The sequence below is a fragment of the Streptomyces sp. NPDC001604 genome (assembly GCF_042893475.1).
In the GTDB taxonomy this organism is placed as follows: Bacteria; Actinomycetota; Actinomycetes; order Streptomycetales; family Streptomycetaceae; genus Streptomyces.
Window position 1 is genome coordinate 1 of sequence record NZ_JBIAUY010000015.1, and the last position, 57,671, is coordinate 57,671.

The 57,671-nt window shown below is 69.3% G+C and carries 59 protein-coding genes and 2 pseudogenes (1 of these 61 running past the window's edge); 55 read left to right on the forward strand and 6 right to left on the reverse strand.

From position 1 onward, the window contains the following. Positions 1-87: 87 nt before the first annotated feature. The 8 genes from ACFY1E_RS32635 (at position 88) to ACFY1E_RS32670 (ending at position 8,245) form a co-directional block, all read left to right on the forward strand. On the forward strand, positions 88-774 hold the full coding sequence (locus ACFY1E_RS32635) for a hypothetical protein (RefSeq protein WP_389082268.1): 687 nt from the start codon (positions 88-90) through the stop codon (positions 772-774). A 36-nt stretch (positions 775-810) separates the two neighbouring features. Next, positions 811-2,142 (forward strand): ATP-binding protein, encoded by a 1,332-nt coding sequence (locus ACFY1E_RS32640; protein WP_389082271.1) that lies wholly within the window; start codon positions 811-813, stop codon positions 2,140-2,142. 89 nt (positions 2,143-2,231) lie between these two features. Next, positions 2,232-3,704: an SCO6880 family protein gene (locus ACFY1E_RS32645; protein ID WP_389082273.1), complete on the forward strand. Its 1,473-nt coding sequence runs from the start codon at positions 2,232-2,234 to the stop codon at positions 3,702-3,704. A gap of 58 nt (positions 3,705-3,762) precedes the next feature. Further along, positions 3,763-4,233 carry a DUF6238 family protein gene (locus ACFY1E_RS32650; RefSeq protein WP_389082276.1) on the forward strand — a complete coding sequence of 157 codons (471 nt, stop codon included), beginning with the start codon at positions 3,763-3,765 and terminating at the stop codon, positions 4,231-4,233. A gap of 24 nt (positions 4,234-4,257) precedes the next feature. Continuing rightward, positions 4,258-4,800: a hypothetical protein gene (locus ACFY1E_RS32655; RefSeq protein WP_389082278.1), complete on the forward strand. Its 543-nt coding sequence runs from the start codon at positions 4,258-4,260 to the stop codon at positions 4,798-4,800. Positions 4,801-4,843: 43 nt separating this feature from the next. Next, a complete protein-coding gene (locus ACFY1E_RS32660) occupies positions 4,844-6,358 on the forward strand; it encodes an ATP-binding protein (RefSeq protein ID WP_389082282.1) in 1,515 nt (504 codons plus the stop codon). 164 nt (positions 6,359-6,522) lie between these two features. After that, a complete protein-coding gene (locus tag ACFY1E_RS32665) occupies positions 6,523-6,966 on the forward strand; it encodes a hypothetical protein (RefSeq protein ID WP_389082284.1) in 444 nt (147 codons plus the stop codon). A 658-nt stretch (positions 6,967-7,624) separates the two neighbouring features. Next, complete coding sequence (locus tag ACFY1E_RS32670; RefSeq protein ID WP_389082286.1) at positions 7,625-8,245, forward strand: hypothetical protein; 621 nt, start codon at positions 7,625-7,627, stop codon at positions 8,243-8,245. Here ACFY1E_RS32670 and ACFY1E_RS32675 read toward each other — a convergent pair. Then, positions 8,230-8,355, reverse strand: coding sequence for a hypothetical protein (locus ACFY1E_RS32675; RefSeq protein ID WP_389082289.1), 126 nt, complete (start codon positions 8,353-8,355; stop codon positions 8,230-8,232). The genes ACFY1E_RS32670 and ACFY1E_RS32675 overlap by 16 nt on opposite strands. A gap of 118 nt (positions 8,356-8,473) precedes the next feature. Between ACFY1E_RS32675 and ACFY1E_RS32680 the strand changes: the two genes are divergently transcribed. The 45 genes and pseudogenes from ACFY1E_RS32680 to ACFY1E_RS32900 all read left to right on the forward strand — a co-directional run bounded on the left by ACFY1E_RS32680 (position 8,474) and on the right by ACFY1E_RS32900 (position 44,534). After that, entirely contained in the window at positions 8,474-9,430 is a 957-nt protein-coding gene (locus ACFY1E_RS32680; RefSeq protein WP_389082291.1) for a hypothetical protein, read from the forward strand. Positions 9,431-9,724: 294 nt separating this feature from the next. Continuing rightward, entirely contained in the window at positions 9,725-10,099 is a 375-nt protein-coding gene (locus ACFY1E_RS32685) for a hypothetical protein (protein ID WP_389082293.1), read from the forward strand. 144 nt (positions 10,100-10,243) lie between these two features. Then, on the forward strand, positions 10,244-10,942 hold the full coding sequence (locus tag ACFY1E_RS32690; RefSeq protein ID WP_389082297.1) for a hypothetical protein: 699 nt from the start codon (positions 10,244-10,246) through the stop codon (positions 10,940-10,942). 78 nt (positions 10,943-11,020) lie between these two features. Further along, entirely contained in the window at positions 11,021-11,542 is a 522-nt protein-coding gene (locus tag ACFY1E_RS32695) for a hypothetical protein (RefSeq protein WP_389082300.1), read from the forward strand. Positions 11,543-11,584: 42 nt separating this feature from the next. After that, complete coding sequence (locus ACFY1E_RS32700; RefSeq protein ID WP_389082303.1) at positions 11,585-12,370, forward strand: hypothetical protein; 786 nt, start codon at positions 11,585-11,587, stop codon at positions 12,368-12,370. A 50-nt stretch (positions 12,371-12,420) separates the two neighbouring features. Next, the gene (locus ACFY1E_RS32705) at positions 12,421-12,930 is read left to right on the forward strand and encodes a hypothetical protein (RefSeq protein ID WP_389082305.1); all 510 of its coding nucleotides are present in this window, start codon (positions 12,421-12,423) and stop codon (positions 12,928-12,930) included. 64 nt (positions 12,931-12,994) lie between these two features. Then, the gene (locus ACFY1E_RS32710; protein WP_389082307.1) at positions 12,995-13,690 is read left to right on the forward strand and encodes a hypothetical protein; all 696 of its coding nucleotides are present in this window, start codon (positions 12,995-12,997) and stop codon (positions 13,688-13,690) included. 278 nt (positions 13,691-13,968) lie between these two features. Continuing rightward, positions 13,969-14,400: a hypothetical protein gene (locus ACFY1E_RS32715; RefSeq protein ID WP_389082309.1), complete on the forward strand. Its 432-nt coding sequence runs from the start codon at positions 13,969-13,971 to the stop codon at positions 14,398-14,400. A gap of 75 nt (positions 14,401-14,475) precedes the next feature. Next, positions 14,476-15,219, forward strand: coding sequence for a glycosyltransferase (locus tag ACFY1E_RS32720; protein ID WP_389082311.1), 744 nt, complete (start codon positions 14,476-14,478; stop codon positions 15,217-15,219). Between the two features lie 170 nt (positions 15,220-15,389). Then, a complete protein-coding gene (locus ACFY1E_RS32725) occupies positions 15,390-15,884 on the forward strand; it encodes a hypothetical protein (RefSeq protein ID WP_389082313.1) in 495 nt (164 codons plus the stop codon). Between the two features lie 299 nt (positions 15,885-16,183). Next, a complete protein-coding gene (locus ACFY1E_RS32730) occupies positions 16,184-17,290 on the forward strand; it encodes a hypothetical protein (protein WP_389082315.1) in 1,107 nt (368 codons plus the stop codon). A 315-nt stretch (positions 17,291-17,605) separates the two neighbouring features. Then, positions 17,606-17,827 (forward strand): hypothetical protein, encoded by a 222-nt coding sequence (locus ACFY1E_RS32735; RefSeq protein ID WP_389082318.1) that lies wholly within the window; start codon positions 17,606-17,608, stop codon positions 17,825-17,827. Positions 17,828-18,029: 202 nt separating this feature from the next. Beyond that, a complete protein-coding gene (locus tag ACFY1E_RS32740; protein ID WP_389082817.1) occupies positions 18,030-19,172 on the forward strand; it encodes an AAA family ATPase in 1,143 nt (380 codons plus the stop codon). Continuing rightward, entirely contained in the window at positions 19,169-20,968 is a 1,800-nt protein-coding gene (locus ACFY1E_RS32745; RefSeq protein ID WP_389082320.1) for a hypothetical protein, read from the forward strand. The genes ACFY1E_RS32740 and ACFY1E_RS32745 overlap by 4 nt, the downstream gene beginning before the upstream one ends. Positions 20,969-21,209: 241 nt before the next feature. Further along, positions 21,210-21,659: a hypothetical protein gene (locus ACFY1E_RS32750; protein WP_389082323.1), complete on the forward strand. Its 450-nt coding sequence runs from the start codon at positions 21,210-21,212 to the stop codon at positions 21,657-21,659. Between the two features lie 107 nt (positions 21,660-21,766). Continuing rightward, on the forward strand, positions 21,767-22,183 hold the full coding sequence (locus ACFY1E_RS32755) for a hypothetical protein (protein ID WP_389082325.1): 417 nt from the start codon (positions 21,767-21,769) through the stop codon (positions 22,181-22,183). Beyond that, the gene (locus tag ACFY1E_RS32760) at positions 22,180-22,953 is read left to right on the forward strand and encodes a hypothetical protein (protein WP_389082327.1); all 774 of its coding nucleotides are present in this window, start codon (positions 22,180-22,182) and stop codon (positions 22,951-22,953) included. The genes ACFY1E_RS32755 and ACFY1E_RS32760 overlap by 4 nt, the downstream gene beginning before the upstream one ends. Then, positions 22,950-23,861 carry a hypothetical protein gene (locus ACFY1E_RS32765; RefSeq protein WP_389082330.1) on the forward strand — a complete coding sequence of 304 codons (912 nt, stop codon included), beginning with the start codon at positions 22,950-22,952 and terminating at the stop codon, positions 23,859-23,861. Before ACFY1E_RS32760 ends, ACFY1E_RS32765 begins: the two co-directional genes overlap by 4 nt. Positions 23,862-23,922: 61 nt before the next feature. Continuing rightward, complete coding sequence (locus ACFY1E_RS32770) at positions 23,923-24,594, forward strand: hypothetical protein (RefSeq protein WP_389082332.1); 672 nt, start codon at positions 23,923-23,925, stop codon at positions 24,592-24,594. Positions 24,595-24,622: 28 nt separating this feature from the next. After that, on the forward strand, positions 24,623-25,381 hold the full coding sequence (locus ACFY1E_RS32775) for a hypothetical protein (protein WP_389082334.1): 759 nt from the start codon (positions 24,623-24,625) through the stop codon (positions 25,379-25,381). Then, complete coding sequence (locus ACFY1E_RS32780; RefSeq protein WP_389082336.1) at positions 25,378-26,046, forward strand: hypothetical protein; 669 nt, start codon at positions 25,378-25,380, stop codon at positions 26,044-26,046. The genes ACFY1E_RS32775 and ACFY1E_RS32780 overlap by 4 nt, the downstream gene beginning before the upstream one ends. Before the next feature lie 26 nt (positions 26,047-26,072). Continuing rightward, positions 26,073-26,489, forward strand: coding sequence for a hypothetical protein (locus ACFY1E_RS32785; RefSeq protein ID WP_389082339.1), 417 nt, complete (start codon positions 26,073-26,075; stop codon positions 26,487-26,489). Then, on the forward strand, positions 26,486-26,848 hold the full coding sequence (locus ACFY1E_RS32790) for a hypothetical protein (protein ID WP_389082341.1): 363 nt from the start codon (positions 26,486-26,488) through the stop codon (positions 26,846-26,848). Before ACFY1E_RS32785 ends, ACFY1E_RS32790 begins: the two co-directional genes overlap by 4 nt. A 307-nt stretch (positions 26,849-27,155) precedes the next feature. After that, entirely contained in the window at positions 27,156-27,545 is a 390-nt protein-coding gene (locus tag ACFY1E_RS32795; RefSeq protein ID WP_389082344.1) for a hypothetical protein, read from the forward strand. Further along, positions 27,542-28,351 carry a DUF317 domain-containing protein gene (locus ACFY1E_RS32800; RefSeq protein ID WP_389082347.1) on the forward strand — a complete coding sequence of 270 codons (810 nt, stop codon included), beginning with the start codon at positions 27,542-27,544 and terminating at the stop codon, positions 28,349-28,351. The genes ACFY1E_RS32795 and ACFY1E_RS32800 overlap by 4 nt, the downstream gene beginning before the upstream one ends. 144 nt (positions 28,352-28,495) lie before the next feature. Next, a pseudogene (locus tag ACFY1E_RS32805) lies at positions 28,496-28,612 on the forward strand (DUF317 domain-containing protein); the annotation flags it as partial. Beyond that, positions 28,592-29,092, forward strand: coding sequence for a DUF317 domain-containing protein (locus ACFY1E_RS32810; RefSeq protein WP_389082819.1), 501 nt, complete (start codon positions 28,592-28,594; stop codon positions 29,090-29,092). The pseudogene ACFY1E_RS32805 and the gene ACFY1E_RS32810, both read left to right, overlap by 21 nt. A 56-nt stretch (positions 29,093-29,148) precedes the next feature. Next, complete coding sequence (locus ACFY1E_RS32815) at positions 29,149-29,499, forward strand: hypothetical protein (RefSeq protein WP_389082349.1); 351 nt, start codon at positions 29,149-29,151, stop codon at positions 29,497-29,499. A gap of 20 nt (positions 29,500-29,519) precedes the next feature. Beyond that, entirely contained in the window at positions 29,520-29,885 is a 366-nt protein-coding gene (locus ACFY1E_RS32820; protein ID WP_389082352.1) for a hypothetical protein, read from the forward strand. Beyond that, the gene (locus ACFY1E_RS32825; protein WP_389082355.1) at positions 29,882-30,721 is read left to right on the forward strand and encodes a DUF317 domain-containing protein; all 840 of its coding nucleotides are present in this window, start codon (positions 29,882-29,884) and stop codon (positions 30,719-30,721) included. Before ACFY1E_RS32820 ends, ACFY1E_RS32825 begins: the two co-directional genes overlap by 4 nt. 69 nt (positions 30,722-30,790) lie before the next feature. Next, complete coding sequence (locus ACFY1E_RS32830; protein WP_389082358.1) at positions 30,791-31,387, forward strand: hypothetical protein; 597 nt, start codon at positions 30,791-30,793, stop codon at positions 31,385-31,387. Then, a complete protein-coding gene (locus tag ACFY1E_RS32835) occupies positions 31,384-32,154 on the forward strand; it encodes a DUF317 domain-containing protein (RefSeq protein WP_389082360.1) in 771 nt (256 codons plus the stop codon). The genes ACFY1E_RS32830 and ACFY1E_RS32835 overlap by 4 nt, the downstream gene beginning before the upstream one ends. A 73-nt stretch (positions 32,155-32,227) precedes the next feature. Beyond that, positions 32,228-34,018 carry a type IV secretory system conjugative DNA transfer family protein gene (locus ACFY1E_RS32840; RefSeq protein WP_389082363.1) on the forward strand — a complete coding sequence of 597 codons (1,791 nt, stop codon included), beginning with the start codon at positions 32,228-32,230 and terminating at the stop codon, positions 34,016-34,018. A gap of 8 nt (positions 34,019-34,026) precedes the next feature. After that, a complete protein-coding gene (locus ACFY1E_RS32845) occupies positions 34,027-34,527 on the forward strand; it encodes a hypothetical protein (protein WP_389082365.1) in 501 nt (166 codons plus the stop codon). A gap of 165 nt (positions 34,528-34,692) precedes the next feature. After that, positions 34,693-35,295: a hypothetical protein gene (locus tag ACFY1E_RS32850; protein WP_389082367.1), complete on the forward strand. Its 603-nt coding sequence runs from the start codon at positions 34,693-34,695 to the stop codon at positions 35,293-35,295. Positions 35,296-35,356: 61 nt separating this feature from the next. Continuing rightward, positions 35,357-36,163 (forward strand): hypothetical protein, encoded by an 807-nt coding sequence (locus tag ACFY1E_RS32855; RefSeq protein ID WP_389082370.1) that lies wholly within the window; start codon positions 35,357-35,359, stop codon positions 36,161-36,163. A gap of 93 nt (positions 36,164-36,256) precedes the next feature. Beyond that, positions 36,257-36,533 (forward strand): annotated as a pseudogene (locus ACFY1E_RS32860) (hypothetical protein); the annotation flags it as partial. 97 nt (positions 36,534-36,630) lie between these two features. After that, a complete protein-coding gene (locus tag ACFY1E_RS32865; protein ID WP_389082372.1) occupies positions 36,631-37,077 on the forward strand; it encodes a hypothetical protein in 447 nt (148 codons plus the stop codon). Then, positions 37,074-37,838, forward strand: coding sequence for a hypothetical protein (locus ACFY1E_RS32870; protein WP_389082375.1), 765 nt, complete (start codon positions 37,074-37,076; stop codon positions 37,836-37,838). The genes ACFY1E_RS32865 and ACFY1E_RS32870 overlap by 4 nt, the downstream gene beginning before the upstream one ends. Positions 37,839-38,223: 385 nt before the next feature. Beyond that, positions 38,224-38,472, forward strand: a complete 249-nt coding sequence (locus ACFY1E_RS32875) for a hypothetical protein (protein ID WP_389082377.1) — start codon at positions 38,224-38,226, stop codon at positions 38,470-38,472. A gap of 97 nt (positions 38,473-38,569) precedes the next feature. After that, positions 38,570-39,442, forward strand: a complete 873-nt coding sequence (locus ACFY1E_RS32880) for a hypothetical protein (protein WP_389082380.1) — start codon at positions 38,570-38,572, stop codon at positions 39,440-39,442. 5 nt (positions 39,443-39,447) lie between these two features. Continuing rightward, positions 39,448-40,713 carry a DNA cytosine methyltransferase gene (locus ACFY1E_RS32885; protein WP_389082822.1) on the forward strand — a complete coding sequence of 422 codons (1,266 nt, stop codon included), beginning with the start codon at positions 39,448-39,450 and terminating at the stop codon, positions 40,711-40,713. Next, positions 40,713-41,840, forward strand: a complete 1,128-nt coding sequence (locus tag ACFY1E_RS32890; RefSeq protein WP_389082382.1) for a DnaB-like helicase N-terminal domain-containing protein — start codon at positions 40,713-40,715, stop codon at positions 41,838-41,840. The genes ACFY1E_RS32885 and ACFY1E_RS32890 overlap by 1 nt, the downstream gene beginning before the upstream one ends. Positions 41,841-41,929: 89 nt before the next feature. Next, on the forward strand, positions 41,930-42,139 hold the full coding sequence (locus ACFY1E_RS32895) for a hypothetical protein (protein ID WP_389082385.1): 210 nt from the start codon (positions 41,930-41,932) through the stop codon (positions 42,137-42,139). Positions 42,140-42,650: 511 nt separating this feature from the next. Beyond that, positions 42,651-44,534, forward strand: a complete 1,884-nt coding sequence (locus tag ACFY1E_RS32900; RefSeq protein WP_389082387.1) for a hypothetical protein — start codon at positions 42,651-42,653, stop codon at positions 44,532-44,534. A gap of 585 nt (positions 44,535-45,119) precedes the next feature. On the opposite strand, the gene ACFY1E_RS32905 is transcribed toward ACFY1E_RS32900, so the two are convergent. From ACFY1E_RS32905 to ACFY1E_RS32925, 5 genes are all read right to left on the reverse strand, one after another. Next, positions 45,120-47,042 carry an ATP-binding protein gene (locus ACFY1E_RS32905; RefSeq protein WP_389082390.1) on the reverse strand — a complete coding sequence of 641 codons (1,923 nt, stop codon included), beginning with the start codon at positions 47,040-47,042 and terminating at the stop codon, positions 45,120-45,122. Between the two features lie 199 nt (positions 47,043-47,241). Continuing rightward, positions 47,242-48,075, reverse strand: coding sequence for a phosphoadenosine phosphosulfate reductase family protein (locus ACFY1E_RS32910; RefSeq protein WP_389082392.1), 834 nt, complete (start codon positions 48,073-48,075; stop codon positions 47,242-47,244). Continuing rightward, entirely contained in the window at positions 48,072-51,671 is a 3,600-nt protein-coding gene (locus ACFY1E_RS32915; protein ID WP_389082393.1) for an ATP-binding protein, read from the reverse strand. The genes ACFY1E_RS32910 and ACFY1E_RS32915 overlap by 4 nt, the downstream gene beginning before the upstream one ends. Continuing rightward, complete coding sequence (locus tag ACFY1E_RS32920; protein ID WP_389082396.1) at positions 51,668-52,783, reverse strand: DUF4007 family protein; 1,116 nt, start codon at positions 52,781-52,783, stop codon at positions 51,668-51,670. The genes ACFY1E_RS32915 and ACFY1E_RS32920 overlap by 4 nt, the downstream gene beginning before the upstream one ends. 51 nt (positions 52,784-52,834) lie before the next feature. Next, on the reverse strand, positions 52,835-54,043 hold the full coding sequence (locus ACFY1E_RS32925) for a cysteine desulfurase family protein (RefSeq protein WP_389082398.1): 1,209 nt from the start codon (positions 54,041-54,043) through the stop codon (positions 52,835-52,837). A 435-nt stretch (positions 54,044-54,478) separates the two neighbouring features. Between ACFY1E_RS32925 and ACFY1E_RS32930 the strand changes: the two genes are divergently transcribed. Next, positions 54,479-56,107, forward strand: coding sequence for a DEAD/DEAH box helicase (locus ACFY1E_RS32930; protein WP_389082400.1), 1,629 nt, complete (start codon positions 54,479-54,481; stop codon positions 56,105-56,107). After that, positions 56,104-57,671 carry the 5' portion of an ATP-binding protein gene (locus ACFY1E_RS32935; protein WP_389082403.1) on the forward strand. Its footprint extends 316 nt past the window's final position, so the window shows 1,568 of its 1,884 coding nt (coding positions 1-1,568); its start codon is at positions 56,104-56,106; the stop codon falls past the right edge of the window. The genes ACFY1E_RS32930 and ACFY1E_RS32935 overlap by 4 nt, the downstream gene beginning before the upstream one ends.

Here is a 57,671-nt window from a genome sequence, read left to right on the forward strand (position 1 = left end):
GCGGCCACACCTGCGTAGCCATCAGCGGCATCCACTGATCAGCCATACCTGGTCCTCCCGGACCTCCAACATTCTGAGGGTCCACTGATGCCGAATCGACTCCCCTCCCTGTCCGGGTACGGCGTGACCTGGTCGCCCAACAAACGCGTCGCGATCGTCGCCCTAGTCCTCACCGCGCTGCTCGCCATCGCCGCGACCGCCGCCTGGTTCACCGGCCGCGCAGAGCACCACGACAACAGCAACACCGCCTCGCAGGCGAGCAGTTCCTCACCCACCGAGGCGGCGCCGAAGTCCTCGGGCGGGTCGGGGTCGGGGTCGGTGCCCAAGCCTGTCCAGATCGCCGAACCGGTCGCCTTCGCCAAGGCCGCAGCTCAGATGCTCTGGTCGTACGACACCCGCGACACCAGCCGCGACCAGCAACTCGCGGGCATGCGGGCATGGATGACCACGGAGACCAAGTACAACGACTGGGCCTCGGTGTCCGGTCAGGTCCCCGACCCGCTGCTGTGGTCGCGCATGGCCGACCAGGACCAGCACGCCACCGGCACGGCCACCGAAGGCCACTACCCCGGCGCATTCAAGCAGGCCCTCGCCGAGGACCCGTCCGCGATCACCGAGGCGTACATCTACGTCGTCACCGTCAACGGACACCAGCAGATCGAGTGGAAGAAGGGCGGCGGCGGAGCCGAGGACCGCGCCGTGACCCTCGCCGTGCAGTGCCGGCCCAACCACGACTGCACCCTCGCCGCCATCGCCCCCAGCGTCACGCAGTGACCCCACCTCACCGATAGATATGGAGGCCACCTTCCCTTGGGTTTCTGCGACATCCCCCTAGCGGACAAACTCTGCAGCGTCGGCGAGGCCGTCGACTTCGCCTCCGATCCCGGCAAGGCGATCGGCGACTGGATGGCCAAGAGCGCCGGCGAACTCGCCGCCGCCGCAGCCGACCTGGCCGCCAAGGCCGTCGACACCACCACCCGGGTCGATCTGAACGCCGGCTGGTTCCGCGACAACTACGAGATGCTGCTGCCGATCGGCTTGATCCTCCTGGTCGCGACCTTCTGCGCCCAGCTCGTACGGGCCGCGATCCGGCGTGACGGCCAGGCCCTCGCTCAGGCATTCACCGGCACCGCCTCCGGCGTGCTCTTCGCCTTCAGTGCCATCGCCCTGACCACCGTCGCCATCGAAGTGGTCGACGCCCTCTCCGACGGACTCTTGAAGGCCGCCCACCTGGACATCGCCACCGCGGTGAGGCGGATCGTCAAGGTGGGCCAGATCGCCGCCCTGAGCGATCTGGGCTGGCTGGTCACAGTCTTCGTCGGCGTCGGAGCCGCGATCGGCGCCTTCTTGTACTGGTGCGTGATGATGGTCCGCAAGGTTGGCATCCTGGTGATGGTGACCTTGGCCGTCTTCGCCGGTGCGGGCGGCGGCTGGGAGGCCGCCCGCCGGTGGCGGCGCGGCTGGATCGAAGCCACCGCCACCCTCGTGGTCTCCAAGCTGTTGATGACCATCATCTTCGTGCTCGGGATCTCCGCGATGGGCAAGACCGAGGCCAAGGACGGCGTCGCCGCGCTCGCCGACGTCATGGCTGGCATCGTGATCATGATTTTGGTGCTGCTCTGCCCGTACGCCACCTTCAAGTTCGTCCACTGGGCGGCCGAGGGCACGGACGGCGAATCGATTCACCGAGCCGGTGGTGCCGGCGCCCAGCTCGCCCGGCAGCACGCCGAGAAGGCAGGTCGCAGGGCCGCCGCCGCGGTCGCCACCGCCCAAACGGGCGGCGCGGCAGCCGCGGGCGCAGCCCAAGGGCCCGACGCTGCGGGCGGCGGATTCCCCGGCGACATCGCCGCCAACCCCACCGCGGGAGGCGGCCTGGAGGGCCAGGGTTCACCGGGTTCCGGAGGCGACGGGCCAAAGAACAGCCTAGAGAAGGCCGTCCAGCCGACACCGACCAGCCCCCGCAACGACACCAGCGGTCCGGTAGTCGGCGCTTCCGGGTCGGCGCCCAGCGGCGGCAGCGGCTTCATGTCGCAGCCCGGCGCCGGCACCTCCATGCCCCCGCCGCAGGGTGCCCCGCCGGCACCGAACTCGGCCGGCACCAGTGGGACCGGTACACCGCCACCCCCGCCCACCGGCCTGTAGCCCCTGCCCGAGTCCGCGGCGGCACGCGCTGCGCACCTCTTCGCCGCGTGCCGCCCCGGCCACCGCCCCGCGCACCCCCGGAACGGCCCTTGTCTGATCTCACCGTCACGCCACTCACCGTCAAATTCCCGCACCGGTCCAGACGCGGCATCCTCCTCGGCCTCTCACTGCCCCAACTCGTCCTCGTATCCTGCGCGTTGGCGCTCCTGCTGGCCACCCTGGTATCCACCGGACTGCTCGGTGCCCTCGCCCTGACACCGCTGTGGGCCACGGTCGCCGCCCTGGTCGCCATCCGCCGGCACGGCCGCTCACTGATCGACTGGACGCCGATCGTCCTGCGCTTCGCGCAGCGACGCCGCACCGGGCAGACCCTCTGGCTCGCCCGGCCCGTCACCCGCCCCCGCCAAGACGGCGTCCTGCACCTGCCCGGCAGTGCCGCCTCGCTGCGGGTGGTCACCCCCGGCGACTCCGCCAACGGCGCCGCCGCCCTCCACGACCCGCACCACCAGACCCTGACCGCCATCGCCCGGGTCTCCAGCCGGGCCTTCGCCCTGCTGGACCCTGCGACCCAGAACCACAACGTCGCCGGGTGGGGACGGGCCCTGGCCGGCATCGCCCGTACCGGACACGTCGCCACCGTGCAGGTCCTGGAGCGCACCGTCCCCGACAGCGGCGACACCCTCGCCCGTCACTGGAGCCAGCAGGGCCGCCCCGAGACGCCGGTCGCCGGGCAGGTCTACAGCGAACTGGTCGCCTCCGCCGGACCGGCCGCCGCCCCACACGAGGCGTATCTGGCCATCAGCCTCGACCTGAAGGCCGCCAAGCGCCTCATCAGCCAGGCGGGCGGCGGCCTTCCCGGCGCCTTCACGGTGATGGAGCAGACCACCAGCTCGATCGCGCAGGCCGCCCGTAGCGCCGGACTGATGGTGACCGGCTGGCTCTCGGCGCGCGAGATCGCGGCCGTCATCCGCACCGCCTACGACCCCAGGGCGCTGTCCGCACTGCAGCAGTGGTCGCCGTCCGGGAGGGCCGAGGCCGTCCCGGCCGCCGCCGGGCCGGTGGTCCAGGTCGAGGAGTACGACCGGCTCGCCACCGACTCCGCCCGGCACGCCACCTACTGGGTCGAGGACTGGCCGCGCACAGAAACTTCGGCAGGTTTCCTGCACGGGCTCATGTTCACCGCCGGAGTCCGCCGCACCCTGTCCCTTATCTACGTTCCCCAGGGGCTCGAGGCCGCGATGCGCGATGTGCAGCGCAAGAAGGCGGCGATCATCGCCGATGCGAACGAGAGGTCGCGGCGCGGTCAGGTCGATTCCGAAGCCGACAGTGTCGAGTACGCGGACGTCAAAACGCGCGAGCGTCAGCTGATCGCCGGGCACGCCGACGTCGCCCTGACCGGCCTGCTCACCGTGTCTGCCGAGACCGACGCGGCGCTCGACGCGGCCTGCGCGCAGATCGAGACCGCCGCCGTCACCGCCCAGGTCGACCTGCGCAGGCTCAACTTCCAGCAGCCTGACGCGTTCACGCTCGGCGCCCTCCCCCTCGCCCGCACCGCCCTGTAACCCCGCACCGGCCATCCGCCGACGTCCTGCCGCCGTGGCAGGAAGGAACCCTTCCCCATTGACCTCCGCCATCCCCGTCGGTGACGCGTACCCGTACCTGCGGGCCGCCAGCGCCGGCATCCGCCACCACTCCCGCACCCTCGCCCCACCCGCACAGCACATCGCTTCACCCGCGGACCGCAGGCACCTCGACGTACTGCACGCCCACCTGACCGCGCTGCACCAGCTGCTCGACCAGCTCGCCGAGACCACCCGGCCCCCGCATCCCGCCGCCGGCCGACAGCTCACCACCGCGCATACCCGGCTGTGGCAGGCCGCCGCTGCCGTCCACGACGCCTTCCACCTCCTGCCCGTAGCAGACGCGACCGCGGCGGGCACCGCATGCCACCCCGAGCGCCTCCCCGAGGGACCGCCCGTCCTGACCATCTGCCAGCGCCACCTCGCCGCCGGCCACGTCGTACGGCGCAAGACCACGCCGACCGACCTCAACTCCCCGGCGCCCGGCCACGCCACGACCTGCGCCCGGTAACCCCCCACCACCGAAAGGCCCTGCATGCGCAAGCTCAAGCGCTCCACCTCCACCGCCGTCATCGTCGCCACCCTCGCCTCCACCGCTGCCCTGGCCACCGCCGCACCGGCCTCCGCCGCCAGCTACCACTGCACGACCAGCACCAAGTCCATCGATGACGCCGCCTACGACGGCCCGTGGGCCGACAACTGGGACTTCACCGTCAAGCTGTGCGCCCGGCAGTCCGGCGACTACCTCTACAGCTACGCGTCCCTCTCCTGGGATGGCCCGGCATACGGCCGGGTCGACGACTCCACGATCTTCGACGGCGCGTACTTCAAGGTGCAGGCCAAAAAGTCCGTCTCGGGCACCGACCCGGTCCTCAAGCAGGCCAACTACCACGGCATCGAAGCCGCATTGGAGAACAGCGACTCCAACGCCAACTACAACAACCACTACACGACGCCGGTCATGAAAACGAAGGTCGGCGCGGCCCGTGTGCTCACCGACGGTGAGCTGTACCTCGACTGGAACAACGAAGGCAACGGCTACGGACGCCACCAGTTCACCGCCTCACCCGTCGTGTGACCCCGCGCCCCCACGACCGCCGCCCGCCGAAAGCCAACCTGTCATGAGCCACCGGCCCGCGCGCCGCGCCCGCCGAGCCAGCGCAAGCCCCCTGTTCACCCCGCACGGCACCGACCGTGCCTCCCGCAAAGCCGCCCGTCGGCAGCTCGCCGAGGCAGCTGCGAAGGCCCGCACCGAAGCAGCCGCCCACACCAGCAGCGCCGGCGCAGAAGAACACGAGATGCCGGCGTCGCTCTACCCGCCCGCAGGGCGGCCCGGCCCCGCCTCCTCACGCAACAACAAGATCAAGTTGCCCGCCCACCGCATGACCACCGCCACCGCTTCCGGGGCGTACCCGTTCCTCGCCGAGGGCGGACTGGGCGCCGACGGCATCTACATCGGCCGCGATGTACACGCCGAAGCCAGCTTCTGCTTCGACCCGTTCGCGCTGTACGGCCGCATCGAGGGCTTCACGAACCCGAACGTCCTGCTGGCCGGCGTGATCGGGCAGGGCAAGTCGGCGCTCGCCAAGAGCTTCGCGCTGCGGTCCATCGCCTTTGGCTACCGCGTGTACGTCCCGTGCGACCCCAAGGGCGAGTGGACGCCCGTGGCACAAGCGTTGGGCGGCACGACGATCGCCCTCGGACCGGGACTGCCCGGCAAGCTCAACCCGCTGGACGCAGCGCCGCGCCCCACCAGCGTCTCCGAGGCCGACTGGGCGGGCGAGATCCGAAAGCGCCGTCTGCTGCTGCTCGGTTCCTTGGCCCGCACCGTGCTCGGACGGGACCTGCTGCCGATGGAGCACACCGGCCTCGACGTCGCACTCGACGCCGTCGTCAACCGCGCCGCAGCGAACGGACGCACCCCACTGCTCGGCGACATCGCCGCCACCCTCAACAACCCCGACGAACTCGACGAGGCTGGCGGCCTCATGTCCGGCCGCCTCGGCGACGCCTCCCGCGACCTCGCCCACGCCATGCGCAGACTGGTCCACGGTGACCTGGCCGGCATGTTCGACGCCCCCAGCACCGTCGCGTTCAACCCCAACTCGCCCATGCTGACCATCGACCTGTCACGTCTGGGCGGATCCGGCGACGACACCGCCCTCGTCCTCGCCATGACCTGCGCCTCCGCATGGATGGAATCCGCGCTGTCCGACCCGGCCGGCGGCCGGAGATGGATCGTCTACGACGAGGCATGGCGCCTGATGCGCCACCCCGGCCTCCTCGCGAGGATGCAGTCCCAGTGGAAGCTGAGCCGTGGCCTGGGCATCGCCAACCTGATGGTCATCCACCGGCTGTCCGACCTGCTCACCGCCGGCAATGCCGGATCCCGCGGCCGGGCGCTCGCCGAAGGTCTGCTCGCCGACTGCTCCACCCGCATCATCTACCGCCAGGAGACCGACCAACTCCACGCTGCGGCAGCCCTGTTGGGTCTGACGTCCGTGGAAGCCGACGCGATCTCCCACCTCAACCGTGGCAGAGGGCTCTGGAAGGTCGCGGGGCGCAGCTTCATCGTGCAGCATCTCCTGCACCCCCACGAGCTGGTGCTCTTCGACACCGACGCCCGCATGCACTGAAAGGCCCGTGAGTTCACTCCCGCTGACGGATCCTCACGAATCCCGCCGTCCCGACCACCGGGGAACGCACACTCAGCGCCCTGGCGCCGTACAAGGAGACCCTCATACCGAGCCGCACTTCACGACCTGCCCCGCCCGTGCCATCTGCCATACATCGGCTGCCTTTGCCCACGAGCGCGTCGGCGGCATGGTTCCTCACCCTGGCCTACGCCTACCTGCTCGCCTTCGATCTGCTGCAGCAGTTGACCGCCACGACGCACGCTCCCGTCGCTCTGCCCTACTTGTTTCTTGGCGTCACCGACGGGTTCATCGCCTTCGCGCTCTTCAGCGCGGTACGGCTGAACCCCGACGAGAGCGGCGTGGCGGCGTACGCGTGGGCAATGGCATTCCTTGCTATCCCCGTGCGTGGCGTCACGGTCCTCGTGCTCGGCCATCTGGGAACGCGTCAGAGCCAGGGCAGGTTGTGGCAGCTCGATGACGTGGCCGTCACGTGGATGTCCGCCCTGGCGCCCTTCATCCTTTTCTTGGCCGTTCTCCTCTATGCCCTGGTCACCGAGCACCGGGCAGACCTCGACCATGAGCGGGCTCAGGGGGGTGACGCCCGATGACACCTCGGCCGCATCGGCACACCACCACGTCCCTGGCACTCACCATCGCAGCAGTCGGCAGTACCGCCTACACCGCCGACACCAGCTGGCGTTTCGCCGACCACTATCTCAGCACGACCAGCGCAGGGGAGCGAGCCCTCCTCGTCGTGGCGGGAGCCCTCGCGTTGGTGGCCAGCGTCCTGATGGCCCCACACGCACACCGGGGCAGTCAGCTACTTCCGGGACTGCCGCAGGTCGCGGTCGGGGTGAGCACAGGAGTGAACGTCTTCGCAGCGTACGCGGAGTCAGGTCTGGTGGCCGGCACCGTAAGGGCCCTCGTCGGCCCGATCTTGGCCGCCTCGATGTGGCACTTCGTCTTTCACCGCGACCCATGTCACTGCGTCTTGGGGGCAGACCGGCAACGTCGTCTCCCGCAGGGGAGCGGTCGCACATGGAAGCGTCCACGTCAGCTGCCGCATCACCGAACCTCGCGGTGACGCCCGCAGGCCCGCGGTTCGCCGCGTCCCAACGGGCAAACCACACACTCTCCCACCCTCCAGAAACCCATGCCCCCAGCCCACACTGATCTGAACGCATTCGCTACCGCTCCCGCCTCCCCCGCCGACACCCGCCGTACGTATCGCCAACACGCGGGAGTAGAGACAAACGCAAGAGGCTCATGAATCCCGATATCCAGCGCGGCCTTATACCTCGCGACGACACCGTCCGCCTCATCGGCGCGCTCGACGCTCTGAAGGCCAAACTGCTCCATGCCTTCGAACAGTTGGAGCTGCTGGACGAGACCGGCCGGGTGCCGGCCACGCCGTCCTACGCCGAGCTGCTCCGGCAGGCCGCCGACGCGCAGGCCCTCTCCCTCGACGTCGTCCGCATGACTGCCGACTTCGCCCGGACCGCCCACAGCACGAACCGGGCCGGCAGCGCCGTACTCGCACACCTCGCCACGGCGGCCACCCTGTCGAGCCACGCCGCACCGCACTTCGCCGAGACCGCGCAGACCGCCCTTTCCCTGTCCCGGCCCTCCAGCCCGACCGACCGGACGTACTCGGAAAACCGCATGTGCATCGACCACGCCACGGCGCGCGCCTATCTGCGGCGCGCCTCGGAATCGCTCCACGCAGCGGTCGAGGAGCTCCCAGGTCCACCTCGTCATCCACCGCTTCTTCCCCACGCCTTCCCGACAGCAGAGCCCGGCTCCTGCGCCGCCCCGGCCAAGCGGCGGGTGCCGCTAGTCCGTGCCGAGGCATCCGCGCCGGCATCACCCTCTCAAGGAGTCCCCTGAACCGCCCCGCCCACTTCAGCGACGCCGACTGGGCCGAGTTCCAGCAGTGCCAGGCCGAGCACGACGACCTCATAGCGCAGGTCGCCGAGCGCGAAGCCCAGATGGAACACGGCTTGATCGGCGCCTACGACGAGTACGAATTCGACTTCACCCCTCTTCCGGAGCCGAAGCCCGGTCCCACGCGCCGTAACCTGCCGCCGGGCCAGGCACCTTCGCGCGGGAGAAGCCGTGGCCGCTGAGGACGACAACACCCTGCCCGCTTCCCCTGCCGACGCCCGCCGTACCTCCGTCACCGCGTCCGGGCTCGCGCCGCTCCCCGACCACCGCAACGTGGACACCGCATGGTGGCAGGAGCTGTGGCAGCGTCACGCACACGTCACCACACCGTTGCGCCAGCGCGGCCTGGAGTGCGACGTCGAGTTCGGCCTCAGCACGTACATCGTGCGCGTCTCACTCCCCGACGACAGCTACCTGATCATCGGCCCGCCGCAGGAGCCCTCCGGCGACCGCCCGCCAGGGGACCCGCAGGGGTGGATCGTGACCCGCCAGCATCCCGACGACCAGACGCTGTTCGAAGTGATCTACGACTCGGCCCCCGCCGCCGACCCCGGTGTCCCTGAGCGGCCTGAAGCACGCCACGGCGGCAACGCCACGCCCATGATCCAGGCGATCGACCATCGCCTTACCCAGCTCGGGCTGCTGCCCCCTCCCGTCTCACCCACCGCAAACCTGCACACGCACCCGGCTCCGCCGGCGCTCGATGTATCCCGGGGCCAGGATGTCCCCGACACAGCAGACCGCGCCCCCGTCTACGTCTACGGCGAGGCGATGCTCGCTCTGACCGACCGGCTCAACGGGGCCGAGTCGCACGCGGACGCCGCTGCCCTGCTGCACCAGGTCCTGGCTCCTGTCAACGGCCTGCTCGAACGGCTCGGCGAGTTCTTCGAAGCAGCCGGGGAGAAAGCCAAGGAAGCCGAGGAGGACGACGGCCTCGACCTGTCCTACGACCTCGCCGACGCCGCCGCCGAGATCCGCAACCTCGCAGAGGTGCTACACGTGGCCGAGGACCGGATGCAGGCACTGACCCCGCTCCCGCCAGCACCGCGGCTCCCGTCCGCCTCGGCCCGTCCGCCGTCCCCTCCCTCGCGAGCCCTGCCGCCGGCACCGCCGCGGCACACGCGCTGACGCCGGATTGCTGCCTCCCTCCAGGACCATATGGCCTCACCCCGACGTGACCTGTCCTCCTTCGCCGCCGCCCTGGCCATGCCTCTGCCGGCCTACGGCTATGTGCGCCGAACCCCCTCGCCCTCGCGACCGCGTCGAACCCACCGGTCTCACACCCTCCGCGCTCGGTGCCGCCATTCACCACCTCGGCAGTCTCGCCGGCCTCGCCCACCAAGCGCCCCCGGAAGCGCAGAAGCAGCATCAGCAGCACGAAGCCTCACGCCCTCAACGACCGACGAATCGATCCAACGGCCCATGTCCTTCTCCTACGTTGAGCACCACACGCTCACCCCTGACGACCTGGCCTCCTTTGAAGCCCTGCTCGCGCACAACCAACTGCCGGACCACCCTCGTGGCGAATGCTGCCCCGGGCCCGAAGACCCCTGGTCTCTGAGCATCACCAGCACCTGCCACGACCACGAAGGCACCTGGCGGGAGACCCTCTGCGTCTTCAGGCGCACCGATCACGAGGACGACCTGCACGCGCAGTACGTCGAGATCCACTTCAGCCAGGACGGCCGCGCCCTGCCCGGTGTCGGGCTCGACGGTCTCTCCGCCGCCCCGCACGCACCCAGTCAGGTCGCCTATCCCGTCATACGCCCACTCCAGAGCCGTCCGCGCAGCCGGTGACCGGGGCCCGCGCACGACGACAACGCCCTTCTTCCCCCGAGCACCGAGCCGTCCCTTTTTCCGGCCGAACCGGTCATCCGTCTGCCGGGGAGGTGTCCGGTGCTGTATGTCGGCACTCCCTCGGGGCCTGACATACGGGCCGCGATGAGCGCCGGACGCATCGGCTGCATGACCACTCCCGCGCAAGGCAGCCGGATCCCCGACGGCGCCCTGTACGCGTGCGACAACTCCAAGTTCGGCAGCGACGGCAAGGGCCGCTACTGGCCCGGCGCCGAAGCCTGGTTCGCGTGGCTGAGCCGGACCGTCGAGCGGTATGGGCCGGATCGCTGTCTGTGGGCGCTCGCCCCGGACGAGCCGTTCAACGCCGCCGGCACCCTCGCCGAGTCCCTGCCGTGGCTCGCCCGCATCCGCGAAATGGCCATCCCGGCGGCCTACGCGGCCCAGGACGGCTGCGAAGCACCAGGGCTGCTGCCGTGGGGCAGCTTCGACGTCCTGTTCCTGGCCGGATCGACCGCGTGGAAGCTCGGCCCCATCGCCGAGCGGCTGGCCCGTGAGGCGAAGGCCCGTGGCAAAGGCGTGCACATGGGGCGCGTCAACTCCCGGATACGCCTGGGGATTGCCGAGTGGTTCGGCTGCGACAGCGCCGACGGAACCTACCTCGCGTACGGGCCCGACAAGAACCTGCCCAGGCTCCTGAGCTGGCTCGACGACCTCGACGGCAGCCCCTCCCTCCTCGGCGGCACACCCCGCCCGAGCGGGACGCCGAGACCGTCATCCCCTCCCCTGCCAGGCGGAGTTGCCCGGCCTGGTCAGCCGCCGCACCCTACCCACCGCCGGTCCTGACCTCGGCCTCGGCCCGAAGCCGTGACAGCGCCCCCATCAGATACTCCGGAGTACCTCCTGCGCCATCCCGATTTCGAGTTGTACGACAACGTCGGCCGCACCGCCGACCAGATCCACGCCTACCACACCGGGTCCGCCACGAGAGCGGACCTGCACCGATGGGCCGACCGCGATGCCGAAGCCTTCCGCACCCGGCACCCCCTGCCGCCGGAGCCCTTCCCCGCCCCGGACCTGAGCCCCTACCGCTCGGCTCTGGATGCGGCCGAGACACCGGCCGAGGTCAGCACCGTGCTCAACGCCCTGCTGGACGCCGTCGCACCGTTCCTCAACGAGGTCATCGATCACCTGGCGGCCACCGCGAAGTGGAAGGGCCAAAATCGCGGAGCCGAACCCGGATCACCGCCCTGGCTGCTACACGGTGCCGCCAGCAGCGTCGCGTCCGCGCTCGCCATGGCCAACGAAGCGGATCTCAAGATCCTCCGCGCCCACTACGACCCGCCCCCGGACCTCGCCGCCCCGCCGAAGAACACCCGCACCACACCCGGCACACCCCCAGCCCCGCCCGGCCCTCAGCCCGGGCCCGGAAAACCACGGCGCTGACCGCCCATGGACCCACCACCCGCCGCAGCACCTCAGGAACCGATGCCCGCACCCCGCCCGACCTCGTTGTCCCTCTTCGCCGCTGCCCTCGCCGAGCGTCTGCCCGGCACGTGGACGAGCGAGTATCACCGATACCGCACCTTTGAGGACCAGTTCCCCACCATCAAACGCCTCTGGGACGCCGGCCACGTCGACTACATCGTCAGCCAGTACGCCCTGGGCCATGACGCCGTCCTGACCGGCCCCGGCGACGAGCAGCTCTACGTCACCGACCGGCCCCTGTACCGCCACCAGTTCGTAGTGGCCCCGCTGGAACCCGAAGACGTCAAACCCCACCAGATCGCCCCGGTGCGCGAGCCGGACGGCATCGCCGTCCCCAACGACCCTGCCCGTGCCGCCGCCGCCATCACCCGGCGCCTGATGCCCCGCTACCGCACCGCCCTGGACGCAGTCCGCAACAACGCCCTACGCCAGCCCGAGCCACCTCACCGCCAGCCCGCGCCCGAGGTCGCGCAGACCCTCACGCTGATCTGGTACCCCGACGGCGTGGTGGGCGCACCGAATAAGACGGTGCCCAAAGAGGCCCGCGGGGTCCTGTTCGGCTGCCGCTTCCAGTACAGCCCGCACGAGGCCGCCTTCGTACTGCCGGCCTCCTACAGCGCCAAGGAACAGGCCCTGCTGGTCCAACTCGCCGCCCACCGGCTGACGGCCCAGGGCATCGGGGTCAACTTCCGCCGCGCAGCACCCCTCTCGCCACCCGCCACGACATCAGCAGCCCCGAGCACGGCGCCGGTGGCCGCTGCCCCGAAGCCCGCCGCCCGTCGTTAAGAGCCCTACCCGGTATCAAGGAGTTACCGCTGTCCGATCACGACCAGCGGATGCTGCTGCACGACATGGCCGACCGGCTCAACACCGTCTGCGACCACCTTCCGCTCCCCGACCAGATCCGACCGGATCCGGCACTGAGCGAAATCCTGGACGACGAAGTCCGCCACCTGGCCCGCCTGCTGCAATTCCTGGCCGGCGAGAGCGCCTTCCGCCACCGGGCCGCCACCCGCTCCCCGGCCCGGCCCACGGCCACGGTGCGCCGCACGACCCTTGCGCTCGCAAGCGCCGCCGCACCCACAGGGCTCGCCCTCGCCGACCTCGGTGCCGCCGTCCACCACCTCGGCCAGCTCACCGACCTCGCCCGCCAGGCCCCCGGCCCGGCCCGCGACCGGGCGATCAGCACCGAGCACCAGCGGCTCACAGACCGGCTCAGTGACAGCCGCATCCACCTCGCCCGCGCCGCGAAGCAGCTGCGCGCCAGCGCCGACAACCGCACACCCCCATCCGCGAGCAGCGTCCCCTCCCCATCGGCCACCACAGCCCCGTCCCGTTCCCGCTGACCCCCGCTTCCGGAGCACCCTCACCCCCTCCCCACCCTCGGCCCCACACATCGGGGAACCGCCCTTGCACATAACCGAGTTCAGCCACGCGCTCGCCGACCGCCTGCCTGGCTGGCAGCCCTCCGCGACCCCGGTCCCCATCGCCCAGGATCCGGCCAGCAACCGGATCTGGGACAGCGGCCCGCTGCCGTATGCCGCATTCCACACGGACGACGTCTCGCGCAGCGTGCTCACCCACCACTGGGGCCTGCAGCTGTACGTCATGCCCCGCCCCCACCGCCTGGGCCAGTACCTGGTCCTGCCGATGCTGCCCGCCAACACCAGCCACCAGCACGTGACGGGCCTTCGCGCCCCGCGCGGCATCGCCGTGCCCGCCGACCCCGTCCGGGCCGCCGCCCTGCTGCACCGCCGGCTGCTGACCGACTACCGCTTCGCCGCCCCCACCCCGATCCGGCGCAGCAGCCCGGGCCACCTCCAGGTCCACATCACCCTCGACGACCGCCGACGTCCACGGATCCGAACCGGCTACCTCGGCGTCATCAGCGACCTGCTCGCACACGGCGGCTTCCTCCTCGACCCCGCCACCGGCGAATGCCACCTCCCGGACACCCTCACCGAACAGCAGGCCAGGCGCCAGCTGACCATCAGCGTGCACCGCCTGCGGCTCCGGGGCTTCCACATCACCATCCCCTCCGGCAACGGCCCGCGCACCTACCCTCCCTTCGCCTCCGGCTCGCCGCGCCGGGGGCAGCGCCGATGACCCCGGCCAACGACGCATTCGCCCGCGCCCTGCCACCCACCTGGCAGCGCCGCAGCCGCGAGACCACCGCACCCGCTCCCAGCCTGCGCACCGATCCCGCCCTGCGCACCTGACCCCATCGCCCCCAGGAGACTGATCTGTACACCCGCGCGGTCATCGCCCGCCCCACCGCCGACGGGTATGCCGGCACGTACGTCCACTTCGACGGCTATCCCGACAGCAAACTCCCGCTGCTTCTGGCCACCTACCAGCACCGGTTCGCCCGTGGCCTGGAAGCGATGGCCCGGCACCTGATAGACGAGGTGCACCACGGCTGGGACGAACTGGGCACGGACCTCCTTGACGGCGCCCCCACGGGCCTGCGCCGCTCCCTCACCGGGGGCCACGAGTACCCCAGCCGCCAGCTCACCGGCATGTACAACACCGACGGCACCCCGACCCAGCGTGAACTGATCACGCAGGACGGCACCGACAACCTGGACTGGGCCTACGTCCTGCACCCGCACGGCATCGAAGTGATCGCCCTGCAGGCGTACGACCGCGGCCCCATCGTCGCGTGGGACACCGACCCCCGCAGCGTCATCCGTGCCGATCCGGGGGCCTGGCATCCGCAATCCCGGGCCCCGATCGTCCCACCGCGCTTCATGCCCCGCCTGTCCACCAGCGTGCCCGTCACGGCGCCGGCGCACCGCAAAGCCGCCCGCCGATAGCCCGGCAACTGCGCACCGCTACCTGATGCCTGCCCGGAGAACCCTCTGTCCCCGTACCCCCGCCCGAAGATCACCGTGGCCATCGCCACCCAACTCCGCCCGGACCGGCTGGCGTTCCTGGTGTCCATGCATGCCAGCCTCACCCGGCAAAGCGTGCCCTGGGAAGCGGTGATCGCACTCGACGGCGCCGATCCCGGCCGGCTGCCAGCCGCCCTCGCCGACGATGCCCGCGTACGCGTCCTGCCGCTGCCCCGCCCGGTGGGAGCAGCCTGCGCCCGCAACCTCGCGCTGAACGAAGTACGCACCACCTACGTGAACTGGGCGGACGACGACGATCTGTTCACCGACCAGGCGATGGCCGTACGGCTCCATACGCTGGAGACGACCGGGGTGGGCTGGTGCGCCGGATGGAGCGAGGACCTTCACCCGGACGGCACGACGTCGTTGTGGCGGTGTCCGACGCCGCCCGGCCGGCACGCGGCCGGCGACGTGTGGACATACTGGAAGAAGCCCGAGGACACCCTTCCGATCGGGCCGACCACGATCCTGGCACGCACCGATCTCGTCCGGGCCGCCCCGATGGGCGGGCTCGTCCAGGGCGAGGACTACATGGCCGCCGTCGGCGTGACCACTCTCGCGCCCGGCATCCTGCTGCCCGTCCCGGTCTACCACTACCGCAAACACCCCGGCCAGATGACCCGCCAGGACACCTATGACGTCCTGGAGGCCCGCGCCCGGCAGCATGCCTGGGCCTACGGACGCAGCCTGCGCGCCCTGCTCACCCTCCGGGATCCGCGCCCTGCCGCCGGAGGGGCCTGATGCCCGCGGAAGTCACCGAGTCCGCCCTCGGTCATCTGGCCGGGCGTCTGGAGGAGCCAGCCGACGGCTTCCCCACCTGCGGCGAGGCCCACTTCACCGCGCGCAGGAACGCTTCACCGCGCCGACCACGGTGCCCCGGCGCTCCCGCCGTCCCTGACCACGCTGACCCGGTGCGACACCCATGCGCCGGTAACCCGAGAGGAAAGGCCCTCCTGCCCAACGACTTCTACTTCGGCACCCATCCCGACCACGGCTTCGTGGCCGCCGCCCACCCGAGCGTCCCCGCGCACCTGGCCCACTGGTATTTGGAGTGCGAGCAGTTCGAGCCGGTCCCCCACGCCCCGGGCCTGTACCGGCTGACCAACCCCGAACAGGACGGCCTGCGCCGCGCCCGGCAGGCCGTGCACGACCTGCGTGTCGTACTGCACCATCACGGCTACACGGTGGGAGCCGACTACGCTCTCGACCCCGCCCTGACCTCCCCCCCTGCGCCACCGGAGGTCCGCAACAGGATCGTGGAGCGACGCCACCGCATCGCGCAGGCCGCCGCCACTCGCTCCCCGCAGCGCGCCATTGCCCCGGCAGCCGCACCCGGCCCGTCCCTGCCCTCCGCCGTGCCCGCCGCCGGACGCCCCCAGTCCGCCGGAAGCGGGCGGACCCGGTGAACAGCGACGACACGACCATCCGCATCACCCGCGGCCCCGGCGACGAGGTCGATGTCGACGGTCCCGTCGACCGCGAGGGTCGTGGGGGCGCAGATGCTCACCGCCGCCCGCTACGCCGTTGACCTCGACCTGCGCCACGCGCCAGCGGGCCGGGCACGCCCGCCGGCCATGACCGCGCAGGCACCATCCGCTCGCCCCTCCCTGACCTGCCTCACACCAGACGGAGCATCCTCATCCCCGACTCACCCACCCAGGCCACCTCGGACCTCGCCTCCCGGGCACGCGGCTTCCGGCTGCGGATGAGCGTGATCGACCTCGAGATCCAGAGGGCGCTGGACGCCGCCCGTGATCGCTACGGCCGCACCGTCCACCATCACGCCGAGGCTGCCGCACGCGCCCGCCGCGACCAGGCTGCCCTCGCCACGTACGCCACCCATCTCGTCCCGCACGCCAGCGAGTTGCTGAATGCCGCCCGCAGCGCCCTCGACGCACTGCCTCCGGCCCGGCACACGCACGCCTGGCGCGAGCTGCTCGACGCGCTCGCCGCCTCTCACATCGAGATCGTCCGCGCCCTGGACCGGCCCGCCGTACCCGGGACGCCGGCCGAGCGCGAGCAGCACGCCGCCCTGTGGCCGCACCTCGCCTTCTGGGCCGAGAACGGATCTCTCGCCTCCGATCTCACCGAGATGCACCACCAGCCTCCCGCCACCGTGCTGACCGCCGAGGAGCGGCAGATGTGGACCGAGAGGGCCCAAGCCGCCCGGCGGCGCGGCGAGTTGGATCTGATCGAGTCTTGGTACGCGGCAGACGGCCGCCTCGTCACCCTGGCCTACCTGATCGAGGACGACACCGACACCGTGATCGCTCTCGCCGGCGACCCGGGGGCGCCGGGCTGGGAAGTGATCGGGCACTACGACAACGAATACGCGGCCGGACGGGCGCTGCCCGGAGCCGTGCCGCCGGGAGTCCTGCGTGCGGACGGCTCGTCCCGGTTCAACCGCCCCGAACCCGCGCCCGAACAGCCACTGCAGGAACTCCTGCGGGACGTCATCGAGGCGCGCGGCGCAGGCGACGTCTCCGAGACCCTGTACGCCGCTACACAGACCGGCTACGACGCGGGCCCGATGGTGAGGCTGGAGCAACTCCTCACTACGGCCGCCGAGTTCTCCCACGCCCTGGACACCGTGCGGGGCCGGCAGATCGGCGCCCGTCTCGAAGCGCTCGGCCGGCACCTGGCCTTCCTCGTCCGCGAAGTGCACGAGGCGGCCGACGACCTTGGTGCCACCGTCGCCGTCCTGCCCCCGCACCGCACCCCCACACCGCCCCGGGTCCGGCCGCGCCCCGCCCTGACCACCGCTCCCCCGGTCACACCGCCGCGCGCCCCGGCCCCCGCGCACCGCCCCTAACACCCGCACGCGGCTCCCACCGACCCGTCAGCACACTCCACACCTCACGCGCACCACAAGGAGAATCGTCACCGAATGGCCGTTGTTGGTACACCCGGCTATCAGAACGTGCGGAAAGGCGAGTCAGGTAGCTGCGGGGCGGTGAGGCCCGCCCTGGAGCATGTCGGCAGTCATTGCCCATCGTTCGTGGTCCAGCCGCGCACCGTTGATGTGCTGGAAGCTCCGGGCCCGCCTCGCCTTCGCCCAACACCCCACCACTTTCCCGCCACCACCGACAGGAGATCCGCCTTGCCCAAAGCACCGACAGAACCGTTCATGACGATCCGGCACGCCATCACCGGCGAGATCACCACCACCGGCTACAACGCCGCCGCCCGGCGGATCCTGCTCCAGGCCGGCTTCGAAGAGACGCCAGGCTGCGCCTGCCGAGCGACGGAACCCGGTACGGAGCGGACGCACGTGCCTGCTCGGCAGCCAGCGAGCTGCTCGTCGCCGACCATCCCCTGCACCTGGACCGAGCCCTCGGTCGGCCGGTGAGCGCCGACGGTACGCCCCGGTTGGCCCGGTCGCCGATGTCGGCACACTCCGTGATCCGCTCCGAGAGCGGCCAGCCTCTCCAGCGCATCGCCAACCCAACCCAACCCGCACCCGCACCTGTTGAAGGGGCCGCCTCGTTTTGACCACACCCGGAACGCCTACCAGTCCAGCGCGCACCAAGGGCGGCGAACTACGGGCCAAGGTGGCCCGACTGCTGGCCGACCGGCCGGCGGACACGCTCACCATCGGGGACATGGCCAGGCAGCTGGGCCACTCCCACGGCGCCGTCCGCAACGCCGCCCTCACCCTGGTGCGACGCGGTGAGGCCGACCAAGGCGGAATGGGACAACCGGAGTTCCGCGCGAACGCGAAAACCGCCGCAGCCGCGCAGACCGCTGTGATCAGCCCACCGGGCACCCACTCTCCCCGCGCCCAGGCGGCCAAGGCCCGCACGACCATTCCCGCCGCAGCCACGCCCAGGCAGACCGGCCCGATCCGCCGCGCGGGGGGCCAGCTCTACCACCCCCGGGAGCTGGCCGATCTGCCCGACGTCGAGGCGTTGAACCGCTTGCGCGACGCCGACGTGCCGGTGCTGCTCTACGGCCCTCCGGGCACCGGCAAGACGAGTCTGGTCGAGGCGGCGTTCCCGGACCTGCTCACCGTCGCCGGTGACGGCGACACCACGGTCGGCGACTTGATCGGCGAGTACACACAGGACGACGCGGGAGCCTACGTCTTCCAGTACGGTCCGCTGGTCACCGCGATGACCGAGGGCCGCGCCCTGCTGATCGACGATGCCACCTTGATCTCACCGAAGGTCCTGGCGGCGCTGTATCCCGCGATGGACGGGCGCAGGCAGATCCAGGTCAAGGCCCACAAGGGCGAGACCATCAAGGCCGAGCCGGGCTTCTACGTGGTGGCGGGCCACAATCCGGGCGTCCACGGGGCGGTGTTGACGGAGGCGCTCGCGAGCCGGTTGAGCGTGCAGATCCAGATCGGCACGGACTATGACCTCGCCCTGGCCTTGAGGATCGATGCCCGGGTGGTCCGGGTCGCCCGACACCTCGCCCACCAGGTCGAACTCGGCGAGCTGGGCTGGGCCCCCCAACTGCGAGAGCTGCTCAGCTACCAGAAGACCGAGGCCGTCCTCGGCACCAAAGCCGCGCTCGCGAACCTGGTCGGCATCGCTCCTCTGGAGGATCGCGACACCGTCGCCGCCGCCGTCATCAAGGCAGTCGGCGTCAAGAAGATCGCGCCCCTCACCCTCGGCAAGCAGCTCTCCGCCTCGGCCGTCCGGCAGCCCCCGGGCAGCACCGGCTCCGCGCACCGGGGCCGCTCGCGATGAGCGCCCACCACCACGTCCAGTCCCCCGCCACCACGCCGGACGACGACGCCGACCTCGCGCGCTGGGACGACGACGGCGCCCCGCCCGCGCAACCCCGTTCCTCCCCGGCCGCGTGGCTGCGCGTGGGAGCCGAACTCGGCGACCGGCTGGTCGCCCTCTCCGGCCGCCAGGACCTCCTCGTCACCTGCCGCCCCGGCACGCGCAGCGGCGCACCGGCCGCGTTCTTCCCCACTCTGGGCGAGGTCGAGTTCGACGCCGGCCTGTTCGCCCTGCTCCAGCCCCAGGAGATCCATCCGCGGATCGTGGGCGACGAGGAGCGGTATCCCGCCGCCTGGGGAGTGTTCGTCCACGAGGCCGCGCACGCGGCCCACTCCGTCTGGACGGCGCCTGCCGGAGCGAACCCCCGTGTCGTCGAGGCCGCGCTCCTGCTGGAGGAGAGCCGCGTCGAAGGCGCACACCTGATCACGCGGCCCACGGACCGCACGTACCTGCGCACCAGTGCCCGAACCCTGGTCATGCCCGACATCGCCCACCCCACCCTCCAGGGCATCGAGCACGCCGCCGCCGTGGCGGCCCTGGTCCTCGGCCGCCGTGACGTCGGCATCCTGGAGGCCGGCGAGACCCGGGCCGTCGCCGATCTGTGCGAAAAGGTGCTGGGCGCAAACCTGCTGGCCACACTCACCCGCATCTGGACCGCAGCCCACCAGTGCGCCGACCACGACGCCACGACCATGCTCGCGCACGCTCAAGAATGGTGCGACGCTCTGGACACCGCGGCCCCCGCCCTGCCCGTGCCGGACAACCTCACCGATCTGCTGTCCAGCGCCGTGGGGGTCGTCATGGACAGCACGGCCGCCACCGACGCCGCCGACCTCGCGGCACAGGCCGCAGCGACCAACGCCATGGCCGCGCAGTCCAAGGCGCAGGTCCAGGACCGCGCCCAGCGGGCCGGCCAGCGACGCAAAGCCGCCGCCACCGCCAAGTCGGTCTTCAACGCCCGTGGCAACACCGTCACCCCCGACGGCACACCGGCGCCCTACGGCAACCCGGTCACCGGCACCCGCAGGCCCACCGCCGCCGAGCAGAGTGCCGCCGCGCGCCTGAGCCGCGCCCTGCGAGCCGCCGCCTACCGCGAGCGGACCGAGGAGCGGACCACCAGCCCCACCCCGCCCGGCCGCCTCAACATGCGCGCGGCCCTCGCCCGCGACGCCCAGCGCGCGGCCGGGTCGGTCCCCACCGCACAACCGTTCACCCACACCCGCCGCCGGAACTCCCCCACCCCACCGCTGCGTGTGGGTATCGCCGTCGACGTCTCCGGCTCCATGCGTGCCGCCTGCGCGCCCGTCGCGTCCGCTGCCTGGATCGTGGCACGCGCAGCAGCCCTGACCGACCCCGACTCCCTTACCGCCACCATCGCCTACGACAGGCACCTGACCGCACTGATCCGGCCCACCCACCGAGCACCAGAGCGCGTGACGACGTTCGATGCCAACGGCGGCCACCACAACCTCGGCGACGCCATCGACGCACTCGACCACGGCCTCGAACTCAGCCGCCCCGGCGCCGGCCGCCTCCTCGTGATCGTCACCGACGCCCGGTACGGCAGCGACGAAACCGCTCAAGCCGTCACCCGCGTCAAGCAGCTCACGACCGCCGGCTGCGCCGTACTCCAGCTCACCCTCACCGCCAAGTCCCAGCACCTGCCGGGGACCACCTTGCTGCACCTGCCCCAGCCCTCCAGCGCTCCCGTCGCCATCGCCAAGGCGGCCACAGACGCCATCCGCAGGACACGCTGAGACGACGCAGAAGGCGGAAGCGTCCCCGAGACCACCGCCAAGCACTCCAGACCACCTCCGTCCGTCGCATGAATCGTGCATCTGATGCATGACCCTCCGCGACGACGCAGGCCACCACCATCTGTCTGCTCGACCGCACAGACCCGCCCATAACCCCTGAACTGCCCGCCACCGCAAGGAGATCACCCCGAATATGGCTGTCCGTACGACCTGGAAAATTGTCCACAGCTGTGGACACGAAGTGGCACACAACCTGTCCGACCGACCTGCCGACCGGCGCGCCGGATTCGCTCGCTGGCTCGAAGGCCGCGACTGCACCGACTGCTGGAAGGCCGCCCGCGACGCCGACACGGAATCCAAGGAAGCCTGGATCGCCGCCCAACGCGCCAAGGAGCAGCAGGCCGCCCGCGAGTGGGCCGAGCAGTTCGACATGCCGCCGCTCGAAGGGCCCGAGAAGGCCCTCGACTGGGGCGAGCGCTCCCGCCACCAGCTCGTCACCGCCGCGTACCGCGCGCTCGTGAGTGAAGGCACCTGGGGCGAGGTCGACTGGGCCGTCCTGGAAGACAAGATCCGCACCGTCGCCCGCGCCGGATGGTGGATCGACCAGAGGGACGCTGAGGGCTCTGACCTGCCCGAACTCCTGGACGCCGCCGCCTCGGACGACATCGGGACGGAGAACCCGTTCCGGTAGGACGCGGGGCCTTATACCCGACGATCCCCGGTTACCGAAACCGGGGATCGTCCGGATCCTTGTTCCTCCCACCGCCTCCCCGTGCACTTCGTGGAAGGAACCCTGCTGTGCCCGCATCCCGCCCTCCGTATGCCCCCGGTGACATCGTCACCCCCGACCGGGACATCACCCACGCCCACTTCCGGCCCGGTGACCAGGTCGTCATCCTCAAGGGCACCTCCGGCCGGCAACTGTGGGGCGACGCCTACAAGGTCGTCACCCCTTCGTGGCACACCCCGACCGACGAGGACGGCTGGCGCCTGTACGACCCGGCCGGCGGCGCGCGCACGTTCATCACCGCGCACCCGCGCTACCTGGTCCACCGCTCCACCCGCTGCCCGGACTGCCTCATCTACCAGCAGGCACTGCGCACGTACCTGGTCCCGCGCCTGGCCGGCACCGACGAGGACGTCGACTGCGGCTGGTACTCGGTCACCCACCTCAACCAGGTGGTGCACGTCGCCGACGCCCGGGCCGGCCAGTGACCCATGCACTCGCATCGGAGCGCGCCGCAGCCCTGGCCCGAACGGCTTCCGCTGCCGTCGAGGAGATCGCCGGCAGCCAGTGGCCGGTGGTGCTGGCCGAGAGCCTGCGCGAGGTGGAGGCGACGTGGCAGGAGTCGGCCGAGGTGTGCGCGGACATCGCCTGGCGCGCCCGCGCCGCCGGGAACAGCGCGCTGGTGCTGCTCTCCCCCGAGCACGTCACCGACTCCACCCCCGACCCCGTGATCTGGCGGACGTACCGGCACCTCTACCTCAGCACGCTGCGCTACGACGTGCGCTGCCGCGTCATCGAATCGCTCATGAACAAGGTGCCGGTGAGCGTGCTGAACGAGGACCCGTACAGCGAAGCCCTGTACGCCTTCTCGCGGTTGGGACAGTCACGCTCGGACGGCCTCGCCGTCATGCACCGCGTCCTCGTCGCCGCACCCGGCCACACCAAGACGCTGCACGTCCTGCTGCACGGGGTGTGGCTGGGCACCTTCCTTCCCGGCCGAGCGCCCATGCTGCTGGCCCTGGTGGGACTGCTCCCCGAGGGCGGGCTGGACGATCCGATCGCGCTGTTCCGCATGGCCTCGGCGCGGCGGAGTCTGGGCCAGTATCCCGAGGCCCTCACCGCCATCGACCACGCCCTGGAGCTGCTGCCGCCCAGCGAACTCGCTGTCCACGCCGACCTGGTACGCGAACGCCTCCTGATCACCGCGGCACACGACCTGGCCCTCCTCATCCCCCACCGCCCGGAACCCACCCCATGATCATCCGTATTGCACCGCGCGAAGACAGCGCCGGCGAGCCGCTCGCCGAAGCCCTCGGTCGCCCGGTCAGCGACCACGAGGGCCTGACCGACGACACGGTCGTCGCCCACTGGGAACACCTGGACCGGTACACGCCCCTCGACGAAGGGCAGACCTGGACGTCCGCCGCGTTCGCCGAGCACTTGGACGCCCCCCACTGGCACCATCCTGTCCCGGTCAGTCCGCACGGCGACCGCCGCGCCATCTGGCACGCGGCCGTGCGGCTGCACCCGGAGGACCGTGACCTCACCGGCGCCGAGTGGTCCGAGATCGCCCACCGCCTCGCCCGCGCCACCGGCATCCAACGCCCCGGCGACGACCACGGCTGCCGCTGGATCGCCGTGCAGGCGCAGCCCGGCCGCCTCGATCTGCTCGCCAACCTCATCCGCCCCGACGGCACATGGACCGCACAGCCGCACCGGCTGCCCTCGCTCCTGGCCACCGAGGGCCGGCGCATCGAGGCAGAGCTGGGCCTCATCTCCCCCCGAACCGGCCCCGATCCGCAGCAAGCCGTCCAGCAAGCCCGGTATGCAGGCCGCACCCGACAGACCGGCACCGCGGATGCCACGTCTCAACTCGCCGCTCTGCTGCGGCAGCTTGCCGACGAGCGCGCCGGGCCGCTGTCCACCGTGCGCGGCCTCATCGAGCACGCTGCCCACCGGCTTGAGGGCCTGCCGGATGCCTACGGCCCCGGCAGCGCACACCAGCTGGAGCTGATCGCACGCCGCCTGTACGGCATCCAGCAGAGTCTCGACTCCATGGCCGACGCCCTGCCGGCCGCCGCGCGGCCGAGCGCTGCATGGCCATCTCTCCCTGCGCCCACGCCGGGCATCACACCCAGCCCGGCCGGCGCCCGGCTTGCCCGCTGACCCGTCTGAAAGAACAGCTTCTTGGCCTTTGCGTCATCGTTTCCTGACCCTGGGACGCGATGTGCACTCCGGGGAAGTCCTCGCCCGCGGCGGGGATCCCGAAGCCCACAGCATCCTGCAGCGCACCAGCTTCGTCCCAGTCGTCCGCCTCCACCAGACCTATCACCGGCTGCCCGTCGGCCTCGACGAAGCCGAGGAGGAACGTCTCGCCACACGCGCCGTCGCCCGGCTGCGCGCCGTCAAGTACGACGTCGAAGCCGACGACGCCTTCGAGACCGAGAGGCGTGAGCCGCACTACCTGCCGCTTGGCTCCCAGGTCGCGCACCTCGCCGAGCGGATCCGCGAGGCCACCACCAGCGACGAGGTCGCCGACGCCCTGACCGAACTGACGGCCTCCCACGACGGCGTGCTCATCGCCCTCGGCGAGGTCTTCGCGGCCACCGCCGCCTTCTATCAGGACCTCGGCCAGCCGCCTGATCCGTACACCGCGAAGCGGTTGCAGTACCTGGCCGAGCACCGGCTCGCCGTCCTGTGGTCCGACCTCGCGCACATGCGCAACGACCTCGCCGACCGGCACCAGGACCATCCCCGGCGCCGCGCGTGCACGGCCGACGTCGGACCGGACGCACGCGAAGCCTCCGCAGGCTGCGCCTGCCCACCGCCTCCACCACGCCTGGCCACCACCCCCGTCGCCGTGCCCGCCGCCCCCGCACCGGCCCGCCCGCGGCGCTGACCCGCACCCTTCCCTTTCCGAGGAGCCCATGCACGACCCCACCCCCGACACCAGCCTCGGCTCGTTCGCCGCCGTCCTCGCCGGCGAACTGCCCGGTGCCTGGACCAGCACGTACCACCCCGACCGCGGTGCCAACAACGACCACAGCGCCCTCACCGATGCCGTATGGGACATGAACGAAGTCGCCGACGCCCTGGCCAAGCACACCGTGGACCACTGCGCCGTGCTGCAGCGGCACGACGGAACCCGTCTGTTCGTCGCCGACCGCCCGGGCCACGGCGAGGGATACCTGATCGCCCCGATGGCCCCGTCCGATGCCCCAGCTGAGGCGTTCCGTGGCGTGCGCGAGCCCGACGGAATCGCAGTCGACGCCGACCCGTTCAGCGCGGCCGAGGACATCACGTTCGGCCTCTTGCCCCGCTACGACGTCGCCGTCCATCAGGTCCGCAGCAACGCCGCCCGGCTCGCGGCACCGCAGCCTGCCGAGCCGGAACACGTCGTGATGACCTGGGCCGGCGAAGCCATCGTCGTCGACAAGCCGGTCCGTGCGGATGTCACCAAGGCCCTGACCGAGAACGGCTTCGTCTTCGCGCCCGACCGCAACGTCTTCGTGCTGTCCGGCGACGACACCGCGCACCAGGCCGCCTCCGTACGAGCCGCCGGAGAGCGTCTGTCCGAGCTGGGCATCGACACCGTACTGCGTCATCCGCCGACACGGCCCGCCCTGGACACCACCTCCGTCGCGCCGCCGAGCCCGTCCGTCGTCTCCACGCACCGGGGCCGATGACGCCCCGCGACGAAGACGAGCCGGTCTTCTTCGATCTCAACTACGTCACCATCACCCGTGACCCGCGCAGCCAGCTGGTCCTCGCCATCGGCGGAGACGGACGCGCGGCGGGCATCCTCCAGACCGCCGGCGGCTTCCACTCCGCCCCCGGTGCCTCTCGCGACTACCACCGTCTGCCGCACCACCTGCCCGTCGAGGAGCAACGGCACGGCGCTACCGCCGCCGCCCACGCCCTGCTCCTCGCCGGGTACAGCGTCCACCTCGACCCCGCTCTGAACACCCTGGCCACCCCCAACGGCGACCGGCAGGCGGCTTGCCGCTACCTCGCCGGGCTCGAATCGCGCGCCCGCGCCACCGAGACCGACCGCGACGTTGCCGTCCTCCTGGCGGAGATCGCCGCACCCGAGGAAGGGATGCTCCCGCAGCTGGTGCGGGCCCTGATCGCCACATGGGCGACGTGGGGTGAGCGGCTCCGCGACGCCGGGCTCGACGACGAACCGGCAGAACAGCTGATGGAGGCCACCAGCAGCCTGTCCAACCAGGCGCACCGCATCACGGTGATCCGCGAACAGGCCGCCCGGCGCACCCCGCCGACCGCCGCCGCCCCAGGCCCGGCCAGCGCACCGCGCGCCACCTCGTCCGCGCCGTCCGTACGACGGCGATAACCCGGCCCTCACAGGAGTAACCGCACGTGGGAAACCGTGCCGACGACGAAGGCACCGACGTCACGATCTACCTCAAGCCCCTCACCGACACCGTTCACGCCGACACTGCGACCGGGGCACCCGAGCAACTGCTCGCCCTCCTCGACAGCCTCGGCTTCGAGCGCCAGACAATGACCACCCCCGGGCCCGTCTACGTCTGGCACGAGGCACCCGCCCACCTCGACGCGGACGCGAAGAAGCAGCTCGCCACGCATGCGGTGCCCTGGCTGCACAAGGCCGGATACGTGGTCCACATCTCCGATGACGTCTGGGACACGGCCGCCTACACCGACGCCGCAGCAGCCCTGCGCAACCAGGGCGCCCCGGCCCCGCCGCTCGCCGCAGCCGCAGCCGCACCCCCAGCACCCTCCACGGACCCTCCGGCAAGGGCCCGCCGCCGGTGAGCCTCGCCGACGAATACGACGTCGACGTCGCCTTCTACCATCGCGACGCGACGATCTACGTCGACACCCGCTCCGGCGCCTCCGAGCACCTCTTGGGCCTGCTCGACGACCTCGGTCTCAACCGGCACAGGGCCCTGGCCGACGTCTGGCATCAAGTCCCCGACGAGATGGACGAGATCGCCATGAAGTCCATGGCCGACCGGGCCGCACCGCTGCTTGCCCGTGCCGGATACCAGGTCGACATCGACGCGGGCCTCTTCGGCGGCACCGCCTACCGCACCGCACTCGCCGAACAGGCAGCACACCGGCAGCCATCGCCACCCGCACCGCGCGCTGCACCGCCACGCCGCACCCGCTGACCGCCCGACCGTCGCCGACCCGCCGAGGCCGGCCCTCACCCGCCCCAGGAGCCCGCCGTCACCAACCAACCCGACCGCACGCCCCCGCCGATCACCGCCAGCCGCAAACCCCGCCTGGTCACCGCCCTGTTCCGCCGCTACCTGCGCGCCGTCACCGTCGGCAGCCGGGAGCGCGCCATCCCGCTGGCGGGCGGACGCCCCGAGGCAGCCCTCGACGAAGCCCGCCGCCGCGACGCGTTCCTCCTCGTCGACAGCTACCGCATCCGCCACCACAACTAGCAACCAACCCGGCCCGTTCAGGAGGCCCATGACCAACCCGACCCCCACCTCGGTGCAACTGGCCAACCACATCGCCCACCAGCTCGGCCAGCTCCGCCGCCTCCTCGCCCTGGCGCCACCGCACGAGGCAGCCCAGATCCTCGGCAACGTGCTGGACTACGACACCGGCATCCTCGGCGAGGTCACCGGGCTCGTCGAAACGGGCTCGCGTTTCGCGAAGACCCACTCCGAGCACGGCATCCTGCCGCCCGAGGTGTGGCTGGCCCTCGGCCGCGCCGCCAACGAACTGGGCAGCGTGGGCGTCGACCTCCACGAGCACACCGGAGCGATCAAGCAGATCGCCATGCCCACCGCGCCGTCCACCGGTCCGGCCGGGCGGCCCTCGACCTCGGCGATGGTCGTCAGGCGGCACCGGTGAAACAGAACAAGCGGTGGTCCGGCTGGGGCGCCGCCGGCGGTCAGCAGGCCCAGCAGCACTACCTCGTCGAGCCCCGCCATCTCGCCGGCGCCGGCGACCTGCGTCACGTCACCGAGTACCTGCGTGCCTCGGGCTGGAAGGACAAGTCCAAGACCGGCGGTCCCGTCGTGTTCGACAGCCCCGACAAGTCCGTACGCATCGGCTACGACCCGTACACCCAGCCCGGCGGCTGGACCATCAGCGGGAAGCAGACCAAGTCACAGGAGGCGTGGCACGCCACGCTCGGCCGCCAGGTCCCCGTCGAGATCGTGGCCGGAGTCACCGACGCGCTGACCCGGCCACGCTCCGCGCACGCTCCCAACGTGTGGGCGCCGCTTGAGGCACAGGGCTGGGAGACCGAACACGGACAGCACTTCACCGCCCGCAGCCCGGACGGCGACGCCGTCGTCCGCTTCCACCAGTCCGCACCCGGACAGGCCCACTGGTGGGCTGGCGCCCGCAATGAACACGGCCAGGTATGGGAGGCGATGTTCACGCCGACCACGCCGATGCACCTGGTGCAGGCGTTCAGCACCGCGCTCGCCGACCCGCAGCCAGTGATGCGGCCGCTCGGCCACGTCCCGCCCTCCCAGAGAATCCGCACCACCTCGGTGTCAATACTGCCCTCGCAGCTCAGCGCGTGGCAGCAGGCCCGCATCACCGCGGCCCGCGCCGCCACCTGGGCCAGCAACACCTTCGCCACCAACAAGGCACGCCCTCAAGGTCCCCGGGCTCGGCCGTACGCCGGGGCGGGACGGACGCGGTGAACCCGGCGCCTGGCCGGCAGCGGAGATTCACCGCACGTGACCGAGTACCTGCTCGCCTCCGGCTGGACCAACCACTCGGTGCCCGGCTACCCCCACGTCCTGCTGGAGAGCCCAGACCGGTAACTCCAGCTCACCCAGGAGCCCACCGCGCCCGAGCCACGCGAGTCTTGGTGGCATATCCACCCCGCCGACCGGCGGGAGTGGTCCGCCCAGTTCGGCGGCCACACCCCAGTCGAGATCATCGCGGGCTTCACGGACGCCCTCGCCAGCCTCGCGCACCTGCCACTCGGGGACCTTTGGCATCTGGCGAGCAACCAAGGCTGGAACCCCTACCGCCAGGGCCCGGAGACGGCGGCGCTAGCGCCCGACGAGACCGCCGTTCTCGCACGGGTGCCCGTGGTCCCCGGCACCCCCGGCTGGCGCTGGAAAGCAGAGGTCTCCGTTCCGATCACCACGCAACGACGCCGGTGGCTGTGGGGCGCGTCGATCGACGAGAGGGCACCGTCCGCGGCCATCGCGGGATTCGTCGCCGCGTTGACGGACCCCGCACCGCTGCTGCGCGACGAGGGGCAAGAACCCAACACCCTGTTCCACACCTCCACCAGGAGCACCGTCTCGCTGGAGCAGCTCCAGCAGATGCACCGGCAGCGGCTCCAAGACCCCGGTGCCACAGCCCCCTCGATCAGACCCCGGCGACACCCCCCTGCCCAGGGCCCGCCACACCGCCGCAAGCGCCGATGAACAGCCGCCCGCTCAAGGCGCCCTTCCCCTCATTCCCGCTTCACGCAAGGACGTTGATGCCTCACCCCTCTGCTCCCAGCGACGACCAGGTCGCGCGGGCCACCGCCACCCTGGCCCAGGTCAAGGACTACCTGCGCACCGGCCCTCCCGTATCCGACGTGTTGCCGCTGCTCGCCGGCCTCCTCGATGAGGACACCGGCGTGCCCATCCTGCTCGGCGACGTCCTGCGCAGCGCCGCCCGCCTCGTCGCCCAGCAGGCCGCCTACCCCCAGACCGACGAGATCCGCCTGATCATCGCCGGGCTCCGCGACGCCGCCCAGGAGGCCACCGACTGGCACGTTCTGCACTGGGACGTACAGCGCCTGCGCGAACAGTTCGGCACCACCACCGCGCCGCCCCGACACTGACCACCCCTCCCGAGGCCCCTATGCCATCCCCACCCATCCCCTGGCGCTGCCCCAGCCCCGACGAAGTCACCGAAGCCCTCGACGTTCTGGACGAGGTCTACCTACATCTGCGGGACGCACCGTCCGTTCCCCACGCCCTGCCCATGCTGGCCAAGGTCCTGGACGACGAGTACGGCGCCCTCATGATCCTCGGCAACATCCTGCGCGCCACCGCCACCCTCATCGAGGGGCACGCCCTCCTACCATGGCCCGTCGAGATCCGCCACATCATCGCCCGGCTAAGAGCCGCAGCCCCCGAGGTCACCGACTGCCACGACCTCCATCGCGATGTACAGCGTCTGAGCGTCCACGCATTTCAGTCAGCCGATCCCCCGGACCCCTCATGACTGCCCCGGGCATGCCCTACATCACCAGCAGGGCCGACGCCCCCTCCCGCCGCATCTGGTTCGACACCAGTCCACGCCACCTCGCCGGACCCGGCGATCCCCGCCATGTCACCCAGGCGCTGCGGGCCGCCGGCTGGACGAACCACTCCGACCCCCACTTCCCCCACGTCGTCCTGGCCAGCCCCGATTTCCGGCACACACTCGTGCTCGAACCCGCACCCGACACGTACACCGCCTGGTGGCGGATCTCCTCGCACACGGACAAGGAACGCTGGCACGCCTCGTTCGGCGGCAACACGCCCGCCGAGGTCATCGCCGGATTCACCGACGCCCTCGTGCACCCCGCGCCGGCCACAGAACCGGACGTGTGGCCCGCGCTGCAAGCGGCCGAGTGGACCTACGCACGCGACGAGCGGGGCAACGAGAGCGCACACCATCCGGACGGCATCACCACCATGGAGCGGCGGGCGACGCTGACCAGCGACTACTTCAGCTGGATCGCCGAAGTCGCGCTCCCCACCGGCCTCGGCGGCCAACGCCGGCTGTGGAACGCGTACTTCGACGACCACACGCCCCGTCACCTGCTCGCCGGCTTCGCCGCTGCCCTCACGAATCCGGCGCCCGTGCCGCGCGGCCACTACGACGTCCCGGAGTCCCACCTGGTCACGCAGGTGGAACGTCGCCGGCAGGGCGAGCATCTGGCCGCCGCCCACGACGCGCGTCTCAAGGCCGTCCGGGCCGCCGCCCGCAAGGCCCGCCGCGGTGCCGCGCCGACCACGCGCACCGTGCCGGCACCTTCCACCGACGTGGCCGCGGCTGCGGCACGGGGCCGGTGAACCACGCGGCGCGGCCACTGGCCGCGCCGCACCCCGCACCCCTCCGAACTGCCCGCCCAAAGGCCCCTCTTGCCCCTTTCCCTTGAAACCGCGAGCCCGGCGCACCGGCTCTACCTGAGCCAACTCGCCCTCTACCTGCGCCACAGCAGGCAGATCCTCGCCGCCTGGGACGCCTACTCCGATAAGCACTCCGACCCCGAAACGTTCCAGCCCCACGACGAGGACACGTACGGGCTGCGCCAGCAGCAGCGCGACTGCGACACCCTGTCCGCCTTCGGCCGGGTGTATTACCACGCCGACGAGCTGGTGCACGTCGCCGAGCAGCAGCTCGCCCAGCTGCCGGTCACCGCCCTGACCCGGCGATACGCCTGGCAGGTGCGCGAACTGCACGAGGCCACGCAGCGGCTGTACGCCGTCCACGCCGAATGGCGCGCGGTGCGCGCTGCACTGCCCGAGAGCGCCAAGCCCGGCACGACGGCGTACGAGGAGCCGCTCGCCGAGAGCTACGCGGAAGCCTGGTCCTACCTCGACCAGTGGGCGATCCATGGCCAGGCGCTCTTCGCGGTCAACGCACTGGCACAGAGGCAGTCGACGGCATCCGCGTCGGCCTTGTCGGCGACGGCGCCCGTGCCCAACGCCGCCGCATCGTCTACGGTCCAGCGGTGACGGGCGTGAGCGACACCGTCGAGCTGAGGCTTGTCACCCCGGTCTATCTGGCCGGCCGCGGCGATCCGGGCTGGGTCACCGTCCCCCTGCACCGGGCCAGCGGCTGGAGCTACGGCCACGATCCACTGCTGCCCCGTGTCCTGCTCACCAGCCCCAACCGGCAGGCGACGCTACGCATCGACCCGGACCCGGACGAGCCATGGTGGACCATCCACCACGCCCCCAGCCACGGCCAGCCGGCGTGGAAGGCCACCTTCGACGCCCACACACCGGCCGAAATCATCGCCGCCGCCACCACCGCCCTCACCCACCCCCGCGCCCCGCAGGCCGCCGCACCACCCACCGCCCTCCTGCGGCAGGCAGGTTGGCGCGGCAGCCCCCACGAGAGCGGCCTCGTGTCGCCCGACGGCGTGGTCCGCGTCGAGTACGTCACCGCACACGGCCTCGACCACTGGAGCATCACGGTCACCGACGGCCACACCCCGGACGACGCGCTGTGGGGTGCGTGCCTGGACGGCACCACCCCGCCCCATCTGGTCGCCGCCCTGACCCGTGCACTCACCGACGCCACCCCCGTCATCCGTGATCCGAACCGCCTGCCCGGACTCGGTGTGCGCCACCGGCACGACGTCAGGCAGCACGTGCCCGTGGAGACCGTCGCCTTCGCGCTGGAGAACCGCGTCAAGCACCTGACCGGCCGCCATCCGCGGCCCACGACGCCACCCACGCAGCTTCCGTCCGGTCCACCGCCCGGCCGCATGCCCTGACCCCCGTACGACCGCCCCCTGCCCCTGCTGCGCAGCGCGCGCACCGACATCACCCGCCCCAGGAACCGCCCTCTTGCCGAACTCCTCCTCCCAGTCCACCGACGGCTACGACATAGCCTTCAAGATCCTTCTCGGCGCCATCGCCGTCGCCGTGCCACTGTCCAACCTCGCCTGGCTCGGCGGCAATCTCACCGCCTGGGCCACCGCTTCCCACGCCGCCCCCTACCAGCCGGTTCAGGCCCTCCTGCACCCCGACCAGCTGTGGCCGGACCTGAGCGAAACGTCCCTCCTGGTCGGCGCACGTGTCCTGCCCGGCGCCGTGCTCGTCGCGCTCGGCATCACCGCCGCGGTGCTCTACAAGCGGCACCGAGGCGGCGGCAGCGGACGCAAGAAGCGCGTCGCTGGCATGGCCAAGCAGCGGGACATCGAACCGCTTCTGGCCAAGGCCATCACCGACAAAGCTCGGGCGCTGCGCCCGAGCCTGAAAGACGCCAAGCACATCGCCGCAGCCGACACCGGCATCCTCCTCGGCAATCTCCAGGGCACGAAGCACGAAGTGCGCATGGGGTACGAGGACGTCGCCGTCGCGATCATGGCACCCCGATCCGGTAAGACGACCAGCTTGGCGATCCCCTCGATCCTCAACGCGCCCGGCCCGGTCCTGCTCACCTCCAACAAGGCCGCCGGCGACGCCTACACCACGACCCTCGACGCGCGGGCGGCCGTCGGCCGGACCTGGTCGATGGACCCGCAGCAGATCGCCCACGCCGAACGGGCCATGTGGTGGAACCCCCTGGCCGACGCCAAGACCCTCGACGGCGCAGGGCGGTTGGCCGGCCACTTCCTCGCCGCAAGCGTGGACGCTTCCCAGCAGGGCGACTTCTGGTCCAAGGCCGGGTCCAACATCCTGTCCCAGTTGTTCTTGGCCGCCGCGCTCGACGAGCGGCCGATCACCGACGTGATGGCCTGGCTCGCCTTTCCCGCCGACCGCACCCCGCTCGACATCCTGCGCGACCACAAGTTCGCCGCGGTCGCCGCCCAGCTCAAGGGCACCGTGGAGGGCCCGCCCGAAACCCGGGACGGCATCTACGAGACGGCCCGCCAGTACGCCGCCGCCCTGCTCAACAACGAGATCGCCGCCTGGGTGACCCCGCAGAAGGACGTGCCCGAGTTCACGCCGTCCACGTTCGTCACCTCGACGGACACGCTCTACCTGCTGTCGAAGGACGGCGGAGGAGGAGCCTCGGCCCTCATCGCCGCGTGCGCAGACAGCGTGATGCGTGCCGCGACCGCGCAGGCCGAACGTGCCGGAGGACGCCTCGACCCGCCGATGCTCGCGATCCTCGACGAGGCCGCCAACGTCTGCAAGATCTCCGATCTGCCCGACCTGTACTCGCACTTGGGCTCGCGCGGGATCATCCCGATCACGATCCTGCAGTCCTACCGGCAAGGCCAGAAGGTCTGGGGCGACGCGGGCATGGACGCCATGTGGTCCGCGAGCACCGTCAAGGTCATCGGCTCCGGCATCGACGACCCGGACTTCGCCGACAAGCTCTCCCGCCTCATCGGCGACCACGACGTGGAGACCACCTCCACCTCGGTCTCCGAGTCCGGCAAGTCGACGTCGGTGTCGATGCGTCAGGAACGGATCCTGCCCGCGGACGCGATCCGCGCCCTGCCCAAGGGCACCGCCCTGTGCTTCGCCACCGGCATGCGCGCCGCCATGCTCGAACTGCGCCCCTGGTACCTCGAACCCGGCGCCGACACCCTCGCCTCTTTCTCCGCACGCGCCTCAAAGGCCATCACAGCGCGCGCCGTTGCCAAAGCCGCTCCCTCACGCGACGACTTCGGCCAGGCCGCATGAGACCCGCCATGACATCGCAAGAGCTCGCGGCCCTCGATCTCGACCCCGACACGCAGAGGCAGATCACGCTGCTCGCCCGTGCCTGGAGCACCACGCCGAAAGGCGTCTTCCAACGTCTCCTCGCCCACTTCGAGCAATCGACAGCCGAGCACGGCGATGCCCAGCGTGCCCACGCAGCGCTCGCCGCACCACCGCCGCCGATCCCGGTGTACGCCCGGTACGCCAACACCCGCGTCGACGCCCTCTTCGACCCGGCCACCTCGTGCGTCGCGGTTCCCCACGGCCCGGGCGAAGGGACCTACAAGAGTCCCAGCGGCGCGTCGGCTGCCGTCATCCGCGCCCTGCGGCCGGACATCGCGTCGCCGAACCGGACCGGCTGGTCGTTCTGGCGTATCGCCGCCTCCGGTCAGCCCCTGTCCGTCCTGCGCACTCCGGCCCTCCTCAACCTCCGCCCACCCGCGGTACCCGTCCCCGCACCACCCGGCCGGCCGCCAACCGCGCGCCGCTGATCTTGCATCACACCCTCGTAGCTCTCACCAACCGTGTCGAGCCCGCCGGGGTCGGCGACGAAGCCTCCCGCTGCTACCAGGCGCTGACGGCCCGTTCGCCGCGATGCCCGCCGATGCACCAAGCCCCCCCTTGCAGCATGCTGTCCCGAGCGTTTGGAGAATCCCGTGTCCTTCGTGGACGTGCCTGACGTGTTCATTGGGTCCACCGATGACGCGCACACGTTCGTCGTCCTCAACCGCCGTATCCGCAGCGCCGACCGTCTGCTGACCGACGCCGGTTTCACCGCCCGCAAAGTGAACGGTCGGACCGTCTACCTGCTCCCGCCCACCGCTTCCGAGGAGGCCAACGAGCGGGCCGGCATAGCGATGTACGGACTCCTGTCCCATACCCACGACCTCGTCGACCTGTCCTGGACCACCTGCCGGAGCCGACAGAGCCCCTGCCCCGAGCCCGACCTCCGCTTCACGCTCACCGACACCACCCTCACCGCGACCGCCACCACGGACGAGGCCCGTTCCCTCCTGGAACAGCACGGCTTCACGCCCTCGCCCGACGGCTCCTCGTACGAGCCGTCGCTGCCGCTGAGCGAGCATGACCTGCTGGGCGCGGTCGTCCGCGCCGAATCCCACGCCTACGCCCATGGACTCAATGTCCACGTCGAGCTGGGCATCCCCACCCCCGACGCGATCCCCGCCGCGCCCCAGCGCACTTCGGCCGCCGTCCCCGGCGGCCCGGCCACCGGGCCGGTGCGGCGCCGCACCCACTGACCTCCCGGACCACCGACATTCTTAAGGACCCACCATCGCCATCCGCCAGATCGACCTGCCCGTGCAGGTCGACCACCTCCGTCAGCTCGGCGCCGACTTCGGCGCCCTGAAGACCAGCGTCAGCACACTGAAGGCGCGGCCGGGCAGCGAGATGCTGAAGCAGCTCGCCCCGAAGATCGCCCAGGTGCACGAGCTGATCGGCCGCACCCTGATGCGGCTGGTCGCCCTCGACGGCAGCCAGTACACCCTCGTACCGGGCAGCCGTCCCGCCTTGGAGGCGCTCAGCTCCGTCGTGGAAGCGGCTTCCGTGGCCGCTCTCGACCTCGCGAGCGCGGTGGCCGACAACCCGCTGGAGGGAACCGTCTTCGCCGGCAGCCCGCCCTTGGACGACGACACCGTGCGCAAGGCCCGGCACGCCGAGGCCGCCCCTCGTCTGGCCGAGGCCCTGGGCGACGCCGCCCACCAACTGGCCTTGTGTGCAACCGGCTGCCTCTACACCGCATCGGGCATCATCCGCGACCTCAAGGAACACCCGGAGCACCTGCCGCCGCTTCCGCAGCTGACCTCAGCCCAGTACACGGCCCTGGAGAAGGTCGCCCAGGGCGGCACCAGCGTCTCCCGGTCTCTGCGGGGCAGCCGGGAGACCGTCCTGGCCGGCGACGGCAGCACCATCCACAGCAAGCCCTTCACCGCTCTCGCGGACAACAAGCTGATCCGCGTCCAGCAGGGGACGTCGCTCTTCGTGAGCCGGAAGGTCACGGTCACCGCCGCCGGACGGCTGGCCCTGGACACCCAGAAACCCGCCCGTACGCCGACAACCGCAAACGCCAACGTGCCCGCTGCCGCCGCGGCCGGGAGGCGGCGGTGAACGGCTTCGTCCCCGTCGACCTCGCGCTCATCTTTCCAGGCCAGCTGGCCGGGGTGGGGGCCAACAAGCACCCCGACGTGCTCGGCCCGCTTGACCACCTTCACCTCGACCTCCGAGTCCGGCAGTCCACGTCCGTCAGCCTGCGGTAGGAACGCACCCTGGCCGCCGACGCCATCCGTGCCCTGCCCAAGGGCACCCCGCCAACGTTCGCCACCGGTATGCGCGCGGCCATGCTCGGCTTGCGACCCCTGGTATCTCGTGCCCAGCGTCGACGCCCTGTCCGCCGCCCCCTTCCGCACGTCCTCGGGCATCACCGAACGCGCCGTCACCGAGGCCGCCCCCGAAGCAGACCGGCTTCGGCACCGCCGCCTGGCCCTCGCCCTCTCTTCCCGCTCAACTCGCCCACGGAGGCGCCCATTCACACCTACGAGCCCATCGACTTGGACGATATGGAGCCGCACGAAGCCGTGGATGCCGTTATCGCCGACTTGCGCGAGCACCGCATCACCGGTGACGGAATCGGCCTGTTCACCGCCACCCGGCACATCGGCCTGCTCTGCCATCTGACCGCCCGCATGGCCGCCGACGTCGAGTACCAGCTCGCGCCGAACATCGCCGGCCTCCCTCCGGCCGAGGCCCTGGGACAGACGACCGGGCACCTGGGACGGACCATCGCCCACTACACCCAGGCCCTCGCCCCGCTCGTCGCCCTCGCCCGGACCGGCGCCCAGGCCACACCTCCGAAGCAGCTAGATGCGATCGACCAACACACCCGCCTGCGCGTCCATCTCGACGACGCCGGCCAGTCCCTGGCCGCGGCCCGCGCCTGTCTCGGTACGCCCCGCCGTCCCGTGACACAGCGCACCACCGCCGCCATATCCGTGCCGGCCCCGACCGTACGGCGCCGCTCATGAGCACGCCGCCTGCCGAGTCCCTGTTGTTCGACGTACCGCCACCGCTGACGCCCGTCGAGCGGCTGCTCCACCTCGCCGATCAGTACACCCGGCACAACGACGCGCTCGACGTCCTCCTTCACCCTGCGACGGAACCCGAGCCGCAGGCCCACGCCGACTCCGCACAGCGCCTGGCGTCCGACACCCGCATCGCGGTCAAGGCCATCCAAGATGAACGGCTCTACGAGAGCACGGAGTTGACAGAGACGCTGGTGCGGCTGAAACAGCTCGCCTTTCTCAGCACCGCGTCAGCCGCCTTGGGCGTCCAGTCGGCTCGTGAGCTGACCGCCCTGGCTCCCGAAGCCGCGGTCGGCTGCGCCGCGAGTCTCGCCGCGGAGACAAGGCGACGTCACTGGTCGACCGCCATCGCACCAGATGAACGGCTCACTGCCACCCAGCGCACCGCCCTGGCGCAGATCGCCTGCGGTCATGTCGTGGCCAGCAGTTCCCTGGGGCGGGAGTTCACGCGTTCTAGGGAGCCCAAGGTCCTGATGAGCACGCTGCGGGCCCTGGAGACGAAGGGCCTTGCCGAACGGATCCCGAACTCCGCACCCTGCGCCTACATCGGCGGCCCGGCCCAAGACCGCGTGCACCTCACACCAGCAGGCATCACCGCTCTCGCCTCCGTCATCGGACTACCCCCGACAGGACCGGCCACCGCCCCCGGCACGACGTCCCGCCCGATCCCCACCGCCACGCAGGCAGCCGCCCGAAGCCGTTGAACCGCCGCACCGCAGGAGACACCCCATCTCCACGCCCCGGACGCTGCCCTCGCTCAACAGCCGGAGACCAGCGACGCGTTAGCCGCCCCACTCCCAGGCTTCTCGTCCCACGGCCGTCCGCGCCCCACCCCGACAACTCAGCTCGCCACACAAGACCCCGCAGACATGTCCGGAGCCGCTCATCGTCCCGTCCGACCTCCCTACTCCGCCACAGCAACCTCGCGACTGGCGCGCCCCGACGCCGGACTTCCAAAACAGTCCGAACATTTCAGCTACTGAGCTGTCGGCCATCGCGCGTGGCCTGACGTGGCAGCAGCGCGCCGCTCTGCGCGTCCTCACCCGCACGCCCAGCCGGATCAGGCAGCGCACTACCGGCTCGCTCTACGTGGACACCCAGACCTCGGCGCACATCGCGATCGCCACCTGGCACGCTCTGGAACGCAAGGGCCTCGCCCACCGTGACCGCGCCGCGCACCCCGCCTCGGCCATCGGCCAACGCCTTGCGCCAACCCCGCTCGGGCTGACCGTCCTCGCCCACTTTTCCGGCGTCACCTTCCCGCCCTCTGCGGTCCAGCTCTGGCCGCCGGATCCTCCGAAGCACTTCACAACGGCCCCCGCCGCCCACCAACGCTGACCCCTTCTGCCTCCAGCGTCTCCCGCAAGGAGCCCCTATTTCCACAAACCCTGTCTTCCGGTCCATCTCGCTCGGCGCGGGCGTGCAGTCCAGCGCCATGCTGGCACTGTCCGCTGAGGGAATCCTCCCGAAGGTCGACTACGCAATTTTCGCCGATACCGGCTGGGAACCCCGCGCGGTCTATGACCATCTCGACCGTCTCGAACGGGAAATCGCAGCACCCGCAGGAATACCCGTCCTGCGCGTCTCCTCTGGACACATAAGAAAAGACGCCCTAGACCCCGATCACCGGTTTGCCTCGATGCCTCTATACATCCTCAATCAGGACGGCAAGCAGGGCATGACCAGGCGCCAGTGCACCGGTGAATATAAAATCAAGCCTATCAAGAAGAAGGTCCGGGAACTTCTCGGATACCCATACCCGCTGCGCATTCCGAAGGGTGTGTTCGTCGAGCAGTGGGTAGGCATCTCCACCGACGAGTTCCACCGGGCTAAGGACGCAGACGTCAAGTACATGCGCAATCGGCACCCGCTCATTGACCTCAATTGGTCGCGCTCGGATTGCGTCCGCTACCTCACCTCCATCGGCCTGGCGGATACGCCAAAATCGAGTTGTCTGGGCTGCCCATTCCACGGCAACGCTCAGTGGAGGAGTATCCGGGACACCAGCCCTGAGGAATGGGCGGACGTGGTTGCGTTCGATGCGGCCATCCGCCAGGGCAATGCCCGCGCCAACGCCTCCGGGAACCGTCTGCTCGGTCAGGCGTTCCTGCACCGCTCCCGCGTACCGCTCGATCAGTCCCCCATCGATCACGTCACCGCCGCCGAGTGGGCCGCACGTCAGCAGGCGCTCGGCGACCGCTCCGCCGCGGTCGAGGAGCTGGAGAACGGCGTGCTCGACGGCTGTTCCCCCTGGGCCTGCCGGGGTGAAGTCGAGCCGATGCAGGACGACTTCGGGCTGGCTTCTTGAGACGGATCATCCTCGACCTGTTCGCCGGTCCCGGCGGCTGGAGCCACGCACTCAATGTTCTCGGCGCGCGGGACATCGGCCTGGAATGGGACGAGTGGGCCTGCAAGACCCGCGCCATGGCCGGGCAGTTGACGATCCGTACCGACGTCGCCCGCTATCCGGTGTGGATCTTCTCCGGCCGGGTCCTCGGGCTGATCGCCTCCCCTCCTTGCCAGGCATGGAGCATGGCAGGCAAACGTCTCGGTCTGGTCGACCAGCCGCTCGTCCACCAGGCCGTCGCCGACCTCGCCGCCGGACGCGACTCCCGTGAGCAGCTGCTCGACGCGTGCGCGGACGAACGATCTCTCCTCGCCGCCGAACCGATGCGCTACCTCCACGCCCTCAACACCGTGGGCGAGCCCGAGTGGGTGGTCATGGAGGAAGTCCCCGACGTCCTACCGCTGTGGCGGCAGTACGCGGCCATACTGCGCACCTGGGGCTTCTCCGTCTGGACCGGCATCCTCAACGCCGCCGACTACGGTGTCCCACAGACCAGGAAGCGAGCGATCCTGCTCGCCTCCCGCGTACGCACCGCCGAGCCTTCGCCGCCCACCCACGCACAGTTGGCCGAGCCGGAGTCGCTGTTCGGCTCCGGCCGCGCCCGCTGGGTATCCATGGCCGAAGCCCTCGGCTGGGGCGCCACCGACCGGCCCGTGCCCACCGTGTGCGCCGGCGGCGGACCAGGGGGCGGCCCCGAACCCTTCCCGTCCGGCTCGCGTAAGACCCTGGCCGATGCCCGCGACCGGGGCGCCTGGACACCTCACCCCGACTCCGAGGTCGCCCTGACCTCCCGCATTCAGGGCCCGGGCTGGGCGGGCCGGCCCGATGCGAACCACCCCTCGGATGCTCCGGTCCCCATCTGTGCCACCGAGGCGCACCGCTGGTCATGGTCACTGCGCAGCAACAACCAGACCAACGCCACCGTGCGCCGTGCTGACGAGCCCGCCGGCACCTTGTTCTTCGGCCACCGAGCCAACGAGTGCACTTGGGTCGCCGCCCCTGCCTCCGGTCTTACCGACGGTGAGCAGCGATCGGCGCCGGCCCCGATCAAGATCACCGCCCGGGAAGCGGGTGTGCTGCAGAGCTTCCCCGCCGCCTATCCGTGGCAGGGCAACAAGGGCCAGCAGTTCTCCCAGATCGGCAACGCCGTCCCTCCACGCCTGGCCGCCCACCTACTCGCCCCGCACCTCAACAAGACCTTCAACCCCGACGACTTCACCCTCGCCGCCTGATGCCTCACACCCCCGAACCCCACGAGGACGACGACCTCGACCGCACGCCGGCACCGAAGCCGGTCCACTACGCCGAGCAGGCCCTGCTCGGCGCCCTCCTCCTTGAACCCGCACGGCTTGCCGACACCGAGCCACTGATCGCCCACCACTTCGACAGCCACACCCACGCCGCGCTGTTCGCCGCGATCTACACGCTCTCACCGCCCGACCCCGCCGACCACGCCAAGGACACGGCCTGGCTCAACACGGTGCTGGAACAGGCGCGTCCGCACGCTCCCGGCCTCAATGCCTCCTACATCCATGCCCTCATCCAGTTCTGCCCGCAGCCGAAGCACGCTGCGGCGTACGCCAGGATGATCCGCGCCGACAACGCCCGCCGAGTCCTGCGCGGGCACGCTGAGCGCCTCGCGTCCACCGCAACCGACCCGGGCCTGCCCAACCCGGCAGCCTCGACGCTTGGCATGGCCGACGACATCGGCCGCGTCCTGGACTCCCTCGCCGAACAGTTCGCGCCACACCCCGGCCCCTTGCCCCGTACGGCACTCCCTGCGGAGGTCCCGCATGAGGCCAGCGAGGAGGATCTCGCCGAAGAACGCCTCCTCCTGGCGACCGCCACCGCCTATCCGGCGGAGGTCCAGCAGATGCGGTGGCTGGCCGAGACGGACTTCCTACTGCCGCTGCACGCCGCACTCTGGCAGTCCATTGCGGCACTGGTGCATCGCGGGGACATGGTCGACCCGGTCACCGTCCTGGGCGAGGCCCAGCACCGCGGCCTGCTTACCGACGCCCTCACCCCCAAAGACGTGATGGCTCTGGTCTCCACACCCGCCGGATCCCCCGAGCACTGGGGCGAAAAGATCCTTCAGCGTGCTCTCCTAGCCCGCGCCCGGACCGTCGCTGCACGGATCGCCGCCTTTGCCGACGACCCCGCCAACACCCCCCACCAGCTCATCACCGGCAGCCGCCGCGCCCTCGCCGACCTCAACTCCGTGCGCACCCGCTGGCACCGCGCCACCGCTCCCACTCTCGCTCCCGCCAGCCGGGCCCAAGCCCGTCCCGCGCCGGTGCCCCGGGCGGCCAGCCCACCACACCGACCCGCACCCCCCGTCGCCCGAGCCCCTCGCTGACCCGACCTTCGAGTCAGGCTGTCCGCACAGCCGGACCCCAGACCGAAGCGAGCACAACTCCCTTACCCGACAGCCCCTTCGACGCCCACGTGCGCTTCGACAATCACCCTGCCCACTCCAGCGCGGCCGTCGCCCACCTCACCGGTCCTCAGCAGCAGATCGCCCAAGCCCTCCTGACCTTCCACGGCTTCGAACCGCTCGACAAGCACGCCACCACGGGCCATAAGGGCCGCGGGCATCACCGGCACGAGATCCTGCCTGGGGCCAAGTACCGGATCGCGTCCAGCGCCGGCCGTTGACCGCAGCCCGCGGGCTACCCCCTCTTCCGAAGCCATTCGGACGCGGTTCCCGGGAGCGAGGTGCCGCCACTCGGCAAATCCGGCTACAACACGCTGAACTTGACAGGGAACGCACCTGGTTAGACCGCACCGCCGTCAGCACCCACTAGTCGCTCACCCTGCGGATCCTCTTCGACCACGAAGCGGGGCCCCGCCACCCGCGATGGACGATCGCCGGCTACGAGAGCCCCCGTCAGCCAACGCATGTGGCACATGGCTCTCAGGCACACCGATCTGCCTCCACCCCGACGGAGTGACGACGCTCCGGTTGCGGCTAGCGGTATTTGACAACGAGGCCCCACATCAGCTGGAGTGGAGCCACCTGGCCCCTGGAAGCGGCCAGCTCCGAGTGCCATTGAACCGACCCTGGCACTGTCGGACAACCCTCTCCGACGATCTACCAAGATCAACCATTTCATCGAACGGTTTCATGAGCCTTCTGTGCCAGGTCGGGGCACGCACCAGAAGGAGCATGATGTTGATCGAGGAGCAAGTAGCCACCGCCAGACAGCAGATGACGGGGGAATCCCTGCGTGCCGTACGGCTGCGCGTCAAGGAACTGCCTAGCTGGAGGTCGCTCGTTCCGAGCGGCACAGACATCCAACTGCTTCTGGAGTCAATCCTGTTGCAGTACATCGGTAACACGCAGCGCGCCAACCGCTTCCCGCTCGGGATCGCCGAAGTCGTTCCCGCATCGAGCCGCCTGGACATCCGCTTCGAGCACTTCTCCTTGGTGCGCCCCGCCCTGGAGATGCTCCCCTACCGTGAGCGGGGCCAGCGGACGGTTCATGGCACTCCCGGACTGTGGGCCCGTGTAGTCGGCAACAGCATCGAGATCGCGTTCGCACGCCATCCTGCCGCAGGCGCCATCGCTCTCACCGCACTGGATCGGTCCGACGAAGTCGAAGGACTCCTCTTCGCCTACGAAGCATCCCTTTCCGCACAACGGCGTGTGCCCCTGTGGACCGTTGACCCCAACACGCTTCCAGCCGAGAAGCTCCACACCGGCGGCCGACGCCGTAAACCCCAGCCTCGTACGATCATCGACGACCACCGCCCAGCGGTCGCACTGCCCAGTGCTCTCCTGCGCCGGATCCGGCTATGGGACCGGCTGGCCGGCCACACAGATCTGCAGGTGTCGGCCGCGACCGCGGACCATGGCCTGGACTGGCACGTCGTGCGCAAGGTCCACCAGAGCGTTCCCCTCCACGATGACCGGCTCGCTGCCATTCTCAGCGACCCCGTGGCCGGGCCTGGCCTGGTCACCGACGGGGAAGGCCACTGCTGTGATGACTGCCGTTGTGTCATGGAGTTCACCGCGCCAGCCGACCGCATGAGTGGCTGGCGCGGCGTCCTGCGGGTGGAAACGGTTGCGGCGAGCGTTCCGCTACGGCTTGCGCCGCGGCGGCCACGCCATTTCACCGCACTCGACGAGACCGCGTTCCCCAGCCACGGCTGCCCTCCCCGCAACTCACCCGTCGCCCGCACCCGGCGTGCCGACGAGTCGGTGGCGAGCCGGTCCACTCAGCTGCTCGCTCCTCGATTCAGTAGATGCCAATGGGATCTGACGGGGATGGCGACGAAAATCGGTGCGGCGTGGGCCTTGGACGGCTGCGCGGTCCTCGTCGTGACACATTCCCTCGACGCCGGCCGTGAGGTGCGCCGCCTCTACGAGCACGACGTGTTCGGATGGTCCACCCCGGACCGTCCTACCCTTGTTCCGCCCCTGCCATGGCGCAGGGGCAGGCTGGTTCCCGGCAGCGGTGCCCTCTTCACGCATACAATGTCCGGTTCCCGCGCGGACGTGGGCGCCCTGCTCCAGCAGGCACGCGCCCATTTCGACTGGGTTATCTTTGTGGACTGCAACGACGACCTCGGTATGGGTCCCTATATCGAACGGTCTGTGGACAGCCACTTCGTCATCGTCGATTCCTCTTGGTACCCCGAGAGTTTCGTGACCGCTCAGGCACGCAATGGCGTCGCCGAGCACCGAGAGGTGGCCGTCACCCCAGCCGCATCGGCCATGGCTTGGCGCCAGCAACACCTGACCGGCATTCCACTGGACCGTGTCCCCATTTCCGGCCTCGTCCTTCGCCAGCACTCCCCTCGCGCCGGCAGCGCCCCGTCACCGGACTTCACCGCACAGGTGGATGCAGAACTCGCCCGTTTCGGGATCCCGGTTCTCTCACGCCTGCCCGAAGATCCCGAAGTTGCCCTAGGAGACGTGTCCCCCACTGTGCTGGACGCTGTCGACGATGCCTCCCGAGCAGAGTACGTAAAGGCGTGCACACCGATTCGCCTAGCCCTGCGGGCAGCTGAACCGTGTTTGATCCCGCCGGCGGATCCCTGGAGCTAGGGCGGCGCGCCCTCGCCCCTCGCCCCTCGCGTCACGAGCGTGACGTGCGACTCCATGCACAGAAGCCTCGCGGCGCAACAATCCCGCCCACGTCAGCCGCCGGCGCGGGCACGCCGAACTGATCGATAACTGCCAGCAAAGCGGGTGAACGCCGGAGCGGAACGGCAGCTAGCCAAACCGGCGAACCGCCGGATCATTAGTGCTCCACCGCCGCTCCCGGTCCGCTCGGCCGAAAGGCCACCACACACCGACTACCGACAAACACACACCGCCCGGCTGCCAGCCCCGGGCTATAGGAGTAGCTGAACCGGAACAGCTCCTGGGCACAAGCCTCTACCGCGCTTCCGCAGAGAAATACTGCGCCTCGGCATCGCTACGGGCTAACGAGCGGGCCAAGCAGAGTCAAGCAGTCATCGTGTTCGCATACGGCAGCGGCCCCACGGATGGGGAATGCCCCGGGGCCGCGCCTTCACAATAACGCAGGGTGACGCGCCCATGGCGGCGTTCACGCTCTTCTGCGTCAACTCATATCCACTGAGCGTTACCTACAGGAGGCTCATCGCGACGACACCGAGCGGATCCTGCCTATTCGTCCTGAACCTCGTCTGGCAGGATTCCCGGCTCTGGCGGAGCGAAGATATTTGCAATCATGGGCCGCAACAAGAGCACCTGAACCTCAACGCCACTCAGGGCGTCATAAATGACATGGCTGACGCCAGGAAAAACGCGATTCTGATTCTTTCCAACCGTACTATCATCGAGGGAAAGGATTTGATATTGGTCGGGAAGGGCAGATTCGCCCAGTTCATAGGCGATGATCAAGTCAAGGCGGCGAGGATCTTTCTCTTCGCGATTGAAGTCTCTGGCGATACTTCCAGCGCGCAGCTTGAATTCAACCACACGAAGGGAGCCCTCATGTGGCGCCTCCGTAAGAATTGACTCCAGGTCCGAGGAACGCCTGATGACGGCGCGGGCGTCGTAAGTGTCTTTCGATGATAGGCCATACCATCGATAGTCCGGGAAATACCCCATCCCTGCCAATTCAAACGTGAGCGCAATGACGTCGTTTTCGTCTCTCGGAATTTTTTTCTGAGTCAGGCCACTTACGAGGTCGGGGCGAGTCAGGAAAGCATCCTCCGTCGGCTCACTTATCGAGCGCAACTTTCCGACAAAATTGGCCGCCGCAAACTGGATCGTTGTAGCGTATGCATCGTTGAGGAATTTCCGCAGGAGCTTCACGAGATGCATATCAGTGAATGCATTTTTCCCGTAGTTGAGTTCCGCCTTCACGTCAACATTGATGTCGAAGCACCGGACGTATTGCTGGTTTTGACCTCGATTGAATTCCACGTCATGCTTGGTGACAACACCGTTGGCGCTAAAAGTGTGCGCCGCGCCGCCAGGGAGGTAATTCTCGAACTCCTTGATTCGACCAACAGTGAGAGCGATGCTGTTGATCCGAGGCCAGAGACGTCTCCTGTATGTCTCAACATCACCAGAGATTTCTCCACGGGCGTTGGTGAGGAGGAGTTCATACTCGTCCGGGGAGGAATAACTGGTTCGATTGAATCCGAGATCCGTACGCACAAGACCTCGTCCGCCATTAGCCAGCTCCCTGTCCGTCAAGACCGGGCGACGCTTGCTTCGCGGGATCCAACCTACGGCCTCGTCCACACTGAAGTAATGTGGAGCCAGTTCAAATGAACAGCTGAGCTGACCGTCTGCAAGTGGCCCAAGCTCGCCAAGGTTTCCTTCCGCGTCCAATCCCGTCATCGTGATGGAGACAGTGGTATCGGAGAGCTCATCAGGGACTACTGTAAGCCCAAGGTACGTGTACCTGAGGAGATGCACGCCGATGAGCGCAGCAAGCCGGTTAGGGAAACCGCCCTGATCGCACGCATTACGAAGGGTCTCACCGAAGGCAGACTCCAGACTGTCCCGCTTCAGGCAATCTGCGCGCACATCCCTGAGGTATTGAAGCTGTACGCTCTTGCCGTTATCCAGCTTAGGGAACCGGTAGACTAGTTCAGTACCGCTTGAGAGAGGATCAGGGTCCTCCCTGAAATGCCCCTCCTCATCGATATCCAGGGCGATTTCGGCAGAACCGTGCGAGAAAAGATGGGCGTCCTGGATTGCGAATTTAAGCGAACCGGAATCACTCTTGGCGCGAAGCTGGAAGTGCTCCGTACTAAACAACAGCACCTTGAGCCCGACGCCAACCAAACCAGCAAATCCGCGCCCAATCTTTCGACCACCACCGAGAAAGAGCAAGCGTGGATCGTTGGGGAAGCCGGGCCCGTCGTCTCGAATCCTCACCTCATGCGACTCGAAGTCGAAGTTGATCGAGATTTCGTGGCGACCTCCGCCTGCGTCTCTCACTGCATCCAGAGCGTTCTGCAGAGCCTCCCCGATAAATCTGTGCGTCGGCGAGTATGCGTTGATGGTCTGTTGGAGCTGGTGAACGTAGTTCTCGCGGAGGTCGAGGCCGTTAGGCGTCAGCAGGTCCATGGACGCACAGCGTACTGGCAGATACGGGGCCTTTCGCGGACATCCGCCCCCCGTGGCACAACGCGTGCATCGCTCAAGTCACCTTGCCCCGTTACGATCGATGATTCACCGAAAGGCCCCTATTCGCCAGCTAGCGACATGGCTGTGGCCCGCTCCTGATTCGAGGCATCGGGAGCGAGCCACAGCCGCCGCGGTAGCACTACAGGTGGCAGACGGAACAGCCGGCCTCGTCGTCGTCGGAGTCGAGTGCGTCGGAAAGTACCTCTAGCAGTGGCCGGTTGGGCTTGATGCGCTTGGCCGCACGGTCAAGGGCAGCCTGGTGCTTGGCCTCGATCTCGTCCTTGCGCTCTATGAGCTCCGGGAGCGACTCGCCCTGTGACCAGGTGTAGTTGCGGCCCTTCATGGCAGTGTGCCGGAAGCGGACCTTCTCCTCGTACTCCACGGCCTTGTCGTACAGGTCGGGGTGGCGCTCCTTCAGGCCGACCCACTCGTGCTTGCGCTGGAAGAAGCAGAAGTAGCAGCCCGAACGCGTGCGCCACTCGTAGTAGCCAGGGAGCCCGATGCCGGCCTCGTCGAGGATGCGCATCACGCCGTCCTTGTCGACGCCATCCTCGCGGAAGGGGAAGACGGCCTCGATGTTCGGCTTGGTGCTGACGTAGCCGAGGCGGTTCTCGTCGGCCCGGATCGCGACGTATGAGATGACCTTGTCGTCGCCGACCCACTCTTCCAGCGGCTTGATCTTCAGGTTTTTGGTGCACCAGCGCATCTGCGGGCTGGGCAGGGTGCCTTGGTAGACCTCCATCCAGTGATCGAAGTCCCGGTCGGCGTTGAGTCGCTCGATGGGCTTACCGAGGGCCGCTTCCAGGCGGTTGAGGTACTCGTACGTCTCTGGGAGTTCAGCGCCGGTGTCGCAGAAGAAGTACTCCATCTCCGGCACACGATCGCGCATGTAGATGGCGAGAGCCGACGAGTCCTTGCCGCCCGAGATACCCAGCACGTGGCGGACCTTCTCCTGGGTGACTGGATCTGTCATGCCCCCTCCTTCGTTTCGTTTGCTGTTCTAGCCGGCCCGTCGGCAACGCGTTGTGCAAGAGCGGCGAGCAGGATTCGGGCGCCGTCGGGTCCGAGGGCCTGCTCGGCCTGCTGCAGTACGTCGGCCGCAAGTTGGTCGGCTTGGCCTCGGGACTGTTCCGGCACGTAGATCAGCGTCCGCCGTTCCGCTCCTGTCTTGTCCGTCAGGGTCAACAGCCGCGTCTCCAGGTTTACTTCCTGCTCGCGGGTCTCGCTGCTGTCCTGGTAGAGGTGGGCAACGCGGTCGAGGGCTGCGGACATCTCGCGTGCAAGGCGAGGGAACATACCTGCGTCCCGGTCATCCCAGTCTCCGAGTGCCTTGTTGGTGAGGCGGACGACGATCGGGTCGAGCCAGTCCTCGTCAGCGAGGCTCTCGCTGAGCACGAAGTCGACGAAGCCCCGCAGTTCCGGGTTCAGTGACACCGTGGCGAAGCCACTCAGCCGCGCGGCGAGGGTTGACCGCAGCTCGGGAAGAGTCGCGGGTAGACGAAACTCTTCGGCGAGAACCGCGACCACTTCTTCCCGCAGCGTGCGCTCGATTCCGGTGATCTCGTCTGCCGCTGCGGTCAGCCTGTCGACATAGTCCGTGGCGGCTGCTGCGTTGGCGCGGGTGCCGGCTTCGATGGGGGCGAGGCCCAGCGCCTTGGGCAGAGCCCGGAAGACCAGGTCGTCCGGATCCTGTGAGTTCTCCAGGGCGTTGCGCACGGCGAGTGCATCCGGAGAGATGCGCTTGGTCTTACGTGCGTAGCTGTTCAAGACCATGACGCGTTCGAGCAGCGCCCTGGCTACTGATAGCAGGTCGGGGTTGCGCAACGCCTGTGAGCGTGGCGGTTCGACCTTCAGGGACACCAGGAGCTTCTTGATCACGCTGGCGCGCTGGCCCTGCCCGACTGGCGTGTATTTCACGTGGAAACGGGCGGGGGCGACGAGGATGCGGTCGACGATATCCGGCGTCAGTCGGGGCAGGTAGGAGCCTTCTTCGAAGAGGGCGACATCATGTCGGCGGATCACCAAGGCGGTGACGACCAGCAGCGGCCAGACACCGGCCTTCACCCCGTAGGGCGGGCTCATCAGGACCCGGATGATGTGGTCGAGGCCGGTACGCCGGGTTGCCGCGTCCAGTGCCTTCTGCAGCGCCTCCCAGACGGGCTGAGCATGCTCGTGTCCCTCGCCCGGAGCGGAGAAGCCGTACGGCAGCAGGCTGTTGGGAGAATTCTCTGCCTGGATTGTGCTGTTGGCCCGGTGCAGGCCGAGGTAGGCCAGAGCACCGCTGTAGATGGCTCGCTCCGGACCGTATCTTCCGGCCGTCGCGTCAAAGCCCAGGTACTGCTCGCCGGAGCGGGTGAGCATCGCGTCCAGCACATCGCTTCGGGCACGGGCGGCGTTGCTGGTGAGTGAGTGCCGCCCGAGCATCTCGTTGCGAATATGCGGAGTGTGCGGGTAGACGTTTTCGCAGGCGAGGGAGACCAGGCCACTGAGACTGCGGGCCGGCAGGCTCGAGCTGTCAGGGGCCGTCCCGGGGGCAAGTCCGGCGTTCCACAGGTCCCAGGTGGCGTCCTGGGTCGGCGGGTAGAAGGCCGCTTGGATGACCTCCCGCAGTTCGGCTTCCGCCTGGACGGCACGGTCGGTGACCTCCCGCCGGGCGACGTGATCGAGTTCCTTGTCTTCGAGCAGCTCTCTCAGGGCGATGAGGTGCGTGGCGGAGCTGAGTACCACGTCGGGGTGGGCGGTCGTTCCGAGGATCACCGGCAGCGTCGAGTCGACGGTGGGCAGCTGATCCCGCAAGCCGAGGTGGAAGACGACTAGTCCGTCGGCCGGGTCCTTCAGCTCGTCCGGCGCCTGGATCTCACGGGTCTCTGGACCGCTGACGGCAGTCAGGAACACCCTCATCATCCCGGTGACCTGACTGTGTCGGCCGGCGACCACAGCGCTGGGGAGGTGTGCACCCAGGCGCTGGACGATGGAGGCATCGTCCAGGTGACTGATGATCTCCTTCAGGCGGGCGTCGATGTCGAAATCTGTGCCCTGCCAGACTCGGTACTCACCGCTGAACTCCCGGTGGACGAGGAAGCCGCGGCGGACGAGGTCGGCGAGCTGCTCCTCAAGGCGGGCAAAGGCGCTTGCGTCGGTCAGGTCAGTGGGGTCGTGGAGCGCGAGGTGGATCATCTCGCTGGTGGCGCTGAGCGCGCCGTCGGCGTCAATGAGGTTCAGAACGCCGATCGTCTTCAGCAGCGCCTGGTCGGCGTCGGGCAGTCCGTTGGCTTCCTTGATGCGCGCGTCGACTTCGATCCAGCGGCCAGCGTTGGAGGCCGCCAGCAGCGAGGTCCGGCCGGAGTTGAGGAAGTAGTCGTACAGCTGAGGCAGCTGCACGGTGCTGGCGCGTTCGGCATCCGGCCGGGAGTGTACGGCCAGCGAGTCGCGGACGGTGTTGGGCTCTCCGCTGTTGAGGAAGCCCGACAGGCTGCGGTCATGCTGCCCGATTTGAGCTGCCAGGATCGGCGCGGCAATCGCCGTCAGGGGGTGCAACGGGTAGAGGCCGGCGAAGTCGTCGCTGGCCAGCTCGGTAAGGACGTTCAGGCCATGGTTCTTCCACGCGAGGGCTGATGCCTCGGCCGAGCCGCGGATGAGGTCCTGGCCCGCTGCGTCGACTGCTGAGTGGTTCAGACGCCGGCGCAGGAGCTGCAGGGAGTCGCCATGGTGCGGGACGAAGGTGACGTCTTCGAAGCGGCCCTGGATCTTTGCCCATTCGCGGATCTTGAGCTCACTGGACCGTGACGCGTAGTCCATGAACGACAGGTGCTGCAGGGTGACCAGGAACACGGGCAGGCCATTGGGCCCGGCGCTGTGCTCGGCGAGCTCCTGCAAGAGGAAAAGGTCGTGCTCGGCGCCGGAGAATTCGTTGTGCCCGGCAAGATGCTCGAGGGTCTTACCGAACTCGTCGATGATCAGCAAAAGCGGCTGCTGATTGTCGGTCAGGGCCTTGATGGCGGCCATGACCTGCTTCGTCTTCGTCCCGGTCGTCGTCGGGTCTTCGCAGGCCGCGAGTGCTGCGGCGACGTTCTTCGGGATGCGCTTGCCCCAGCGGCGCTTTGCCGCGGTCTCCAGCGCACGGGTCACCGTGGCGACCAGCGGTTCACGTCGCGCGGTTGCCACGGCTCCGAGGAACCCGGTTCCGGTGCGCTCAGCCCGAGCCGTGGCGAGACGCTCGGCAAGGGCTGGGCTGGTGTCCGCAAGGATCCGGTGAGCCTCCTCGCGGCGGTCCTCATCGCGGCCGAGAAGCGCGTCGATCAGGTTAGCCAGCGTGGACTTCCCGGAGCCATAGGGTCCAGTGAAGGACCAGGCGCGGGGACGCCGCAGGTCGCCGACTGCATTGGCGATGCGCTCCAGTACGTCGACTGCCTTCGCACCGACATACGGTCCGTGCAGTTCGTCCTCGACGTCGCGTTCGAGGTTGGTCGATCGCATCTGGGAGCCGACCAGTTCGATACCGGCCGGGAACTGAGGGGTTACCTCGTCCTGCGGGGTGCGAGAGGTCCGCGTGGGAGCTGCGGTGGTCACGCGATCTCCTGAGTCGTGAACTGCTGCTGGTGGTCCTGGGGCTTGCGGTCAGCCTTCTCCGCTTCGGCCTTCTCGGCCTTCTCTGCTTCGGCCAACTGCGGGTACTGCGCGCTCCATTCGTCCCGGGTGGGAAAGCCAGAGCGCCGGGTGACGTGGTCGTATTGCTCGTCGAGGACGTCCCAAGCGAGCGCCATCGGATCGCTGGAGAAGGACATGGTCCGCTGGCCGACCGCGTCCACCCGGTTGAGTTCCGGCCGATCCGCAGCGACCTTGTCCAGGGCGGCGACGATCTCAGGCTCGCGGACCCGGAAGGCACGGCCGGGCGCTCCGGGCTCGTTGGCAAGGCGTGCCAGAGAGATGGAACCGGGACCCTGGGTATCGCGGGCGGCGTAGTCGAGGCAGGCGTGGACCAGGACGCGGGCCGGGAGAGAGGTGCGCGTGCCACTGGTGAACTGCCACTCCTGCTTTCCCCTTGTGCCCACAGAGGTCAGCAGGTCCAGCTCGCGGAAAGGGCAGGCCAAGAGATCTTCATAGGTGGCGCGAGAACCGCTCTGCTCGACAGGCGTGCGCGCATACATCTTGGTCAGGCACTCGACGTCCCGGGTGATCGACGACTCCACCGGTCCGTCACTGAAGGAGAAGTTGACGTGCCGCGTCACGACCTGCGTCATGTCCGCGATGGTGAAGCGAGAAAATGGAGCGAGGTGAAACGCCGTGTACCACGCGGGGGCCCAGCATTTGGCGCCGGGCCGCGACGACACGAGCCACCAGTGCAACAGCCACAGGCTGCCGGGTTCCTCAAGGTACGGATCGGCGCCATCCTCATCGAGCAGCCATCGCGCTTCCCAAGTAGGGGACGCGTACTGGGCCTTCGTCTTACCCAACGGGTCGGCGTGCTCGCGGGTGAGCTTGAACGCCTTTGACCAGTACCGCATGGCATTGACCATGTTCTTGCCCACGCCGAGCAGGACAGGGGCTTCTTCAGCGAGGAAAGCTGCCGGATTGTCCTTGACCTGCATGTACGCCTTATGCAGCCAGCCGAAGCGGGGGGCGAAGGTCTCATGGCGCGCGAAGCTGGAATGTGCGGCTTCCGCGAGCCTGATGTCTGCCATACGAGGGCCTCTCGATACAAGAAGAGATAAAGGGAACTGCTGAAGTCAAAGTCAGTGAGCAGCGGCGCCGGCTGTAGCTGCCATGGCGGCGCGCACCTGGTGGACCGCACGCGCCACCGCCTCGGCGGCTGCGGCGATCTCGTCCCCGGTTGTGGCGTAGCCGAGGGAGAAGCGCACAGTGCACTCTGCTTCCTCCCGGCTCAGCCCCATAGCGAGCAGGACGTGGCTGGGAGTGGGGGCTCCCGAGGCGCAGGCGCTTCCGTCGGATGCGGCTATGTGCGGCATGGCGGCCATGACTGCGTCAGCCGGGGCACCCGCGAAGGTGATGCTCGCCACGCCGGGCAGGCGAGGGGCTTGTTGCCCGTTGATGCGGCATCCCTCCACCGCGGTGGTCACCATGTTCTCGAGCTGATCGCGCAGTTGGGTCACGCGGGCGACGTCATCGGCAAGGTCACGGCTGACGGCCGCCGCGGCAGCCCCGGCGCCGGCGATCCCGGGCACGTTGAGCGTGCCAGCCCGCCATCCCTTCTCCTGCCCGCCACCGGTGATCAGCGGCCTGAACGGCAGCGGTGTGCCTCGTCGTACGAACAGTGCGCCAACACCTTGGGGGCCGCCGAACTTGTGGGCCGACAGAGACAGGAGGTCGACGTCCACGTCGGATAGGTCCAGGGGCAGTCGGCCGATCATCTGCGTGGCATCCGTGTGGACCAGCGCACCTGCGGCATGCGCCGCCTTGACGACCGGCGCGAGGTCGGTGAGAACCCCGGTTTCATTATTGGCAGCCATCAGGGAGACGAGTCCGACGCCGCCCCGGCCGAGCTCTTCCTCCAGGGCCACGGTTTCCACCAGGCCGTCCGCCCGCATGGGCAAAACCGTCATTGCTCCCGGATCGTTTTGCGCCAGATCGCGGGCGGTCTCCAGCACCGCGGGGTGTTCTGCACCGCTCGTCACGATCCGGGCCCCGCCGCGGTGAGCGGCGCGCAGCGCGAGATTGTTCGCTTCGGTTGCCCCCGACGTGAAGATGATCTCCCCGGGCGAGCAGTTCAGCAGGTCAGCAAGGTGCCGACGAGCGACCTCCACGCGGTGGGCGGCATCCCGGCCGGGGTGATGCATACTCGACGCGTTACCGACGGCCTGCAGCGCGTCCACGACGGCCGCCAACGCTTCGGGCCGGATCGGTGCCGTCGCATTGTAGTCGAGATACGCCGAAACCGACCCATCAGACTCATCCCGCATGCCCCACCTCGTCTCGCTCAGCACCGCACACAATCTACTCCTGGTGGAACCCGGACGTGCGCACCGGGGTCACCACCAGGAGTGAGTCGCGGTCGTAGCGATCGAGATCGATCAGCCCGCGAACCCGACGCTCAAGCCGGAACGCAAACCGTAACTCGAACTAATGTTCCCTATTCCTTGGGTGGCCGCAACCCTCTATCGGGAAAGGGCAATTGCGCGGGGTCTGCACGGATCCTTCATAGGGTCTACCTCTCCCATCAGTGCCTCTGAGCTGCGAATACCAATCGCGAGGACCCGAGTGTCAGTGCCTGGGTTTATGGTGATCGGGCACTGTAACTCTGGGGCGACTCACAGTTGCGGTGGGCACTGCATGCACAGAACTGAGGCAGGGGCATCGCAAGTTGACGGTCATTCAGATATTGGGGGAAAGCTCCCCTGTCTCACAGGGGTGGTGAATCGATGACAGCGTGGTCGCCCGGCCTGTCCTTTAAAGCCGTGCTGGACAGCGCCCCCATGCCGTACATCCGCGAGCGGCTCGGCAAGCACATGTGCGCTCTGCTTGACCTCATCGACGGCGGAAGCGCCGGCGATGAGCGGCTCCGAGCAGTCGCCGCCGTGGCGGTGGACGCCGAGAAGCTTGTGTCCACCCAGACAGACCGCGAAGAGCTGCTGCGGCTCCTGCCCGCCGACAAGCAGACAGAACTTGCCCAGCGCCTTGGGGCCGATGGCGCGGGCACCGATGCCCTGGCCTACCTGACTGGTCTGAAGTGGGCGAGTGAGCAACAGCGGGAGCTGCTGGAGTTCTTCGGCTTCAGCGTCGACAGGGCACCCGCGCTGCTCCCGCTCTTTCGGGAAGACTCCGAACCCGAGTACGGGCTGTTCCCCCACCAGCGGCGCGCAGCCGCACGTGTGAAGGAGTTGCTGTACGACGGACCGCGGCGGGTTGTTCTTCACCTGCCGACAGGCGTTGGCAAGACCCGCACCGGAATGAACCTGATCGCCGACCATCTGCGGCAGCACGAGCCCACGCTTGTGGTCTGGCTGGCGCGCGGGCAGGAGCTGCTGGAGCAGGCGGCTGCGGAGTTCGGGCGCGCCTGGTCCAAGCTCGGCGACCGTCCGATGGCGGTCGTCCGGATGTGGGGCGAGGCGCCCACCGATGTGGAGGCGCTGACAGACGGCCTCGTCATCCTGGGGCTGGAGAAGGCCGTCTCCGCGGACAAGAGTGACCCGGAGCTTCTCCGCAAGCTCGCATCACGCAGCACTCTCACCGTCTTCGACGAGGCTCATCAGATCATCGCGCCGACCTATCAGCGGGTGGTGGACGCCCTCACGGTTCGCCCCGACGCCAGCTTGCTGGGCCTGACGGCCACCCCCGGCCGGACCTGGGCGGACGTTACCCAGGATGAGCGGCTGTCGGACTTCTTCGCCCGCCAGAAGGTCATGCTGCAGATTGACGGATATAGCAACCCGGTAACCGCCCTCATCGAACAGGGCTACCTGGCCAAGCCCATCATGAACACCGTCGCCTCCGAAGCCGGCCTGCATCTGTCCGCGCGCGATCAGCAACTCCTCGCGAAGTCCTTCGACATCCCGTCGGACATCATCGCGTCGCTGGCCAGCGACGAGCAGTGGAACCTCAAGGTCGTCCAGACCGTGCTGGAGCTACTGGAACGGCAGCACCGCAGGATCCTGGTTTTCGCGGCCTCCGTTGACCATTGCCGCCTGATCGCCGCCGTCCTGTCGGCGCTCGGCCTCGATGCCGACTTCGTCACCGGGGAGTCCTCGCCCCGGCACCGCAACGATGCCATCAGACGCTTCAAGGGCGCTGGCCGACGCCCCATGATTCTGTGCAACTTCGGGGTCCTGACCACAGGCTTCGATGCGCCGGCGGCCAGTGCTGCCATCATCGCCCGACCGACCAAGTCGCTGGTTCTGTACAGCCAGATGGTCGGCCGGGTCATTCGCGGGCCCAAGGCCGGCGGAACTGCCACCTGCGAGATCGTCACCGTCGTCGACCCGGAGCTGCCCGGGTTCGGAGACGTGGCCGAGGCATTCACCAACTGGGAAGACGTATGGGAGACCGCGTGACCGGCGAGGGAAGCAAATACCGGATCGTCAGCCCTTCGCTGACCGTCAAGGCCATGCGCGACAGCGGCTACAAGAACACCGCCTACGCGCTCGCCGAGCTGATCGACAACAGCATCGACGCGGAAGCCACACTGGTTCAGGTCTTCGCCTGTGAGAGCCCGGTGCAGGGTGCCACCCAGACGAGGCACCGGGTGGACACCATAGCCGTCCTCGATAACGGCAAGGGCATGGACGCCGAACTCCTGCGGCGCGCCCTGAAGTACGGCGACGGCCTCGGTGGCGACCGCAACCGCATCGGGCGGTTCGGCATGGGTCTGCCCAACTCCAGCATGTCCCAGTGCACCAAGGTCGAGGTCTGGTCATGGACCAATGGCAGCCCGAACGCCATGTACACCTACCTCGATCTTGAGGAGATCAACGGCGGGCTCGACGACGTCCCCAGCCCCGTGCACCAGCCCGTGCCGGAGCACTGGAGCGACCTCAGCGAGGCACCGCTGGGCACCACCGGCACCCTCGTGGTCTGGTCAGACCTTGACCGGGTCAAATGGCACGGCGCCGGCGCCACCCTGCGCAACACTGCCGAGCTGATCGGCCGCGTGTACCGGCACTACCTCCACGACGGCAGGGTGGAGATCAAGATGGCGCCGGTCCGCGAAGGAAAGGTCCTCGAAGGGGACAACGGGGCGTACTTCGCCGAGCCCAACGATCCCCTGTACCTCATGGACTCGACGGGGACGCCGCCGCCGTTCGGGAACAAGCCCATGTTCGAACCCTTCGACATGGGCAACGAGAACGAACCCGGGGTCGCCTACTTCCCCATCACTGTCGACGGAACGAAGCACAACGTGAAGGTCCGGGCATCCATCGCCCGGCCCGAGGCCCGCCGCGCCGACGTCGAAGGTCACCCATGGCCCGACAACGCGAACCCCAACCGCGACGCAGGCTTCCACCCGTGGGGCCAGCATGCTCGACGGAACATCGGGATTTCCCTGGTCCGGCAGGGCCGCGAACTCGACCTCGATTCCAAGTGGGCCATCGGGTACGACCCCGTCGAACGCTGGTGGGGCATCGAGGTGGAATTCCCCCCGGAGCTCGACGACATCTTCGGCGTCACGAACAACAAGCAGACCGCCACGGTCTTCTCGTCTCTCGCCCACTTCGACTGGACAGCCGAGGCCGAAGGGGACGAGACACCCAAGGCGTTCAAGGACCGCATCGCCGAATTCGGCGACCCGCGCCTGCCCCTCATCGATCTCGCGCTCTACCTGGAGAAGAACCTCCTGCCCAAAATGCGGCGGAAGCTGAAGCAGCACACGCTGGGCAACCGGGGAGGCAAAAAGCGCCACGACGACGTCGTCACGTCCAAGGCCACAGACGCGGTCAAGCGCCGGCAGGAGGACGGCCACACGGGAACGACCGACCGGCTGGCAGAGGAAGCCACCGAGAACGACAAGCGCCAGGAGCAGTTCGCGGCGCTCACCGAGCGGCATCACCTCGACGAGGACACCGCCCAGTCCATGGTCGACGAGGCTCTGGAAAAAGACTGGCGTGTCCGCTGGATCTC

What these genes read in the sequence shown, in the direction of transcription:
- ACFY1E_RS32870 (WP_389082375.1), top strand. Translation starts at nt 37,074, where the DNA reads ATGAGCACGCCGCCTGCCGAGTCCCTGTTGTTCGACGTACCGCCACCG.
- ACFY1E_RS32920 (WP_389082396.1), bottom strand. Translation starts at nt 52,783, where the DNA reads ATGGCAGACATCAGGCTCGCGGAAGCCGCACATTCCAGCTTCGCGCGC.
- ACFY1E_RS32655 (WP_389082278.1), top strand. Translation starts at nt 4,258, where the DNA reads ATGCGCAAGCTCAAGCGCTCCACCTCCACCGCCGTCATCGTCGCCACC.
- ACFY1E_RS32930 (WP_389082400.1), top strand. Translation starts at nt 54,479, where the DNA reads ATGACAGCGTGGTCGCCCGGCCTGTCCTTTAAAGCCGTGCTGGACAGC.
- ACFY1E_RS32825 (WP_389082355.1), top strand. Translation starts at nt 29,882, where the DNA reads ATGACTGCCCCGGGCATGCCCTACATCACCAGCAGGGCCGACGCCCCC.
- ACFY1E_RS32735 (WP_389082318.1), top strand. Translation starts at nt 17,606, where the DNA reads ATGACGATCCGGCACGCCATCACCGGCGAGATCACCACCACCGGCTAC.
- ACFY1E_RS32670 (WP_389082286.1), top strand. Translation starts at nt 7,625, where the DNA reads ATGAATCCCGATATCCAGCGCGGCCTTATACCTCGCGACGACACCGTC.
- ACFY1E_RS32910 (WP_389082392.1), bottom strand. Translation starts at nt 48,075, where the DNA reads ATGACAGATCCAGTCACCCAGGAGAAGGTCCGCCACGTGCTGGGTATC.
- ACFY1E_RS32705 (WP_389082305.1), top strand. Translation starts at nt 12,421, where the DNA reads ATGCTGCTGCACGACATGGCCGACCGGCTCAACACCGTCTGCGACCAC.
- ACFY1E_RS32795 (WP_389082344.1), top strand. Translation starts at nt 27,156, where the DNA reads ATGACCAACCCGACCCCCACCTCGGTGCAACTGGCCAACCACATCGCC.
- ACFY1E_RS32730 (WP_389082315.1), top strand. Translation starts at nt 16,184, where the DNA reads ATGAGCGTGATCGACCTCGAGATCCAGAGGGCGCTGGACGCCGCCCGT.
- ACFY1E_RS32715 (WP_389082309.1), top strand. Translation starts at nt 13,969, where the DNA reads ATGGCCCGGCACCTGATAGACGAGGTGCACCACGGCTGGGACGAACTG.
- ACFY1E_RS32880 (WP_389082380.1), top strand. Translation starts at nt 38,570, where the DNA reads ATGCTGGCACTGTCCGCTGAGGGAATCCTCCCGAAGGTCGACTACGCA.
- ACFY1E_RS32845 (WP_389082365.1), top strand. Translation starts at nt 34,027, where the DNA reads ATGACATCGCAAGAGCTCGCGGCCCTCGATCTCGACCCCGACACGCAG.
- ACFY1E_RS32690 (WP_389082297.1), top strand. Translation starts at nt 10,244, where the DNA reads ATGAGCGCCGGACGCATCGGCTGCATGACCACTCCCGCGCAAGGCAGC.
- ACFY1E_RS32780 (WP_389082336.1), top strand. Translation starts at nt 25,378, where the DNA reads ATGACGCCCCGCGACGAAGACGAGCCGGTCTTCTTCGATCTCAACTAC.
- ACFY1E_RS32815 (WP_389082349.1), top strand. Translation starts at nt 29,149, where the DNA reads ATGCCTCACCCCTCTGCTCCCAGCGACGACCAGGTCGCGCGGGCCACC.
- ACFY1E_RS32900 (WP_389082387.1), top strand. Translation starts at nt 42,651, where the DNA reads ATGATGTTGATCGAGGAGCAAGTAGCCACCGCCAGACAGCAGATGACG.
- ACFY1E_RS32745 (WP_389082320.1), top strand. Translation starts at nt 19,169, where the DNA reads ATGAGCGCCCACCACCACGTCCAGTCCCCCGCCACCACGCCGGACGAC.
- ACFY1E_RS32685 (WP_389082293.1), top strand. Translation starts at nt 9,725, where the DNA reads ATGTCCTTCTCCTACGTTGAGCACCACACGCTCACCCCTGACGACCTG.
- ACFY1E_RS32890 (WP_389082382.1), top strand. Translation starts at nt 40,713, where the DNA reads ATGCCTCACACCCCCGAACCCCACGAGGACGACGACCTCGACCGCACG.
- ACFY1E_RS32820 (WP_389082352.1), top strand. Translation starts at nt 29,520, where the DNA reads ATGCCATCCCCACCCATCCCCTGGCGCTGCCCCAGCCCCGACGAAGTC.
- ACFY1E_RS32635 (WP_389082268.1), top strand. Translation starts at nt 88, where the DNA reads ATGCCGAATCGACTCCCCTCCCTGTCCGGGTACGGCGTGACCTGGTCG.
- ACFY1E_RS32905 (WP_389082390.1), bottom strand. Translation starts at nt 47,042, where the DNA reads ATGGACCTGCTGACGCCTAACGGCCTCGACCTCCGCGAGAACTACGTT.
- ACFY1E_RS32700 (WP_389082303.1), top strand. Translation starts at nt 11,585, where the DNA reads ATGCCCGCACCCCGCCCGACCTCGTTGTCCCTCTTCGCCGCTGCCCTC.
- ACFY1E_RS32775 (WP_389082334.1), top strand. Translation starts at nt 24,623, where the DNA reads ATGCACGACCCCACCCCCGACACCAGCCTCGGCTCGTTCGCCGCCGTC.
- ACFY1E_RS32660 (WP_389082282.1), top strand. Translation starts at nt 4,844, where the DNA reads ATGAGCCACCGGCCCGCGCGCCGCGCCCGCCGAGCCAGCGCAAGCCCC.
- ACFY1E_RS32765 (WP_389082330.1), top strand. Translation starts at nt 22,950, where the DNA reads ATGATCATCCGTATTGCACCGCGCGAAGACAGCGCCGGCGAGCCGCTC.